This window comes from [Clostridium] polysaccharolyticum (assembly GCF_900111595.1).
Classification (GTDB): Bacteria; Bacillota; Clostridia; order Lachnospirales; family Lachnospiraceae; genus Clostridium_AI; species Clostridium_AI polysaccharolyticum.
In genome coordinates this window covers 1-57,671 of sequence record NZ_FOHN01000010.1, presented here as the reverse complement: position 1 = coordinate 57,671, position 57,671 = coordinate 1, and the positions used below count along the sequence as shown (strand labels likewise).

47 protein-coding genes and 1 other annotated feature (1 of these 48 running past the window's edge) are annotated in these 57,671 nt (G+C 37.5%); of the genes, 7 read left to right on the top strand and 40 right to left on the bottom strand.

The features are described 5' to 3' along the window. From BMY85_RS08110 to BMY85_RS08075, 8 genes are all read right to left on the bottom strand, one after another. Nucleotides 1-1,267, bottom strand: the 5' portion of a protein-coding gene (locus BMY85_RS08110; RefSeq protein WP_092477774.1) for an SGNH/GDSL hydrolase family protein. The gene continues 1,034 nt to the left of window position 1, outside the view; only the first 1,267 of its 2,301 coding nucleotides appear in the window; its start codon is at nucleotides 1,265-1,267; its stop codon lies beyond the left edge, outside the window. A gap of 109 nt (nucleotides 1,268-1,376) precedes the next feature. After that, nucleotides 1,377-3,953: a beta-xylosidase family glycoside hydrolase gene (locus BMY85_RS08105; protein WP_177180698.1), complete on the bottom strand. Its 2,577-nt coding sequence runs from the start codon at nucleotides 3,951-3,953 to the stop codon at nucleotides 1,377-1,379. Nucleotides 3,954-4,083: 130 nt separating this feature from the next. Next, on the bottom strand, nucleotides 4,084-5,100 hold the full coding sequence (locus BMY85_RS08100) for an RpnC/YadD family protein (protein WP_092477772.1): 1,017 nt from the start codon (nucleotides 5,098-5,100) through the stop codon (nucleotides 4,084-4,086). A 245-nt stretch (nucleotides 5,101-5,345) separates the two neighbouring features. Beyond that, entirely contained in the window at nucleotides 5,346-6,626 is a 1,281-nt protein-coding gene (gene serS, locus BMY85_RS08095; protein WP_092477771.1) for a serine--tRNA ligase, read from the bottom strand. A 136-nt stretch (nucleotides 6,627-6,762) separates the two neighbouring features. Continuing rightward, nucleotides 6,763-6,966 (bottom strand) — a binding site (T-box leader). Between the two features lie 47 nt (nucleotides 6,967-7,013). Beyond that, nucleotides 7,014-9,185 (bottom strand): RICIN domain-containing protein, encoded by a 2,172-nt coding sequence (locus BMY85_RS08090; protein ID WP_092477770.1) that lies wholly within the window; start codon nucleotides 9,183-9,185, stop codon nucleotides 7,014-7,016. Between the two features lie 306 nt (nucleotides 9,186-9,491). Continuing rightward, nucleotides 9,492-10,235, bottom strand: a complete 744-nt coding sequence (locus BMY85_RS08085; protein ID WP_143066347.1) for an adaptor protein MecA — start codon at nucleotides 10,233-10,235, stop codon at nucleotides 9,492-9,494. A gap of 446 nt (nucleotides 10,236-10,681) precedes the next feature. Beyond that, a complete protein-coding gene (locus tag BMY85_RS08080) occupies nucleotides 10,682-12,799 on the bottom strand; it encodes a PTS transporter subunit IIABC (protein ID WP_092477768.1) in 2,118 nt (705 codons plus the stop codon). A 208-nt stretch (nucleotides 12,800-13,007) separates the two neighbouring features. Further along, the gene (locus BMY85_RS08075) at nucleotides 13,008-14,363 is read right to left on the bottom strand and encodes an MATE family efflux transporter (protein WP_092477767.1); all 1,356 of its coding nucleotides are present in this window, start codon (nucleotides 14,361-14,363) and stop codon (nucleotides 13,008-13,010) included. 168 nt (nucleotides 14,364-14,531) lie between these two features. Here BMY85_RS08075 and BMY85_RS08070 point away from each other — a divergent pair, with 168 nt between their 5' ends. Next, nucleotides 14,532-16,007, top strand: coding sequence for a sodium-dependent transporter (locus BMY85_RS08070; protein WP_092477766.1), 1,476 nt, complete (start codon nucleotides 14,532-14,534; stop codon nucleotides 16,005-16,007). 59 nt (nucleotides 16,008-16,066) lie between these two features. On the opposite strand, the gene BMY85_RS08065 is transcribed toward BMY85_RS08070, so the two are convergent. Both BMY85_RS08065 and BMY85_RS15590 read right to left on the bottom strand, forming a co-directional pair. Beyond that, nucleotides 16,067-16,627, bottom strand: a complete 561-nt coding sequence (locus BMY85_RS08065) for a GNAT family N-acetyltransferase (RefSeq protein WP_242939702.1) — start codon at nucleotides 16,625-16,627, stop codon at nucleotides 16,067-16,069. A gap of 371 nt (nucleotides 16,628-16,998) precedes the next feature. After that, entirely contained in the window at nucleotides 16,999-17,160 is a 162-nt protein-coding gene (locus BMY85_RS15590) for a hypothetical protein (RefSeq protein ID WP_177180697.1), read from the bottom strand. 173 nt (nucleotides 17,161-17,333) lie between these two features. Between BMY85_RS15590 and BMY85_RS08060 the strand changes: the two genes are divergently transcribed. Then, on the top strand, nucleotides 17,334-18,611 hold the full coding sequence (locus tag BMY85_RS08060; protein WP_242939701.1) for a chloride channel protein: 1,278 nt from the start codon (nucleotides 17,334-17,336) through the stop codon (nucleotides 18,609-18,611). 67 nt (nucleotides 18,612-18,678) lie between these two features. On the opposite strand, the gene BMY85_RS08055 is transcribed toward BMY85_RS08060, so the two are convergent. The 10 genes from BMY85_RS08055 to BMY85_RS08010 all read right to left on the bottom strand — a co-directional run bounded on the left by BMY85_RS08055 (nucleotide 18,679) and on the right by BMY85_RS08010 (nucleotide 28,017). Continuing rightward, nucleotides 18,679-18,909 carry a hypothetical protein gene (locus tag BMY85_RS08055; protein ID WP_177180696.1) on the bottom strand — a complete coding sequence of 77 codons (231 nt, stop codon included), beginning with the start codon at nucleotides 18,907-18,909 and terminating at the stop codon, nucleotides 18,679-18,681. A gap of 71 nt (nucleotides 18,910-18,980) precedes the next feature. Next, nucleotides 18,981-20,615 carry a class I adenylate-forming enzyme family protein gene (locus tag BMY85_RS08050; RefSeq protein ID WP_092477765.1) on the bottom strand — a complete coding sequence of 545 codons (1,635 nt, stop codon included), beginning with the start codon at nucleotides 20,613-20,615 and terminating at the stop codon, nucleotides 18,981-18,983. 198 nt (nucleotides 20,616-20,813) lie between these two features. Next, the gene (locus BMY85_RS08045) at nucleotides 20,814-21,338 is read right to left on the bottom strand and encodes an ECF transporter S component (protein WP_092477764.1); all 525 of its coding nucleotides are present in this window, start codon (nucleotides 21,336-21,338) and stop codon (nucleotides 20,814-20,816) included. 32 nt (nucleotides 21,339-21,370) lie between these two features. Continuing rightward, nucleotides 21,371-22,402 carry a hypothetical protein gene (locus BMY85_RS08040; RefSeq protein WP_092477763.1) on the bottom strand — a complete coding sequence of 344 codons (1,032 nt, stop codon included), beginning with the start codon at nucleotides 22,400-22,402 and terminating at the stop codon, nucleotides 21,371-21,373. Between the two features lie 257 nt (nucleotides 22,403-22,659). Continuing rightward, nucleotides 22,660-23,805 (bottom strand): glycerate kinase family protein, encoded by a 1,146-nt coding sequence (locus tag BMY85_RS08035; protein WP_092477762.1) that lies wholly within the window; start codon nucleotides 23,803-23,805, stop codon nucleotides 22,660-22,662. Between the two features lie 102 nt (nucleotides 23,806-23,907). Continuing rightward, nucleotides 23,908-24,786: a LysR family transcriptional regulator gene (locus BMY85_RS08030; protein WP_092477761.1), complete on the bottom strand. Its 879-nt coding sequence runs from the start codon at nucleotides 24,784-24,786 to the stop codon at nucleotides 23,908-23,910. Between the two features lie 119 nt (nucleotides 24,787-24,905). Beyond that, nucleotides 24,906-25,847, bottom strand: coding sequence for a thiamine pyrophosphate-dependent enzyme (locus BMY85_RS08025; protein ID WP_092477760.1), 942 nt, complete (start codon nucleotides 25,845-25,847; stop codon nucleotides 24,906-24,908). Nucleotides 25,848-25,883: 36 nt separating this feature from the next. Next, the gene (porA, locus tag BMY85_RS08020) at nucleotides 25,884-27,065 is read right to left on the bottom strand and encodes a pyruvate ferredoxin oxidoreductase (RefSeq protein ID WP_092477759.1); all 1,182 of its coding nucleotides are present in this window, start codon (nucleotides 27,063-27,065) and stop codon (nucleotides 25,884-25,886) included. Between the two features lie 2 nt (nucleotides 27,066-27,067). Continuing rightward, nucleotides 27,068-27,370, bottom strand: a complete 303-nt coding sequence (locus BMY85_RS08015; protein WP_092477758.1) for a 4Fe-4S binding protein — start codon at nucleotides 27,368-27,370, stop codon at nucleotides 27,068-27,070. A gap of 44 nt (nucleotides 27,371-27,414) precedes the next feature. Beyond that, nucleotides 27,415-28,017 (bottom strand): 2-oxoacid:acceptor oxidoreductase family protein, encoded by a 603-nt coding sequence (locus BMY85_RS08010; RefSeq protein WP_092477757.1) that lies wholly within the window; start codon nucleotides 28,015-28,017, stop codon nucleotides 27,415-27,417. A gap of 257 nt (nucleotides 28,018-28,274) precedes the next feature. On the opposite strand from BMY85_RS08010, the gene BMY85_RS08005 reads away from it, so the two are divergent. Continuing rightward, nucleotides 28,275-29,363 carry an amidohydrolase family protein gene (locus tag BMY85_RS08005; RefSeq protein WP_177180703.1) on the top strand — a complete coding sequence of 363 codons (1,089 nt, stop codon included), beginning with the start codon at nucleotides 28,275-28,277 and terminating at the stop codon, nucleotides 29,361-29,363. Nucleotides 29,364-29,400: 37 nt separating this feature from the next. On the opposite strand, the gene BMY85_RS08000 is transcribed toward BMY85_RS08005, so the two are convergent. From BMY85_RS08000 to BMY85_RS07980, 5 genes are all read right to left on the bottom strand, one after another. Beyond that, nucleotides 29,401-31,119 carry a GGDEF domain-containing protein gene (locus BMY85_RS08000; RefSeq protein ID WP_092477755.1) on the bottom strand — a complete coding sequence of 573 codons (1,719 nt, stop codon included), beginning with the start codon at nucleotides 31,117-31,119 and terminating at the stop codon, nucleotides 29,401-29,403. Nucleotides 31,120-31,145: 26 nt separating this feature from the next. Next, nucleotides 31,146-32,753 carry an EAL domain-containing protein gene (locus BMY85_RS07995; RefSeq protein ID WP_092477754.1) on the bottom strand — a complete coding sequence of 536 codons (1,608 nt, stop codon included), beginning with the start codon at nucleotides 32,751-32,753 and terminating at the stop codon, nucleotides 31,146-31,148. A gap of 351 nt (nucleotides 32,754-33,104) precedes the next feature. Then, entirely contained in the window at nucleotides 33,105-33,731 is a 627-nt protein-coding gene (locus BMY85_RS07990; protein WP_092477753.1) for a hypothetical protein, read from the bottom strand. 172 nt (nucleotides 33,732-33,903) lie between these two features. Then, complete coding sequence (gene pckA, locus BMY85_RS07985; protein ID WP_092477752.1) at nucleotides 33,904-35,508, bottom strand: phosphoenolpyruvate carboxykinase (ATP); 1,605 nt, start codon at nucleotides 35,506-35,508, stop codon at nucleotides 33,904-33,906. Between the two features lie 188 nt (nucleotides 35,509-35,696). Continuing rightward, on the bottom strand, nucleotides 35,697-35,954 hold the full coding sequence (locus tag BMY85_RS07980; protein ID WP_092477816.1) for a hypothetical protein: 258 nt from the start codon (nucleotides 35,952-35,954) through the stop codon (nucleotides 35,697-35,699). 176 nt (nucleotides 35,955-36,130) lie between these two features. On the opposite strand from BMY85_RS07980, the gene BMY85_RS07975 reads away from it, so the two are divergent. Beyond that, entirely contained in the window at nucleotides 36,131-36,952 is an 822-nt protein-coding gene (locus BMY85_RS07975; RefSeq protein WP_092477751.1) for an alpha/beta fold hydrolase, read from the top strand. Between the two features lie 67 nt (nucleotides 36,953-37,019). Here BMY85_RS07975 and BMY85_RS07970 read toward each other — a convergent pair whose 3' ends face one another. After that, the gene (locus BMY85_RS07970) at nucleotides 37,020-37,973 is read right to left on the bottom strand and encodes a carbohydrate kinase family protein (RefSeq protein ID WP_092477750.1); all 954 of its coding nucleotides are present in this window, start codon (nucleotides 37,971-37,973) and stop codon (nucleotides 37,020-37,022) included. Nucleotides 37,974-38,214: 241 nt separating this feature from the next. Here BMY85_RS07970 and BMY85_RS07965 point away from each other — a divergent pair, with 241 nt between their 5' ends. Beyond that, nucleotides 38,215-40,203, top strand: a complete 1,989-nt coding sequence (locus BMY85_RS07965) for a cellulase family glycosylhydrolase (protein WP_092477749.1) — start codon at nucleotides 38,215-38,217, stop codon at nucleotides 40,201-40,203. Between the two features lie 87 nt (nucleotides 40,204-40,290). Here BMY85_RS07965 and BMY85_RS07960 read toward each other — a convergent pair whose 3' ends face one another. The 8 genes from BMY85_RS07960 to BMY85_RS07925 all read right to left on the bottom strand — a co-directional run bounded on the left by BMY85_RS07960 (nucleotide 40,291) and on the right by BMY85_RS07925 (nucleotide 51,174). After that, nucleotides 40,291-41,772: a hypothetical protein gene (locus tag BMY85_RS07960; protein ID WP_092477748.1), complete on the bottom strand. Its 1,482-nt coding sequence runs from the start codon at nucleotides 41,770-41,772 to the stop codon at nucleotides 40,291-40,293. Nucleotides 41,773-41,999: 227 nt separating this feature from the next. Further along, complete coding sequence (locus BMY85_RS07955; RefSeq protein WP_143066346.1) at nucleotides 42,000-42,662, bottom strand: hypothetical protein; 663 nt, start codon at nucleotides 42,660-42,662, stop codon at nucleotides 42,000-42,002. Between the two features lie 58 nt (nucleotides 42,663-42,720). Further along, nucleotides 42,721-44,163: a TrkH family potassium uptake protein gene (locus BMY85_RS07950; protein WP_092477746.1), complete on the bottom strand. Its 1,443-nt coding sequence runs from the start codon at nucleotides 44,161-44,163 to the stop codon at nucleotides 42,721-42,723. Between the two features lie 3 nt (nucleotides 44,164-44,166). Beyond that, the gene (gene trkA, locus BMY85_RS07945) at nucleotides 44,167-45,525 is read right to left on the bottom strand and encodes a Trk system potassium transporter TrkA (protein ID WP_092477745.1); all 1,359 of its coding nucleotides are present in this window, start codon (nucleotides 45,523-45,525) and stop codon (nucleotides 44,167-44,169) included. 354 nt (nucleotides 45,526-45,879) lie between these two features. Next, on the bottom strand, nucleotides 45,880-48,117 hold the full coding sequence (locus tag BMY85_RS07940) for an alpha-galactosidase (RefSeq protein ID WP_092477744.1): 2,238 nt from the start codon (nucleotides 48,115-48,117) through the stop codon (nucleotides 45,880-45,882). Further along, nucleotides 48,118-48,948 (bottom strand): carbohydrate ABC transporter permease, encoded by an 831-nt coding sequence (locus tag BMY85_RS07935; RefSeq protein ID WP_092477743.1) that lies wholly within the window; start codon nucleotides 48,946-48,948, stop codon nucleotides 48,118-48,120. Nucleotides 48,949-48,959: 11 nt separating this feature from the next. After that, nucleotides 48,960-49,877 (bottom strand): carbohydrate ABC transporter permease, encoded by a 918-nt coding sequence (locus BMY85_RS07930; protein ID WP_092477742.1) that lies wholly within the window; start codon nucleotides 49,875-49,877, stop codon nucleotides 48,960-48,962. 16 nt (nucleotides 49,878-49,893) lie between these two features. Continuing rightward, on the bottom strand, nucleotides 49,894-51,174 hold the full coding sequence (locus BMY85_RS07925) for an ABC transporter substrate-binding protein (RefSeq protein ID WP_092477741.1): 1,281 nt from the start codon (nucleotides 51,172-51,174) through the stop codon (nucleotides 49,894-49,896). A gap of 205 nt (nucleotides 51,175-51,379) precedes the next feature. Between BMY85_RS07925 and BMY85_RS07920 the strand changes: the two genes are divergently transcribed. Then, entirely contained in the window at nucleotides 51,380-52,207 is an 828-nt protein-coding gene (locus BMY85_RS07920) for an AraC family transcriptional regulator (RefSeq protein ID WP_092477740.1), read from the top strand. 90 nt (nucleotides 52,208-52,297) lie between these two features. Here BMY85_RS07920 and BMY85_RS07915 read toward each other — a convergent pair whose 3' ends face one another. From BMY85_RS07915 to BMY85_RS07905, 3 genes are all read right to left on the bottom strand, one after another. Continuing rightward, nucleotides 52,298-52,888, bottom strand: a complete 591-nt coding sequence (locus BMY85_RS07915; protein WP_092477739.1) for a hypothetical protein — start codon at nucleotides 52,886-52,888, stop codon at nucleotides 52,298-52,300. Continuing rightward, nucleotides 52,875-53,438, bottom strand: a complete 564-nt coding sequence (locus BMY85_RS07910; RefSeq protein WP_092477738.1) for a hypothetical protein — start codon at nucleotides 53,436-53,438, stop codon at nucleotides 52,875-52,877. Before BMY85_RS07910 ends, BMY85_RS07915 begins: the two co-directional genes overlap by 14 nt. 219 nt (nucleotides 53,439-53,657) lie before the next feature. After that, nucleotides 53,658-54,986, bottom strand: coding sequence for a family 43 glycosylhydrolase (locus BMY85_RS07905; RefSeq protein ID WP_092477737.1), 1,329 nt, complete (start codon nucleotides 54,984-54,986; stop codon nucleotides 53,658-53,660). 506 nt (nucleotides 54,987-55,492) lie between these two features. Here BMY85_RS07905 and BMY85_RS07900 point away from each other — a divergent pair. After that, nucleotides 55,493-56,839 carry an endonuclease I family protein gene (locus BMY85_RS07900; RefSeq protein WP_177180695.1) on the top strand — a complete coding sequence of 449 codons (1,347 nt, stop codon included), beginning with the start codon at nucleotides 55,493-55,495 and terminating at the stop codon, nucleotides 56,837-56,839. 136 nt (nucleotides 56,840-56,975) lie between these two features. Here the strand turns inward: BMY85_RS07900 and BMY85_RS16265 are convergent, their stop codons facing one another. The 3 genes from BMY85_RS16265 to BMY85_RS07890 all read right to left on the bottom strand — a co-directional run. Continuing rightward, nucleotides 56,976-57,095, bottom strand: coding sequence for a group II intron maturase-specific domain-containing protein (locus tag BMY85_RS16265; RefSeq protein WP_334292357.1), 120 nt, complete (start codon nucleotides 57,093-57,095; stop codon nucleotides 56,976-56,978). Next, on the bottom strand, nucleotides 57,082-57,357 hold the full coding sequence (locus BMY85_RS16345) for a reverse transcriptase domain-containing protein (protein ID WP_408643141.1): 276 nt from the start codon (nucleotides 57,355-57,357) through the stop codon (nucleotides 57,082-57,084). The genes BMY85_RS16265 and BMY85_RS16345 overlap by 14 nt, the downstream gene beginning before the upstream one ends. A 53-nt stretch (nucleotides 57,358-57,410) precedes the next feature. Next, nucleotides 57,411-57,671, bottom strand: a 261-nt coding sequence (locus tag BMY85_RS07890; protein WP_177180694.1) for an ATP-binding protein, incomplete at its 5' end; no start/stop codon positions are given.

Sequence of the window (57,671 nt, the reverse complement as noted above, 5' to 3'; positions counted from 1 at the left end):
CATCTGGTTTGCATGTTCTTTCTTTTAAGTCGCCAGCTACATAACTTGGTGCTTCTGTTGCTGGAGGAGTTACAGAACAGCTTGCAATAGCTGCATCTACTCCACTTGGTACATAGTCAACTGATAAAATGGTATATGGATTTCCTTGTGCAACAAAGTAAATCACGTCTAATGTTGAGAAATCCGTACCATAAGCCTTTGCAATGGTATCATAAGAATAAATAGCTGTAAAATCATCAAAACCATTTCTCTTAATGGCTGTAGCACTTACAGTAGCCCATCCTTCTCCACCTGTCCAGCTTGAAAATACTAAATTGGAGGATGTTCTGGAACCATTAAAATGAACGGTAAAGTAACCATCTTTGTTAATAATGGCTGGATCTAATGTTCCGCCATTCTTCTTAGCTGTAATTTTTCCTCCAGTAGAATATGTAGTTAAACTGCTCTTTCCAGTAAACAGATTTACAGCATCTTTCACAGGAGCTGTGGATACTGCTGGTTCTTTGCTTTCCACAGGCGCAACAGACACTGCTGGTTCTTTGCTTTCCACAGGTGCAACGGAAACTGCCGGCTCTTTGCTTTCCACAGGCGCAGCAGACACTGCCGGCTCTTTGCTTTCCACAGGTGCAGCAGACACTGCTGGCTCTTTGCTTTCCACAGGTGCAGCAGATACTGCTGGCTCTTTGGAAACTTCTGCTGCAGCAGATGGCGCAGTTGAAGGAGCACTAGAAGTTTCTGCTGGTTTTGTTGACTGTACAGGCATATCTCCTGTTACATAATCTAATGAATTCAATGTAATCGCCTTCCATGTCGTATTAAAATATATTCTATCAATTAAGTCAAATTTTGACCCATAGCTTGAAACAATATCATCATAGCAGAATCTTAACAAGTAAGATCCGTCTGCATTTGTAATAATTTCACTTGGTTCTACAATAGCCCATCCAGCTCCGCCTGTCCAGCTTTGGAAAATCATTTGCACACCTTCGCTAGACTCTGATACATTTGCTTCAAAATAACCACCTTTTTTGATAATCGAATTATCAAATGTTCCATAATTTTTTGTAGAGTCAAATGTTGCAACTTGTGCCCAAGCTGAACTTTCTTTTGGTCCTTTAAAAATCTGAACTCTTCCACTTTCCTTTGTGACATCCGATACCGCTACAGCTGCTGCAGATGCAGTATTGCTTACTGCTGGCATTGGCAGCATACTAGTAGCCATGGCACATATTAGGAATTTTGATATTATTTTCTTATATTGCTTCATTAAAAATTCCTCCTTTTACTTGATACAAGAATCATTATACCAAGAAAAGGAGGAATCGTGTTTTGCTTTGCCTATTATGTATAGATTAAAGATATAAAATGAACTCTTTTTATCCTAAAACATAATTTGTTGGAGCATTTTTATCACTGCCTAAGTCTGCAACAAAATTAATGGATACAGACTGTCCAGGAGCTAAATTTGCATCCCATGATGGGCCTTTAACTGTAACTTTTGATCCAGTCTGACCTGCAAATTCCGCACCCCAAAGGCTGCTGATTCTGCTGTTATAGTTGAATGTCAGCTGCCAGTTGCTATATGTTTTATTAGAGTTATTCTTCACTACTATTTCGCCTTGGAAACCGCTTCCCCAGTCGCTTGTAACTTTATACTGATATGAAATATCAGAATCAACGACTGGTGCTTTAGAAGGTTCTTCGCTTGGTGCTACGCTTGGAGCTGTACTTGGCACTGCCGATGGAGCTACCGATGGTGCCACACTTGGTGCTACAGATGGAGCTATACTAGGCACAACAGGGTTTACTGCTTCAAAAATCCATTGCTGGTTTGGATTTCCAGTTAATGACCACTGGCATACATTGGAACCATCTGTTTTTCCATGATTGTATACATCCAAGTTTTTAGAATCGTTACTTACTTTCGTTGCTAATGTATAAACTCCAGCAGTTCCTGTATTCTGTAATAAGAATTTCTGGGAATCTCCGGAATAACCATGATAAATCTGAATGTTTGCGCCGTCATCAGCAGAACCTCTATCTACATCAAGCATAAAGTTTCCTAATGCACTTGTTAAAGTAATATATCCATCACCTGTGTTTGTTACATACCATTTTTGTCCAGCTGCTCCTGTACCAGTACTAATTTCAACATTCTGTCCAGCTGCTCCTGTGTTGCTTTTTACCTGAAGATATTTTTGAGCATTTACATTTTTAATGTAGTATAAACCGTCTGAAACTGTTCCAGTAACCATAGGCGCTTTGCTTGGATTTGCAGATACAACAGGTGCTGTACTTGGATTTACAGAACTTTCTGTCGGATCATAGCCTGCTCCTTTTAACTGGTCGCTAACCCTAAAGAAATCAAAGTCAACATAACCACCTGTCTGTTGTGTTGCGTAATTAAATAATCCAAAACGGTATCCCATAAAGTGAGTTAAATCATATACCATATTTAACTGGTTACCAATCTTTTTCCAGGAGTTCCCGTCTAAGCTATAGAAGAAGTTTGCTTTGTCACCGCTTCCAAAGCTGCATTCAATTTTTAAATACACTTTATTTGTATTAATGTTTACTGCTTCAATCTGGTTAGGGTTGGAACTTGGAGCGTTTACCATAACGATCTGTTTTGAACCATTATTCATTTTCACGCCAACATAACCATAGCTGTAAGCAAATGCTGTTAAACCAGCAACATCGCCATTTTTCATGTTTGTGACATCCATACATACTTTTGCGGAACATGTCGGTCCATATGTTCTTTGAGTCAATGTATTTTTAGCAGTATGCAATGCACTAGCTGTCATGCCGTTTTTTAATCTTAAATACCCTGGACGTTGTGTAATAGACCAGTTATTGTTGTCTGGGTTGTGGTTCCACTGCCATACTAAGCCTAAACCATTCTTCCATGTCTTTCCGCTGCTTACGCCATCGAATTCATCCGATTTTACGATGGTTTTTCTTCCGCTTCCAGCCAAAGGTATCTGATAAGCAGCAGAAACGCTAGTGCCATTGGAACCAATCATTGGCCAGTCGCTTTGCCATGTCACAGGAGCAAGAACTGGGGAACGTCCAACAGAACCATTGTCTTTAAACATCATTGCATACCATTTTCCATCTGGAGTATCTACAATACCACCTTGTGCTACACCAGCGCCCTGGAAGTTTGTCTGTAAGACAATCTTATGTTCCCAAGGTCCATATAAAGACTTGCTTCGAGAACAGTATTCTGTACGTGGTTTTCCACTTGGCCAAGCAATATTAAATACATAATAATATCCGTTTATTTTGGTTGCCTGAGTACCTTCGAATAAACTTTGTCCTACCAAACGGGAGCCATCAAATAAGGTACCGCTTGCACCACCGTATTTAATGCCCGTTACATCAGAGTTCAATTCAACGTATTTAATCTGAGTACCGCCATAAAGCATATATACTCTGCCGTCAGTATCGAATAGCAAAGACATATCATGGTAAGTACCATTGATTTCATACTTTGTCCAGGAACCGTTTTCGATATCTTTTGTCTGGTAAATGTAAGTTTTGCCTGTTGTGTAAGACATAAAGCTGCAGTAATAGGTCCCTTTATTGTATTTTAAACTTGCAGCCCAGGAGCCTTTACCATACATGCTCTTACCATTTGCTAAATTTGCCTCATTGTTTTCTGCAATGCGGTCATACACATAGTTACAAATCTCCCAATTGACAAGGTCTGTTGACTTCATGATTGGGACACCCGGCGACATATGCATTGTGGTACTTGCCATGTAGTAAGTGGAGCCAACACGGATTACACTAACATCTGGCACATCTGCATAAATGACTGGGTTTGAATATGTTCCATTGCCTTTGTCGGATGAACTATCCGCAGATACTTTGCCAGGTGCTAAGCAAGCTGCCATTGCAAAGCTTAAAATGATGGAACAGATTTTGAAAATAATTTCCCTTTTCATTTTATTACCTCTCTTTCTAAAGGTTGCCCTTTTCTTATATTGTATCATATATGCAAATAAAACGCCATTTCCGAATGTGTCGTGTTCATATGCCTGCTGTGCCTATTGCTGAGTGTTCTATTGATTTAATCTAAATTATTGAAAGCACCATTTCTTTTGCCATGTCAAATGTCAGATTAAACATTTTCTGAATCAGTGCAATAATATCTTCTTTTACAGTTCCCTGCTTTAGCTGATATTCAATACACATTGTAATTGCCTGTTGCAAGCCTAGTTCCTTTCCTTTCTGCAAGCCTAGTTCCTTTCCTTTCTGCAAGCCTAGTTCTCTTCCTTTCTTTAAGCCTAGTTCTTTTCCTTTCTGCAAGCCTAGTTCCTTTCCTTTCTTTAAACCTTCCTCTATTCCTTCTTCAATTGCTATTTCTCTTATCTCTTCTTTTAATAAACGTAATTCTTTTTCTTCATCATATTCAAATATTGACATTTCAATCGCCTCCGCTTTGTATTTAGTAAGAAAATCACTTAATATTCCTTCGCTGATACTCTCATTAACAGCCTGTCCAACTGCTTGGCTTAGTTTCATTGTTTCTGCTTTTGTTCTTACTTTTGAAATATACTGCATATAATCTGACAGGGGTTTGCATTTACTTAGCAAATCATCATTCTTGCCCAAGTTAATATTCACTTTCCTCACTTTAAGATCTAATTCATTATCATCGCCTATGCCAGTATATAAGTCAGAAAGCTGTAAAATTTCGTTTGCACTATCTTCTTCTGTTCCGTTATAAAACACTACAAAATGTGGCTTAGGTATCTTGATTTTCCGTGTTGAATATGTACTTTTGCGTGCTGTCATTTTAGCAAATTCTTTCGTAACATATTGCAAAAAACGTTCTGGCATATTGGGAGAAATAGTTGACTGATGCTCATACATATAAAGCTCGCCATTCATCACAAATGCAATATCATTTTTCATGTTCCGGTAAATAGCATTCTCCAAAGTTACAATTTCAATTAATTCCGGATCCGTATAATCTGTTCCATATAATGCATTAAAAAGACTTAACAAATTTTCCTTTTCCTTAAAAATCATACGAAATAATGCATCTTTGTAGTCACGTCTTACTGGAAATCCTGTTCCATTTTCCATTAAACCTCCAGACCAGCAGGTTCCTCCTCTGAAAACCCTGCTTAAAATATTGAAAAAGCTAAGATTTTCAGAATTGATTCATAGAATTGAATAAAGAACTGTTTTACTTCTTAGATAAATGAAAACTTGCTTTTACCATAATATACCACACTATTTGCATATATGCAAGTATTGAGTTAAGAAAAAAAAACTCCATAACCTAGTTTTATAAAAACCGGTTATGGAGCTAATTATATTAATTTCTATTATTTTAACTTATCCTGCCCACCCATGTAAGGACGTAATGCTTCTGGAATCTTAACAGAACCATCTGCCTGTAAGTTATTTTCCAAGAAAGCGATTAACATTCTAGGTGGTGCTACAACAGTATTATTCAATGTGTGCGCAAAGTATTTATTACCATCTTTCCCTCTTACACGAATCTTTAATCTTCTTGCCTGAGCATCACCTAAAGTTGAACAGCTGCCAACTTCAAAATATTTCTTCTGTCTTGGAGACCATGCTTCAACATCACAGGATTTTACTTTTAAGTCTGCTAAATCGCCAGAACAGCATTCTAATGTACGAACTGGAATATCTAAGCTTCGGAACAGATCTACCGTATTCTTCCATAACCTATCATACCATTCCATAGATTCTTCTGGTTTGCATACAACGATCATTTCCTGTTTTTCGAACTGGTGAATACGGTATACCCCACGCTCTTCAATACCATGAGCCCCTTTTTCTTTACGGAAACATGGCGAATAGCTTGTTAATGTATATGGAAGCTGTTCTTCGTCGTTAATTGTATCAATGAATTTGCCAATCATGGAATGTTCGGATGTACCAATCAGATACAAATCCTCCCCTTCAATTTTGTACATCATGGAATCCATTTCGTCAAAACTCATAACACCAGAAACTACATGGCTGCGAATCATATAAGGCGGGATACAGTAAGTGAATCCACGATTGATCATAAAATCACGGGCATATGTGATAACAGCAGAATGAAGTCTGGCAATATCACCCATTAAATAATAAAAACCATTTCCAGCTACTTTTAAAGCACTGTCAATATCAATGCCGTTAAATCTGCTCATGATCTCAGTGTGATAAGGAACTTCAAAATCAGGAACCACTGGTTCACCATATTTCTGGATTTCTACGTTACAGCTGTCATCTTTACCAACTGGTACAGATGGATCGATGATATTCGGAATTACCATCATGATTTTTGTAACTTTTTCACTTAATTCTTTTTCAAGGTTCTCTAATTCAGCAAGACGCTGTGCACTTGCATTTACCTGTGCTTTTACTTCTTCTGCCTCTTCTTTTTTCCCCTGGCCCATTAAAGCACCAATCTGTTTAGATAATTTTTTCCGGTTTGCTCTTAAATCATCGGCTTCCTGCTGTGTTTTTCTTGCCTGTGCATCTAATTCAATTACTTCGTCCACCATTGGAAGTTTGTGATCCTGGAATTTCTTCTTAATATTTTCTTTTACTACATCTGGATTTTCTCTTAAAAATTTAATATCGAGCATTTGAACTGCCTCCTGTATTTTTTATAAGAACAGCTTTTGTCTGGTTGTATAGGGCTTTCTATTTTACCAGTCCCATATAGGACCATAAAATAAAAAGCCTCTCATCCCAGACGTAATGAATCCAATAGGAATCCATTAATGGGACGAAAGGCTGTATCATCTTCCGCGTTGCCACCCAAATTGCCGTTACCGGCCACTCGACGTATGATAAGGGACACGACCCCTGCAGCTTTTGCTGCATTGCTCAGAAAGTGGAAAGATTCTGACTCTTACTGGTTCACACCAAACACCAGCTCTCTGGAAAGAATGATAGAATCGTAGTTTTCGTCGTCGCTCATATAAGGATATTATACACAGAAAATGTAGATTTTACAAGTTAAATTTTCCTTATCCAAATGTATAACCACTTGGTGCACTGGAAGCATTGCCATCGGCAACAAAATTAATAGTTACACTCTTGCCAGAAGCTAAAGCTGCATCCCAGGATGGGCTTTTAACAACAACTTTAGAACCTGTCTGTCCACCAAAATCTGCTCCCCAAAGGCTTCCTACTTTATTGCTTGTATTAAATGTTAATGTCCATCCATTGTAAGACTGGCTGGATTTGTTCGTTAATACAATCTGCCCCTGGAAACCATTGCCCCAGTTGCTTACTACAGAATATTCGCAACTGATTCCACTTGGCAATCCAGAAGCGGAAGAAGCACTGCTTGGTGCTACACTTGGTGCGGCACTTGGTGCTTTACTTGGCTGTGCACTTGGAGCAGATGCTACAGGTTCAAAAATAAACTGCTGATTTGGATTTCCTAATAAACTCCACTGGCATACATTTGTTCCATCTGTCTTACCATGATTATAAACATCTACTACTTTTGTTCCATTACTTGCTTTTGTTCCAATTGTGTAAACATTTGCAGCTGAAGTGGACTGTAAGATAAACTGCTGTGCTGTACCACTGTATGCATTATAAATCTGAAGATTTGCACCATCTTCATCAGCACCATTGGCAACATCAATCATAAAGTCACCTAAACCACTTTGTAATGTAAAATATCCGTCATTTGTATTCTTTAAGTACCATTTCTGGCTAGCAGAACCTGTACCTGTGCTGATTTCTACGTTTGCTGTAGCAGAAGCATTGTTGCCTGCTACTTGTAAATATTTCTGTGCATTTACGTTTTTGATGTAATACCATCCATCCTGTAATTTACCAGCTGGAACAGCAGATGGCGCTACGCTTGGTTTTGCAGATGGTGCCGCAGAAGTTGTTACAGAGCCTGTTCCTAAATCACATACGAAAGTAGAAACACTACGTGCAGGAAGGGAGGCATAGAAACCATTTCCTGTTAATGCAAGATTCTCTGTTTTTGCAAGACTTTCGTTTCCAGATGTTCTGTAACGATCTACTTTTTTGATTGAACCGTTTGTTACATTAAACAATTTTGTGTACTGCTGATCGGTATCATTTGTTGCAACAATAACTGCTTTGCCGTCTCCTTTATATGCAGAAACATATACGTTAGATTCTGGATTTAAAGTAGCATCAACACGTTTGTAGCCACGGCGGATAAATTTAGAATACTGAGCCATACAGTAACCACGTTTGCTAATAGAACCATCTTCTAACATTGGACCATAACTTCTTCTAATGTACCACCATACATAAGCCTGCATATCACCTCTTGCAAAAGCATCGTTCATATTAACGGCAACTTTTAAAGCATTTGGCCAAGCATTTGCAGAACTTGAACTGTCTGGAACATATACTTCAGTCATCCAGAGTTCCTTTCCTTGTCCTTTTTGTTTAAATAAAGGATAAGACATCTGGCTTGGCTGTGTACCATAAAAATGAGTACCTAAAATATCCATATTCGCAAGTGCAGCTGCATCATTCAAAATCGGATCAGACATATTTTTTAAGTACTGGAATGATTCTGGTGCCATAACTTTACAGTTAATTTTGCCAGCATAATTCTTCATGAAATTAAGCATTTCCTGTGGAGTCCACCAGGTCCAGGTATCCGCATAATCTGGCTCATTCTGAACGGAAATGGCATATAGATTTACACCATTGTTTTTCATATAGGTAACGAATTCATTTAAATAATCAGCATAAGCTCCATAGCTTGAGTATTTTAATCTTTGCTGATTGGGTTTTCCGTTACGAGTAAATTTCTCGCACATGCTTGCTGGAGGGTTCCAAGGTGAAGCAAAAACTAAAGCTCCTTTTGCAACGGCTGCTTTTGCAGTTGCTAATTCTTTGGACCAGTTGTTTTTGTTCTCATCAACGTGGATCCTTAAAATAGAGAATCCTAATTGATTAGCACCGTTACCAAATGCAGTTTCTCTTTGAGCAGAACTTAAATCGCTTGTCCATACTGGATGGTTGATACCACCAATACCTTGCATGGTCTGTTTCTCAGACGCTAAATTTACGGTTACATCACTTGCGGCTTGGACAATTGTACTATTTTTAATGGAAAATGGTACAATTGATGCTACGGCAAGAGTAATAGATGTAGCCAGTACACATATCTTTTTAACTGTTTTGTTGAACATACATTCATCCCCTTTAAAATATTCTTAAAATTTAACTATTTTCTACCTATTTTTTGTATAATTCTTTTAATAAATAGGTTGAAAAAACCTCCTTTCCATTTTATTTTAATAATTTTTGTATAATTAATCAATATACTATTGTGCAAAATTGTGCATCCTATATATTTGTGTTAAATGAAAACATGAAAAGAGGCTGAAGAACCAGAATCTTCAGCCTTCTTTGAAGAGCGAGCCTTGTGCCAATGCTAACTTAATAACATTGGGATTTTTCCCATAGCTCTTTTGGACTTATAAATTAGGGACTGTTTATAAAAGCTTCAATACTTCCATCGGATTTTCTTTAATAAGAACATCTCCGTGTTCTGCTAAAAATCCAGATTGAAGCGATTCTTTTTTCAATCCTTGTGCAAATTCACCTGCTAACATAAAAAATGTCTTCTTAACAGAATCTTCTGCATCTGTTAATTGTGCAACCAGAAAATAACGCTCTTTTTGTTTATATAAAGTTCCAGGAACGGATGGGCATGCTTTACAGAACTGCTCCACTGTGTCCAGATCAGGAAATTCTACAATGTACGCCAGAGGGATTACAGGATGTTCCGCTTTTTCCTCTTCCTCGCTGGCTGCTTCAATAGTTTCAGCTCCAGAAACTTCATTAGAAGCCGCCGCTTCCTCTATACACTCTTTCAGTAAATCTTCCTCTGCACTACCTGATTCTGAACTATTTTTATCCTGATTCATTCCATTAAGCACACCTAATCCAAATGCTTTTAAAAGGCTTTGTATGGTTCTGTCAACCATTTCCTCTACATGATGTTCGGTAAAACTTAGAACGATCTGGTGATCTGGTAAAAAAGCTGCTTGAACAGCAGTAATATTTTCAGACATTTCAAATCCTTCTTCGTTTCCTTTTTCTAAAACCAGTTTCATAAATTCAGTTGCACGCTCCTGGTTTCTGCAAATATCTTCTAGATCAAATCCCATTTCGATGATTTCTTCTTCTTTTATCATGCATCGTAACATGTGTTCATTTACTCTTCTAAAGATCATAATAATTACCTCGATTCTCCACACATTTTTCTTTTCCTGTACCCGTGTAAGAAATACAGGCTCTATCGTAACCCTAAGGGAAGTATTTTCTACTTAATATTATATAGCAATATAGCATGATTTGTTAGCAGTGTCAATAGTTGAGTGCTAGCAAGTAAATTTTTCACATTTTGAGTATTTCCAGTTAGTTTTCAAATATTAACTTGCAAAAAAGAAAGTTACACGAATGTTTGTACCTATTTGTGTGATTTTTGAAAAAAGAACTATAGAACTGGAGCTAGAATATAAGATACTTTCTGCAAAGATGATGCAATAGAAATATTAGAATGCGCAGCAAACAAGATAAAATATATAACTGCAAAAAACGGTGTCTATTTTGCCCCTTGGAAGTCAGACCATAACTCCAAGGGACAATAGCAACAAGCTTTTTTAATAAGTAAACACTATTATTTAACTTCTATAATATCAGTATCTACGTCTACCTCTCCTATTTTCAAAATAGAGAGCGATTGATTATCTGCTAAATTAGTAATTATAAATGGTGTTGCAGTATCTGCAGCATGCTCACGAATATATTCTAAATCAAATTCCATAAGCTTATCACCACGTTTTACTTTATCCCCATCTTTCACAAATACATGAAAGCCTTGGCCTTCTAGCTTCACTGTGTCAAGGCCTACGTGAATTAATGCTTCTAGACCTGTTTCTGTAACTAAGCCAATCGCATGCTTAGATGGAAATACAAAAGAAATTTCACAATCCATTGGTGCATATACCACGGAATCCGTTGGAAAAATAACAATTCCATCCCCCATCATTTTTTCTGAAAATGCGGCATCTGGTGCTTCCGTTACACTTTTAACATTTCCTTTGATTGGACAGCCTAAAACAATTGTTTCTGAACTATTAGCTGTATCTGAGGTTTCGTTATTGTTAGCAGCATCGGATTCTATATCTACTTGTACTGGATTGTCTAAGTAATCCTCTAAATTGGACTTAATAACGGATACCTTAGGTCCGTATATAACTTGTACTCCTTTTCCCTTGCATATAACACCAGCTGCACCAGACTGTTTTAATAGTTCCTGATCAACTTTCTTATCGTCAATTACAGTACAGCGAAGTCTTGTAGCACAACAGTCTACATCTGAAATATTTTCAGCACCCCCAAGACCTTTTACAATCATGGCAGAAGTTATCACATCCTGATTTATATTGGTGCCCTTTTTCTTTTCTTCTTTGCTGCTATTTACATCTGCTCTTGTATACAGTTTGACCTCTTGATTATCATCCTCACGTCCTGGAGTTTTATAATTAAGTTTGGTAATTAAGAAATAGAACAAGCCATAATATACAAAGAAATAAACAATACCTACAATAACAACCCAAATCCAGTTTGTCTTTGCATTTCCTTGCAGAATGCCGAATAAAGTTAAATCGATTAATCCACCTGAAAAGGTCATGCCCACTCCTACATTAAAAATGTGCATGAACATATATGCCAGACCAGCAAATACACAATGAATAATATACAACAATGGAGCTACAAATAGGAATGTAAATTCAATTGGCTCAGTAATACCTGTAAGTGCAGAAGTTAATGCAGCGGAAAGTACTAAACCTCCCACAATTTTACGTTTTTCTGGTTTAGCTGCCTGAAACATAGCAAGTGCAGCTCCTGGTAATCCAAAGATCATAAGCGGAAATTTTCCAGACATAAATCTTGTAGCAGAAACGCTAAATCTCTGTATTGTTCCATCTGCTAATTCTGCAAAGAAAATGTTTTGTGCACCTTCTATAAGCTGGCCACCAACTACTGCTGTTCCACCTACTGCTGTCTGCCAGAATGGCAAATAAAATACATGATGCAGACCAAAAGGAATTAAAGCTCGTTCCATAAATCCATAAACCCATGTACCTGCATATCCTGAACGTAATACCAGATCACCAACTGCATAAATGCCGTTTTGGATGGCTGGCCAGATAAAGGACATAAGAATTCCTACAAATAAATAAACAATTGAGGAGATTATAGGTATAAATCGTGAACCTCCGAAGAAAGAAACCACTTGTGGAAGGGCAATTTTGTAGAATCGGTTGTGTAACGCAGCAACACCTAATCCTACAATAATACCGCCAAATACACCCATTTGCAAAGATGATATGCCAACGGTATCTGCAATAGAACCGCTTGGAAGAGTATCAGCAAGATTTCGGATATCAATCATGACAGAAATAGCGGCATGCATGATAAAATAAGCAATTGCGGCTGATAATGCGGCAACTTCTTTTTCTTTCTTTGCCATTCCAATTGCCACACCCATCGCAAATAGGATAGGAAGGTTAGCAAAGACAATATTGCCACATGCATTCAGGATTAAAAGGAAATTATACAATAAAGTTCCTTCTCCCAGTATTTTTGTTAAACCATATGCTTCTATCATTGTCTGATTTGTAAAAGAACCACCGATTCCTAAAAACAGACCTGCGACAGGTAAAATAGCAATTGGCAACATGAAGGATCTTCCTACACGCTGTAAAACACCAAAAATTTTGTCTCTCATTTCAAATAATCCTTTCGTATTACAATTTTTAGCCTGTTACTAGATCATTATATAAATTATAGAACGACATAGCAATGGTGTTTCCTACCAACTAATTTTTTCCCTGTAATTAGTTAAGAAATACTTCTTTACCATATTATTGGTTTTTTCATAAGAAAAAACACGACTTTAAATCCGTTCTGAAATTTAAGACGTGTTTCTTGCTTTTCTATTTCGTTTCAAGAAATGTATTAAACTGTTTTCCAAGTACCAAAGCCACAAGAAGCAAAAATACCATACAGACCAGCCAGGTAGACGGTTCCGTATAACTTGCACCAACATAACCAAAACGTGGCACTATAAAGAATTTCGAAAAAATCTTCATGCCAAGTTCAATACTGCTTGCTATAAGCGGCACTATTTTCCTTCCAAAACCTTGCAGGGAAGAACGAAGAACAACTAATATGCCAAGAAAAATGAAAAAGTTAATATTAATATGAATATTCATAATTGCATTATCTATCACTTCTTTATTCTTGGTATGTGTTAGCAGGAATACGATATCTTCTCCAAATACATAAAGTATAACAAAGGAAAATACTGCCCAGCAAAAAGAAACCTTGCATGTAGTTTTGATGCCATCTACAATACGCTTGCCCTCTCCTGCTCCAAAGTTCTGACTTACAAATGTAGCTGCAGCTGTAGCCAGAGCAGCAAATGGCTGCATAAATATTTCTATAATTCTTCTTGCAGCTGTATGGGCAGTTACATAAACCAGCCCCAATTTATTAATTCCACTTTGCAAAATTACAGAACCAATCGAAAAAATGGATGACATAAGTCCCATAGATAGTCCTGTTGTAAATAATTCTCCTAAGAGGTTCTTATTCAGCACAAAATTCTTTTTGGATAATTTCAATTCTGGATAATTCTTTGTTATATAAAAGAAACAGCCCAATACAGAAATGCCTTGGGCAATTACAGTTCCTAGTGCTAATCCAGCTACATCCATATGAAAACAGATTACAAGAACCAGATTAAAGAATATATTTAATATAGATGTTACAATTACAAAATATAAGGGAACTCGGCTATTTCCTACTGCCCTCAAAATTCCACCTTCCATGTTATATAAAAGCGTTACGCCAATTCCCAAAAGAATTACCATTATGTATTCGTAAGAGCGCTCAAATATGCTTTGTGGTACACACATAAAACGTAAAAACACTTTTAATCCTAATACAGAAAGAGAAGTCATCCCAAAGATCAAGAAACCATTTAAAATCAATGCTGCTCCAATGGCATCTCGAAGCCCGTCTTCATCCTTAGCTCCAAATCTTCTAGCCCATATAATACCAAAACCGTTGTTCATGCCATTGGAAAATCCAATTACCAGACTATAAAGAGTGCTTGTTGCTCCAATGGCAGCTAATGCTTTATCCTCTAAAAGATATCCTGCTATTACCATATCCATAATATTATAGAGCTGTTGAAATATAACACCAATAAACAAAGGAATTGTGAAAATCAAGATATGCTGCAGGATATTTCCTCTGGTCATGTCCATAGTACGATTCGTTCGCATTTTTTCCTCCTTAATTCCAAATTACTGCCCAGCACTTATTCTATCAGAAAAAGCACTTTCAGAAAAGTAGAACAAGTCGAATTTACTCGCTTTTTCTTTGTTTTCTTGTGGAAAATTACCATGCTATGTTTTATACTATTAGATATAAAAATTATGAGAGGTAGTAAAATGGAAAGAGAAAAATTCAGTTCACGTCTAGGTTTTATCCTAGTATCAGCAGGCTGCGCTATAGGTCTTGGAAATGTATGGAAGTTCCCGTACATATGTGGCGAAAACGGAGGGGCCGCCTTTATATTGATTTATCTCGCATGCTTAGTCTTATTAGGCCTTCCTGTATTAATATGTGAATTTGCGGTAGGCCGAGGAAGCAAACGAAGTCTTGCAACAGCGTATAACACCCTAGAACCAGAAGGAACCAAGTGGCATCATTTCAAATGGCTCTCTGTTCCTGGTAATTACTTGTTAATGATGTTTTATACGATGGTAGGTGGATGGATGCTATATTACGCCTACGTTATGGCAACAGGAAAATTAAAAGATTTGTCACCCGATGAGGTAGGAGCCCACTTTGGAAGTTTTACAAACTCCCCTGCTATTATGACTCTATTTACAATCATCGCAATCATTCTTTCCTTTTCCGTCTGTGCATTAGGGGTACAAAACGGAGTAGAAAAAATTACAAAAATTATGATGGTTTTATTAATTGGCCTAATGGTTGTATTAGCTGCAAACTCTTTGCATTTATCTGGTGCTTCCAAAGGAATCCGTTTTTATCTGGTTCCAGATTTTACAAAATTGAAAGCCAAAGGGATTGGAAATGTAGTATTCGCAGCAATGACTCATGCCTTCTTTACTATTAGCGTTGGCATTGGCTCTATGGAGATTTTCGGAAGCTATTTATCCAGAGACCGTAAACTTGCCAATGAATCCCTAAGCATCGTGATTCTGGATACCTTCGTTGCTTTAACTGCTGGACTTATTATTATCCCAGCATGTTTTGCCTTCGGTGTTCAGCCAGATTCCGGCCCATCTTTATTATTCATTACATTACCAAATGTATTTAACAAAATGGAACAAGGACGCATATGGGGAACACTATTCTTTGTATTTATGTCTTTTGCTGCACTGTCCACTATTATTGCCGTATTTGAAAATATTGTATCCATGACTATGGAACTTGGAAACATGAGCAGAAAGCGTTCTGTATGGTTAAACTGCATTGCCATCAGCATCCTTTCCATGCCTGCCATTTTAGGATTTAATGTATTAAGCGGATTTCATCCAATTGGCACCAATTCTGCTATTATGGACTTAGAAGACTTCCTGGTTTCCTACAATATTCTTCCATTAGGAAGCCTGATTATTGTATTATTCTGTGTCAAGAAAAACGGATGGGGTTTTGAAAACTTTTTAAAAGAAGCCAATAACGGAAAAGGAATTACCTTGTCTAAAGCATTTCAAGGATATTTAGCATTTTTCGTACCTGCGTTAATTGTAGCGGTCTATCTAAGAGGCTACTATGATTTCTTTAAGAAATTTTCCAAGGCTGCATTTATTTTCTGGATGTGTTTTGCAGTTACCTGCTTGCTTGTTGTATTTAGAATTGCCTTATTTACCGGAATAAGAAAAAAAGCAGACATTTAAAAGAATTATTATAAAATTCCTATAAAAAACGTGAGAAGATCCACTTCCCACGTTTTTCTTTATAATACCTCTTTTATATTCCGTACCACTTCTGGTACATCACTTTCAAATTCTAACTTTTTTTCAAACCAGCCAATATCATGCCAGTCGTTTAATTTGTAACCAGATCTATGAAATCTTCCAATAAGCTCAAATCCAAACTTTTCATGAAGCTTTTGACTTTTTTCATTTGGCAATGTGACACAGGCATATAAATTGCGTATTTTCTGCTTTTCCAAAAGTTTAAACAATTCTGTATACAGTGCAGTTCCTGCTCCAATCCGGTGATACTCTTTATCAATGTAAATTGAGGTTTCCACACTCCATTGATAAGCTGCACGGCTTTTATATGGGGTTGCATATGCATATCCAACGATTTTTCCATCAAGCTCAGCTACTAAATACGGATATTTCTCACTTATATTCTGTATTCTTCCTTGAAATTCTTCTTTCGATGGCACAGTATACTCAAATGTAATGACCGTGTCTGTAACATAAGGACCGTAGATTTCCAATAACCGTTCTGCATCCTCTGTTTCAGCCATCCGAATGCTCAGCTTGTCTTTTCTATAAAGTTCCAACCCTAATTCCTTCTTTCTTACGTATTTACTCCAATCAGACTTTAAATCCTGTTTCTTTACCATATGTATTATACTATACTAGTCAACCGAAATCTATTAGGCTGCCGGAAATCCAGACATTAAAAATCCCTACTAGAACTCTAGTAGGGAAAAAGGATATTAAAATATTAGTAAGAAAAAAGGGCTTTTACATAAAATTCAATTTGGGGGAATGAATCCTTATGTAAAATTGCTCCATAAGCACTTGTCTTAGTGCTTGATACTATATTACAACAATTTCTCATTAAATTCAAGTGCTTTATCGCTTTCATGTCTTAAATGCTGTTTTTTTTGTATCAAGCTGTAAATTTTCACATTTACAGCTTGATACATTACTGTTTTGTTTCCTGACAGGCAATTTTTAAACGGTTATTTTCATATTTTTTCTTGTTCCCGCATGATAACTTATACAGGAAACAAAGTTTTTTAACTGCATACTCTATTACAATAAAGACACTGAGAACCAGGAAGCCAATTGAAATTTCTACATACATAAAATAAACTCCTTTGCTCTACAATAATACTATATTCCTCTTCATATAATAGTGTTTACAGTTTTCTTATGAAAATGATATAATTTTTCTTAACCTTTAGTTGACATAACTGGTATAATAGTCATAGCATAAAAATACAAACATAAACCAATAAATATATGGAGTGATTACAAGTGAAAAAAGAAATGCAAGAGAAACTGGAGTATTACTATCATCGTATTACTTCCAATCTGGCTCTATTTGCAAAATGGATGTTTATCTCAAGTATTGTTGGCATCGTAGTCGGTGTTATCAGTTCTGCTTTTGCTTTTAGCATGAAAGCTGTTACGGATTACCGCCTAGAACATCCGAATATTATTTATTTATTACCTTTAGCAGGATGCTTCATTGTCCTTCTATATGCATTATTTCGTTATAAAAATGACAAAGGAACAAATCTGGTTCTTTCCACAATTCATGCGGAATCAGAAATTCCTTTTAAAATGGCTCCTCTGATATTCATCTCTACCGTTACAACACACTTATTTGGCGGTTCTGCTGGCCGAGAGGGTGCTGCTCTTCAGCTTGGAGGAAGCATTGGCAATCAATTAGGCCGGTGGCTTAAATTAGACGAACCTGATACCCGTGTTATCGTTATGTGTGGTATGAGTGCAGCATTTTCTGCTGTATTTGGCACTCCTATGGCAGCAGCCATCTTCTCTTTGGAAGTTGTAAGTGTTGGCGTTATGTATTACGCTGCTCTAATGCCCTGTATATTTTCATCTATTATCGCTTCCATGTTCTCTGCCCGGATGGGTATTGATACGGAAAGTTTTGAGATACTGCATATACCTGCCCTGCACATCATACCATGTTTTAAAGTTATCCTTCTTGCCATGATTTGTGCTTTGCTTAGTGTGGTATTTTGCATGATGTTACATGGAACCGGAGACTTATTTCGAAAATACATAAAAAATCCTTATTTTCGAATTCTCTTTTCCAGCTGCTTGATTTTAATCCTTACAAAGCTCTTAGGTACAGCAGATTACTTAGGTGCTGGTATTCCTGTAATCGAAAAAAGCATTCACCAGATGCAAGTAGAACCTCTGGCATTCTTCTGGAAAATGGTTTTCACCACTCTAACATTAGAGGCTGGTTTTAAAGGTGGCGAAATTGTACCATCCTTCTTTATCGGTGCATCTTTTGGCTGTATATTTGGTACTATAATGGGAATCTCTCCTTCGCTTTGTGCTTCTACTGGCATGATCGCTGTATTCTGTGGTGTAACTAACTGTCCAATAACTTCTATGTTTATCAGCTTTGAGTTATTTGGCTTTGAGGGAGTTCCATTCTTCCTAATTGCCATCAGCGTAAGTTATCTTATGTCCGGTTATTACGGATTGTATGCAGACCAGACAATTGTATATTCAAAATACAAAACTAAATATGTCAATCGAAAAACACATGATTAAGAAAATAGCATAAAGGAATTTCCATAAAGCAAAAACAGATCAGAAAATACAATCCGATCTGTTTTTGTTATTCATCAAATTCAGCTTCTACATAAAACCCTTTTTCGGTTTCTTTGATATCAATTATCTTACCAGTACGAGATTTTAAACGTTCACCAAAAGCAAAATTGCCAGACATAGCCACAGCAGGCTCGATGACGTAATAATACAGCGTTGGCAGCTTACCTTCTCGAATCTTAACTTCCTGTCCTATCTCAATAAGCCCTTGGCGTTCCATCTTAAATTCCATTCTTCGCATGGACATGCCTCCTTTTTTCCGCTTACATCATTATAATACAAGGATCTGGCCTTTGCAATATCCAAAAGGAATCAGCCTTTATTCTGAGCTTCTACTAAACTTCCGCCACAGTACCTCTTTCTAAGCTTTGGTTTTTCAATCTTTCCAGTAGGATTACGAGGAATATCTGCAAAAATAACCTTATGTGGTCTCTTATAACGAGGCATTTTCATACAGAATTCATTAATATCTTCTTCTGTAACTGTACAGCCAGGTTTTAGTTCAATAATAGCAGCACAGATTTCACCAAGGCGCTTATCTGGCAGACCAATTACTGCAACATCATGAATGCTCTCGTTGGTACGAAGGAAATCTTCTATCTGAACCGGGTACAGGTTTTCACCTCCACTAATAATAACGTCCTTTTTGCGATCCACTAAGAAAATAAATCCATCTTCATCTTCCTGTGCCATATCCCCTGTAAAGAGCCAGCCATCTGCTAACACTTCATCAGTAGCCTTTGGATCATTATAATAACAGGTCATAACACCAGGACCTTTTACAGCAAGCTCTCCGATTTCTCCTTTTGCAACTGCATTACGGTTTTCATCTACAATCTTTACTTCCCAGCCAAAACCAGGCTTTCCAATTGCTCCAACCTTATGTATATTTTCCACTCCAAGATGTACGCATCCTGGTCCAATAGATTCACTTAGCCCATAATTGGTATCATACTGATGATCTGGGAAATATTTTTTCCAATGAACAATTAAGCTTGGTGGTACAGGCTGTGCACCAATATGCATCAGTCTCCATTGATCCAGATCATAGTCCTCTAATTTCAATCTGCCACTGTCAATCGCTTCTAAAATATCCTGTGCCCAAGGAACTAAAAGCCATACAATGGTACATTTCTCTTTCGAAACTGTATCTAAAATAAATTCCGGTTTCGTACCTTTTAGCAAAACGGCTTTACTGCCTGATAATAAGCTTCCGAACCAGTGCATCTTCGCCCCTGTATGGTAAAGAGGAGGAATACACAGAAAGACATCATCTTTTGTCTGTCCATGATGGTTCTGTTCAACTCGGCAGGAATGCAGCAAACTTTCATGATTATGTAAAATAGCTTTTGGAAATCCTGTTGTACCTGATGAAAAATAGATAGCAGCATTATCTTTATCGGTAACCGTTATATTAGGACGCTGGCTGGAACTGTTAGCAGTCAGGCTTGTATAGTCCTCAGCAAAACTTGGACATCCATCACCTACATAAAATAACAGACGGTTTCTGCTTATGCTGTCTGCGATTTCTTCTACACGGCCAATAAATTCAGGCCCAAACACTAAAACATCTACCTCAGCAAGATTTACACAATACTCAATCTCCTCTGGTGTATAACGGAAATTCAAAGGCACTGCCAAAGCACCAGTTTTCAAAATGCCAAAGTAGATTGGGAGCCATTCCAAGCAGTTCATTAGCAAAATTCCTACTTTATCCCCTTTTTCGACACCACGGCTCAATAATAGATTGGCAAATCGATTGGCTTTTTCATTAAATACATTCCAGGTAATTTCACGTCGGTAATGAGTCGTTGGGTTCGGCTCCATTAACTCATATTCCTTCCAGGTAACTCTCCTGACTTCTTTTACCTCTGGATTAATTTCAACCAGACAAATATCGTCACCATACAATTTACAATTCATTTCAAGTAATTCTGTAATTGGCATTATTTTCGTACCCCTTTATCTGTTATATTTACTATGTAAATTTAAAACTTCAATACTTTTATCCACTAAAGTAAATATACCCTCTTTATATGCAAAAGTCAAGCTTTGGAAATGGCAGATATACATTTGAAGCCAGACAAACCAGCAGTTTCCACGACTTATATACACCTATCTACCATATTGTGCCACAGTAATTTTCTATTGTTTTGTAACATTTTTTATAACTGGAACAATAATTACTGCAAAGAGACCTCCAGCAAGTGCTGTTATAAGCTGAGGTAAGAAAAAAACAGCCGACAAAGCCATTGCTTTGCTTTTGGGAAGTCTTAAAAGCAAAGGGATTGCCACTTTTACAATTCCAAGATACATAACCAAAAATTTTGCTGCTGCTCCACCGACGCAAGCCTGTATGTAACCGAATCCTCCCTTCCACTTCCTGCACACAAAATGCCAGACAAGAATTATCACCAGATTACCTGACATGATAAATGGAATCAGTATCCACATGGGACCGATTCCAAATATTTTTGCCAAAACAGGCGATATGAAAGCAACGGTTAAGCCAGTAGACAAGCCATAAACCATCACCGATACGATTAATACCAGATTAACAATAGTTCCTGTGAGCAGTGTGCTTCCAAATGACACGGAAGCTATCTGTGCTATAATCAATAAAGCAGCACATAGTGAAGTGCGAGTTATCCATACGATGTTTTGATTCATTTTATCACCTTTTGCATTTTATTTTGTCTATGTTAATTATCTTCCAAATATCCGATTAATTCTTCTAAGATAGGTTTTTCCATTTTTCCTATTTCTTCGTATTCCTTTATTACATGCATAAAATTCTGCTCTCTGCTTGCAAAGTCTCTTTGAAGTACCCGATAAACGACTCGGTATAACCGGTCCGCTATTTCCCCATACCGTTCCATCAAAGGCGAAGCATGCTCTTCATCCAGAATGCCTTTTTCCACACAATACAATATAGTCCCCATCATATGATTCTTGTGTTCATACATAACATTAAAAAGCATCCAGTCAGGGATTTCCCTTCGCTTCATGCAGCCATTCATATGGCCACTAAGCATTTCATAATTTTCTATTCCGAAATAATGGACACGAGCAATTCTATGATCAAATACTTGTTCACTGTGAAAAACACTACTGTCAAAATACAGAGACAGCTTGTCTCTGCTATCTCTTGCATATGTATAATCTTTCAGCATTTCTATTAGCGTTTCTAGACTGAATTGATAAGAATATTCATTATTTAATTTGATTTTGTAAAGGCAGTTTGCATCATTACTTGTTAAACCTTCCAGAAATGCCTCTGTACCCACTTTATGCTTACTATAGAAACCATTGTCAAACTGAACGTATTCAAAATTGGAACCGTTATCTTTATGTAATAAAATGTCATGCACGTAATGGCTTTTCTGATATGCAAGTTCTTCTTGGGTATAAAACTGGTCTAAAAACAGATACCATACAGAATCTTTTTCAAAATTATCCTGAATCATAGGGAGAATGGCTTCTTTAGGAGAAGATACTAATCTAAGAGAATAGTTTTCATAATGCAGCAAAGGAATATAACCAAATATATTTCCTGTTAAATAATCTAATATACATTTATCTGCGGGATCCCGGCTAATATCTTCACACCATCCAATTAACTGGATGTAACTATTATAATGCCAGTCCCTGTAATCTTTATGGCTGGCAATAATGCATTCAGCAAAAGCATTCAGCTGATATACTTTAATATTGGGATTCCTATTTATTATCATTGGTTCAGCTCCTTATTCATTATTTTTAGCATTGGTGTAAATGCCATAGCACAAGCAACTAGTACCAGACATTGTATGCAAAATAAATAACATTTACAAAGCTATTACTACTTGACTTAACTTTAACATTATCTAATTGTAATTTCAACTATTTTCATAGAAAATCCAAAAGTAGTCATAATCCACATAGCTTCCTTTTGAATTTTCTGCTATTTTTCTGATTTACATTTTGACACTAACCTTTCATACCTCTCATTTTACTGCTTTCTATAACACTTTATCAAACGGAATACTTGTTCAACCGTATCCATCAGATTGTTACAGGTATTGTGGTGATCCATGGCTTCTTCTAAAGTAACAGCCCTTCGGACAATTGGAAAAAACGCATCAATTCCTTCGTGATTGCACTCCACAGCTTCTTTCGTTACACCCCCCGCAAATGCAAGAACCGTTTTGTCATATTTCTTAGCCAGTTTCGCAACACCAACTGGAGCTTTCCCCATAGCTGTCTGTCCATCCATACGTCCTTCACCAGTAATTACGATATCAGCCTTCTTAACATAATCCTCTAGTTCTGTTTCTCTCAAAACAATCTTAATTCCAGATTCCAGGATGGCATCTGTAAATGTCAGAAATGCAAATCCCAAACCGCCAGCTGCTCCTGTACCTGGTGCATTGGCATCAGCCTTTGAAAATGTCTCTTTTACCAGATTTGCAAACCTGTCAAGCCACTGATCCATATCCTTAATCATTTTCTTGTCAGCACCCTTCTGTGGTCCATAGACTGCACTACATCCTTGTGGTCCACATAAAGGATTGGTCACATCGCATGCTACTTCAAAATGGCATTCTTTTAATTCTGGAAGAACATGAGCACATCCAATGGAAACGATATCACGGATTCCTTTTGCACCATAGGCGACTTGTTTTCCATCAATATCTAAAAATTCATAACCTAAAGCTTGTAACATTCCAATTCCGCAATCATTGGTCGCACTTCCTCCTATTCCTACAATAAATTTTCGGCATTCTTTTTGAATGGCATCTTTTATAATTTCTCCCACACCAAATGTAGTAGTATGAAGAGGATTTCTTTCCTCGGATGTAATCAGGGTAATCCCTGCGGCACTGGACATTTCCACTATTGCTGTCTTCTGGGCTTCCAAAATACCATATTGTGCTTCCACCTTTGCACCAAGTGGTCCTGTAACCATTACTTTTTCCAATTTGCCTTTCATTCCTTCCACTAAGGCTTCCACCGTTCCTTCTCCTCCATCGGCAAGAGGACGTACGCAAACATGAACATCTGGTTCTATGCGGGCAATTCCTTTTGCAATTACATTCCCAGCTTCTACCGATGATAAACTCCCTTTAAATGAGTCCATTGCTACAACGATTTCCATTTTATTTCCTCCATGTAAATGTTATGAATTGCAAAAAACTCCTCTCAGTTTTAAACTGCAACTAATAAGGAGTTTTCTTAAGATTATGTCTTAATATAAATTTTATTTTACATTTTTATAATTTTCTAAAATATAGTTATACATGCTTCGAACTGCTGGAGCCATGAAATCAGGATTCATGGCGGCTATTCCGATAATTCGGCAGGCAGCTGGCTGAATCGGATATGTGTCAACCTCATAAGGAATATCCTGCATAACCAGTTCTGGCATAAGACAGATTCCAAACCCTTTTTCTACTAAACGTATTGTAGATAAATCATCTACCACATGATAATTGGACTGAATTCTAAGTTTATTCTCCTTTAGGAAATTCTGAATATCTGCATCAGTACATTCCCTTTGTGTTACGAACTGATGGGCACGCATTTCTTCAATATCCACAAAATCTGGATTCCCAGAATTTTTCATGCCTTTTGGCAGAACGCAGATAAGAGGATCACAGTATAAAGGCTGAATGGGAATATCTTTTGCACTGGATACCGATAAAAAGCCAAGATCCACAACACCATTTTTTATCCAGTAAGCTACATCATCATAGGTTCCCTGAAAAACTTCTATATGAATGCCTTCGTATAATTCACGAAATGACTTGAGAATGTCTGGAAGCCAGCTGGTGCATACACTGGAAAATACACCAATTTTCACCTTTCCTGTCTTCAAACCATTCATTTCATCTATTACTTGCTTTAAACTTTCATCACTATTTAATACTGCATTGACATATGGCAAAAGATGCTCCCCATAATTGGTCAGGGTAATGCCTGCCTTGCTTCTTGTCACAACAGAGAATCCCAATTCACTTTCCATGGAGGATATCGCATGGCTAATTGCAGATGGTGTCAAACCAAGGATATCTGCTGCTTTGTGAAAGCTTCCAATCTCAGCAACCGTTTTAAAAACCTGATAGGTAAGTAACGTCATGCAATCGAATCCTTTCCTTATTTATATTATATTTCGTCCCACATCGAAATTATATCCTTTTGTTCCGTTAAAATCAATAAAAGCTGTATACTAACCTAATAGTACACAGCTTAATTTTGCTATCTTGCACATTTATACTGCAGATCTTCCCAACGGTGGTCAACTTCTGCCTGGAACTGAACAAGCAGATCCTCATTTCCCTTCTTAAACAGATGTTTGAAACGTCCCTGTTCTTTCAAGAAATCTTCAATAGGAAGTTTCTTCTTTGGCTCATAGGTCAGATGCCATTTTCCATGATCTACTTCAAACATTGGCCAGTAGCAAGTTTCTACTGCCAATTTACAAATCTTCATAATTTCAGAAGTTTCATATCTCCATCCTCTAGGACATGGAGTCATAATATTCAAAAAGCAGGCACCTTCTGTATAAATGGCTTTTTCTGCTTTTTCATGCAAGTCTTTAAAGTTGCTTGTAAATGTTGTCTGTGCCACATAAGGCACATCATGGTCTGCAATGATACTTGCAAGATCTTTACGGTTCTGCATTTTGCCATTGGACTGCTTCCCAACTGGTGTTGTAGTGGTATCGGCATACATTGGTGTTGCAGAAGACCGCTGAATGCCTGTATTCATGTAAGCACCATTGTCATAGCAGACATAAACCATGTCATGGCCACGCTCCATTGCACCGGATAAAGACTGAAAACCAATATCATAAGTGCCACCGTCACCACCGAATGTAATAAATTTATACGTAACATCCTTAGGAATTCTGCCACGTTTTTTCAAAGCCCGATAAGCAGTTTCCACACCACTTAAAGTAGCTCCTGCATTTTCAAATGCGTTGTGAATATAACTGTCTTCCCAGGCAGTATAAGGATACATAAAGGAAGAAACTTCAAGACAGCCTGTTGCATTACCAATCACAGCCTGATCTCCTTCATGAAGTGCACGAAGTACGGCACGCACACCAATTGTTGCACCACATCCAGCACACATACGATGTCCAGGTGACAATCGTTCTGGTTTATTCATAACCTCTTTTAAACTATAGTTGCTCATATGTAATCTCCAATCCTGCGATAATATCGTTGCAATTTACTTTCTAAGTCCAACATACTGATACTGCTCTACCACTTTTCCATTTAATTCAGCATCCTCTAGTTCTTCCAGAATGCTATATACATCTTCTACGGTAAAATCTCTTCCTGCTAATCCGTAAATATAATTTACTGCAGTTATCATCACCCGATTGCGGTATAATCCTGCAGTTACTTCACTTCCAAGTGGTCCACCGTTTCCATTATAGCTTTCGGTACGATCCATAATTGCAACTGCCTTACAGTTTCTCAGTGCATGGGCCAGTTCGTCAGCTGGGAAAGGACGAAATACCCTAAGTTTAATGACACCTGCCCTCATGCCCCTTGCACGCAGATCATCTACCGCCTGCTTAGCAGTTCCTGCTGCCGATCCCATAATCAGCATAATGTAATCCGCATCTTCTGTTCTATATTCTTCAAATAATCCATAACTTCTTCCAGAAAGGGCTTCAAATTTTCTGGCCACTTCTAAAATGACTTCTTTAGAATTCTTTAATGCAATTTCCTGATTCTTTTTGGCTTCCATTGCATAATTCGATACGGAATAAGGACCAACAGCAACTGGTTTTCCTGGATTTAACAAAAATTCTTCTGGCTGGTATTCGCCAACAAAATCTTTAACGTCTTTATCTTCCAACAATTCAATATTCATTACAGCATGACTGGTAATAAAACCATCCTGGCAGATCATAATAGGCAAATGAACCCTAGGATCTTCTGCAATCGGATATGCCTGAATAAAATTATCGTATACTTCCTGATTGCTTTCTGCATAAATCTGAATCCATCCAGTATCTCTTGCTCCCATACCGTCAGAATGGTCACAGTTGATATTGATAGGTCCAGATAAGGTACGGTTTACCAATGCCAATGCACATGGCATACGATTGCTTGCAGCAAGAAGAAGTTCTTCCCACATAAGGGCAAGCCCAGCCGAACTTGTAGCTGTCAGGCTTCTTGCTCCGGCAGCTTGCGCTCCAATCGTTGCACTCATAGAAGAATGTTCACTTTCTACTGGAATAAATTCGGTGTCCATCTCACCATTAGCAATATACGTGGATACTATCTGTGGAATCTCAGTTGATGGAGTAATAGGAAATGCTGGCATAACATCGGGATTTACCTGTTTAATTGCATAGGAAACAGCTTCATTTCCTGACATACGTTCTTTTTTTGCCATGATTATCTGCCCTCCTTCATTTCAATCGCCTGAAAAGGGCAGACCTTGGCACATATGCCACAGCCTTTACAGTGATCATAGTCAAAATCCAGCCGTCTGGAATCTTTTACTGGAATGCTTCCGTCCGGACAGACAGGAGCACAAAGCAAGCACTGCTTACATAAATCTTCGTGAAATACTGGTGTATTGGTTCTCCACTCGCCTGTGCAGAACTCTTTTGCAGTTCCTCCTGCAAACATCATAAGACCTTCTGTTAAATCCTGATGTGAAGTGTGTTCATTAATTTTATGTACGTCTGTTCTCATAGTCTCTCTCTCTTACCATTTATTTTTTAATTCTATCAAACATATTAAGCTGATTTTTCAACCTCCATAGCTGGCTCTAAAGCTTCAAATGTCATAGCCAGTGCTTTCATGTTTCCATCAATTACTTCTGGTTTCTTAGCAAATTTATGCTGGTAACTAGCACGCATTTCTGTAATGAAATCGTCCTTCTCCATTACTTCGCTTACTGCAACTGCTGCAGCCAGCATTGGAGAGTTCGGGAAGTATTTTCCAAGAGCACTTATTGAAATTTTTCTTGCATCTACGGTAAATACACGCCCCTTATATCCATTTAACAACGGAAGAATCTCGTCTGCACTCTTTGGAGTATTTACAATAACTGCACCTTCCTTTTTTAATCCCGCTGTTACGTCTACTGTATGCAATAAAGTTTCATCCACTACAACAACTAAGTCTGGTGTATAAATATTGGAGTGTACGCGAATTTCGTCTCTGCTAATCCGATTGTAAGCTGTAATTGGTGCTCCCATACGTTCTGGACCATATTCAGGAAATCCCTGTACATATGCACCCGTTTTGAATGCTACATCTGCTAATAAAAGAGCTGCTGTTTTTGCTCCCTGGCCGCCTCTTCCATGCCACCTGATTTCTAAGCTTTTACTACTCACGATTTATCTCTCCTTTATGAATTAGATTCATTTTTAACATTACTATTTTTCATCTAAATATTATTATAATCTCTTTAAAGAAAATGTAAAGTGAAAATGTGAAATGTTTTCATCATAAAAGTGAACAGAATTGAACACCGTATGCCGATCGGAAGAAAAAATTGTTATTTATTATAGTTTTTTTCCTCAATTTGCTATATTCCTCTTATAATTTGCCTTTTACAACAAAGGAAGTGATAAAATTAATTATTCCTGGCATGACAGATCTTCATGTTCATGGACCACAATATGCTTTTCGCGGACTTGGCATGGATTTAGAATTATTGGACTGGCTGAATGCCAATACATTTCCAGAAGAAAGCAGATTTGAGGATCTTGCTTACGCAAAAAAAGCCTATGAGATTTTTGTTTCCGATCTGAGAAATAGCACCACTACAAGAGCCTGCATATTTGCAACACTCCATACAGAAGCAACGCTGCTTTTAATGGACCTTCTGGAAAAAAGCGGTTTACATACTTATGTAGGAAAGGTGAATATGGATCGCAATGGAACACCTGCCCTACAGGAAAAAGATTCCGATACTTCTTATGCTGATACAGAAAAATGGATTTTACACTCCTTGCAAGCTTATTCCAACACAAAACCAATTCTGACACCACGCTTTATTCCATCCTGTTCCGACGAACTGATGAGGAAAATCAAGAAACTGGAAAAACGGTATCATCTGCCAGTACAGTCTCATTTGTCCGAAAATATAAATGAAATTGCATTTGTAAAAGAGCTGGTTCCCTCTTCAAGCTGCTACGGGGATGCCTACCGCCAGTTCGGTTTATTTGGAAACGAAGTTCCTACTATCATGGCACATTGTGTTTATAGTAATAAGGAGGAAATAGAACTGATGAAACGAAGTGGTGTATATATAGCCCACTGTCCTGAATCCAATATTAATCTTGCCTCTGGAATTGCACCAGTTAGAAAATATTTAGAAGAGGACATGCACGTAGGACTTGGTTCGGACATAGCGGCTGGTTCTTCCTTAAATCTGCTAAAATCCATGGCAATGGCAATACAGGCTTCTAAAATTTATTACCGCCTTGTTGATCAGTCAAAAAAGCCACTTGCTTTTTCTGAAGTATTTTATCTTGCCACACTGGGAGGAGGAAGTTTCTTCGGAAAAGCTGGCACATTTTTAAAAGGATATGCTTTTGATGCAGTTATCCTTGATGATAGCCACATCCGCTCACCCCGTAAAATGAATTTAGAAGAACGAATGGAACGTGCTATGTATTTAACTGATGAAATTAAGATAATCCATAAATATATAAATGGAAAATTTATATTCTAACCCAAAAAATCCAGCCAGAATTCCGGCTGGATTTTTTTCAGCGATGAATTATATTATCCTCTGGCATAGACGCTTTCATCCGTTTTTTACATTCATACATTCTGCGGTCCGCCGTTTCATACATCTGTTTCATGGTACATGGTTCTTCTAAAGATGTAGCATAGCCATAAGCAATGCGGATTTGATATTTTAACTGCTCTTTGGCATTATACTGTTTGACATTATCCTTAAAGCGTTTTAAACCAGAAGTTAATGTCTCATATAAATCTTCCTTTGCAAGAATAACAACAAACTCATCTCCTCCGATACGATAACACTCTCCTCCAATTTCCTCAAAAGCGTTTAAGATAATCCTGGAACTTTTCACAAGCATTTCATCACCGTACTGGTGACCCAGCGTATCATTTACTACTTTCAAATTATTAACATCAAACATAAGAATTGCCGCATTTTCCTGATCTAACTGAATAGAATCCATCCGTTCTTTAAATGCAGTCCGGTTTGAGAGATTGGTCAAGCCATCTTGATATGCAAGCTGGCTTATAAATTCCGCTTTTGCTCCTATTCTTACTGCATGAATGATCTTTTCCAGACTCGCCACTCCAAAACATATAATAAACAGAAGCAGTCCAAGCCTCACATAAATGGTATCATCCGCAACATTACTTAGATAATACCGAAAAATATCTATTACCGTTCCTGCCAGTAGCGAAATAAGTCCCAGACAACGAAATACATGATAAAAATCCGAACCTTTTCTTTCCTGATAGGTGTTATTTTTACGAAAGACTAATGAAATTAATATAAGTACACCTAGTGCCAGCATTATATGGGTACATATTAATGTTTTCTGCACATCTGCGACATCTGTTATCTCAAGAATCCAGACACTTAAAAATTCTGTAAAAGAAAGCAGGGTATAGACTTTCAATTCTTTGTAATGTATAAATCCCATGGAATAACGGATGTAAAAGAATAATGGCAAGACAATCAAGCTTAAAAATAAGCTCTCTGCTATTTGCGTTGTCCTTCCATCTCCTGAAAAAAGCTCCACAACATGTGTTGACATAAGTCCCCACAGTCCCACAGCCAAAGAAAGCAGGCCAAGTGCAAGCAATTCATGATTTTTTTTATTCATGATATTAATGGGGATATCTACTATGATAAGCAGCACACTGACAAAAAGAAACAGCATGCATGTTAAAACAGATAGCGTCTTTTCTTTTGCAAAATGAAGCCAATAGCCTTGTGGCAGGCCAAGAGACATATCTAAAAAAGTAGCACTTTTACCAGCATAAACAAGTTCAAACCTCATTTCTAAGGTCTTTCCTCCCATGTACTTTTCTATGGGAATTATACTGTATTTCCTTCCAAAAGAATTCTCCACTTCCTGAGTTTTGGGACTATATACATCCTCTAGCAATACATCATCTACATAAAAATGATATAAAATATTTTTAGCAGTTATATTTAATGTATATCCCTCTTTTATCTGATTAGGAATACGATGATATACGGAATATTCTTTCTTTTCTTTTCTTCTTCCCTTTTGATACAGATTTTCCAAATTTGCCCGATTTCCTCTTTCATCTACCCAGCCATCCATAAAAGAAAAGGTTTCCTTGTATTGCTGTTCCACTGGACTTTCCATTTTATATTTTCTATTTGCAATAATCAGAAGTATCAAAGTTAGTACAAGCATAATTCCATAAATGCACCATACCGTCCTCCAGACTTCATTTAATTTTTCTTTCATTTAACTATTCATCCCTTTTTGTACGGTTACACAACCATAGTTGCTGAACCGTATGCTTTAATCGGATTTCCTGTTTCATCAAATTCCGTAGTATAACGCACAAAAAATGGCACACGATCTGCTGTTAAGGGGATTATCGCCTCTAGAGATTTCACCCCATTGGCAATCTGTTTATGCCAGTCACGGTACATGTCTGCATAATCACTTGGAAATACTCCCCATTCAAACACTGGTTCTGGATAATTCGCTACCAGTGGGGGAAAACCTAGATCTCGTATGCACCGGAAGCATGGGCGCATTTCCTTGGTTGCTATGGTATATTCCCAATAATAGATATTGGCGTGTTCACTGACAACTTTAAACTGCCTTTCCGTTTTAAGCAAAGAACTCATGCGAGTTGCTTCCGCTGTAATATTCCGAACCATTGCATAAAATAAATAATTCTTTTTACATTTACCAATCATGCGGATGCTGCTTCGGATAAACAAACGGTCATCTCCACAGCAAGCTGATTTTATGTTACGCCAGGTCTCGCATTCTTCCTCATCTTGTGATTTGATAGCACATTCCAGAGTTGAAATGTATTTTTTACGATCCTCTTCATCCATCTGATCTAAAATATCGCCTTCTATAACCTCTTTTTCAGATAAATTCATGCTCAGTTCTTTTAAATATTTTTTGTTGACTCTAGTTATCTTTACCTTGCCTTCATTATATTCAAATACCACTGCCGCACCTACATAATTGCTGAAAATCAAGGTATCTAAAGATTCTGGCGTCCAGAATGTACAGGCATCCAGATGGTCAATCAGTTCTTTTTCAGAATAGAACTTGCCGAGTTTTCCATCTTGTATCATTCCATATAGGATTTCTTCTGGAAGCGGTTTTTCATATAAATATCCTTGTATGTAATCACATCCAATACTTCCTAAGAAATTGGCCTGTTCTTTCGTCTCCACTCCTTCTGCGATAATAGGCATGCCAAGCCATTGTGCCATACGCACCACGGAATTCAAAATAATGCCTGCACGGTTATTCTGGGTAATGCTAGACATAAATTTCATGTCAATTTTGATAATATTAAAGGAAATGTCTTTTAATACATTTAAAGAAGAAAAGCCACTTCCAAAGTCGTCCATCTCAACCAGGTAACCAAGTTCATTTAGCTTTGTAATAATCCCATTTACTTCTATCTCCCGTTCCATTGCAACGGATTCGGTCAACTCTACACGTAAATATTTTGACGGAACTCCATATCTGTTTCTAATCTGCTCCAGCTTCTCGACAAATCTGTCTTGAAAAATATCGTATCTTGAGAAGTTAGAAGAGATCGGTATGATATGCAGGTTATCCCGCATACATTTTTGAATAAATGCACATGTGTATTCAAATATATAAAAATCAAGCTCAACGATCTGTTTGGATTCTTCTATTGCTGGAATAAAAATTCCTGGCGATATCAGCCCCCTCTCTGGATGAATCCACCTAGCCAAAGCCTCTGCCCCAATCATCATGCCCGTAGAATGGTTGTACTGTGGCTGAAAATAGGCAACAAACTGCTTCTCTTTTATCGCATGTTCAAATTCTTCGCATACTTGCTGTGAAGTCATTGGTTCATACTTTTGATTATCCATTCGAATTCCTCCAATTCAGATTTCCTCGGGTAATACATTTTATCTGTTTTTTATTTCGTTATATCATTGCATAATGAGGTATTTGCATGCCTTGAGATTATTTGTAAGGATTTAATATTGTGTGATTAAGAAATGAACGATTATGATATGTCCTGTGCAAATAGTTTGACTCGAGATATTTTTGTACTCTCTTTATTATAACATTTACTAATATTTGATACAATGCTATTTTGCAAATTCATTAGACCATCTGTCTGCACGATCTCCTGTAAATTCTTTTTGTTAATCAATATTTTAAATGTTACCAAACAAAAAACTGCTAAAGAACCACTTCTCTCACAGTAAGATTTTCTATGATTTTTTTAAAATAACTTTTTCTCCTTCTACAGTAACGGTCATTTCTTTTTGGTTCTTGCTGATTTTAATTCCGTATTCTCCAGAAACACTAGATGTACTGATTATAATTCTGCCATCTGTAATAGAATAAGCTGCCACAGTTTCCAAATCCATAGTACCATCTGCCAAAAACTTATAATTTACTCCCATGGATTCATTTTTAAAAGTCCCTTCAAATGGATCTGTGCTGCTTAATCCATCGTCTCCGCTTTCTAACTCAAACTGGCTTGCAGATGGCTGAATCTCCATGCCGTTCTGAACCTGAGTAAATACATATTTTCCATCAAGATTTTTTATGGTACAGGAAAAAGACGGCATTCCTTTTTTTTCTTCTGGCTTTGCCAGTGAAACTAGCATGCTGTCTTCTCTTTGTTCTTTTGTGTAGCCGTATTCATTGATCATGGTCAGCTGGCCGTCTTTTGTAAAGCTCCATTTTTCAATTCCTGCTTCATTTGCCTCAGCAGCTATGTACGTGGACGATAAAAATGTTTCCTTACCTGCTGTCTGCATGTCTTTGCCAGAACAGGCTGTGGCAAGCAGCATTGTGGCTGTCAGGCAGAAGGCGAATAATTTCTTCTTCATGATTTTCCTCCTAAAGAATGGCTTTGTTCTATGGGTATTAGAAAAACAGACAACTAATCCCACCATTTTGGCGAGGTTAGTTGTCTACAGTCTGAGGCAGAAGCTAATGCTTCTGCCATTTTTAAAATTTAAACAATCTTCTAAATTAATTTTACACGCTCTTTTGTTCTGATTATAACTGAGGGCCAGCAGAAACTAATGCTTTGCCAGCTTCGTTTCCTTCGTATTTAGCGAAATTCTTAGTAAAACGCTGTGCAAGATCCTTAGCTTTTGTTTCCCATTCAGAAGCATCCGCGTATGTATCACGAGGATCAAGAATGTTCGTATCTACACCTGGAAGTTCAGTTGGAACTTCGAAGTTGAAGAATGGGATTTGTTTTGTAGGAGCTTTTGCAATAGAACCATCAAGGATTGCATCAATGATACCACGAGTATCTTTAATAGAGATACGTTTTCCTGTTCCATTCCAGCCTGTATTTACTAAGTAAGCTTTAGCACCGCTTTGTTCCATTCTCTTAACTAATTCTTCTGCATATTTTGTAGGATGCAACTCTAAGAAGGCCTGTCCAAAACATGCGGAGAAGGTAGGGGTAGGTTCTGTAATTCCACGTTCCGTACCAGCAAGTTTCGCTGTGAATCCAGATAAGAAGTAATATTTTGTCTGTTCTGGAGTCAAGATGGATACTGGAGGAAGCACACCAAATGCATCTGCGGATAAGAAGATTACGTTCTTAGCTGCAGGAGCAGAGGAAATTGGGCGAACAATATTTTCAATGTGATCGATTGGATAAGATACACGGGTATTTTCTGTTACACTCTTATCTGTGAAATCAATCTTGCCATCTTCAGCGATTGTAACATTTTCTAATAAAGCGTTACGTCTGATGGCATTGTAGATGTCTGGTTCAGAATCTTTGTCAAGATCGATAACTTTTGCGTAGCATCCGCCTTCAAAGTTGAATACGCCGTTGTCATCCCATCCATGTTCGTCATCACCGATAAGAAGACGTTTTGGATCTGTTGATAAAGTTGTTTTTCCTGTTCCGGAAAGACCGAAGAAGATTGCTGTATTTTCGCCGTTCATATCTGTGTTTGCGGAACAGTGCATAGAAGCAATTCCTTTTAATGGCAAGTAGTAGTTCATCATGGAGAACATGCCTTTTTTCATTTCTCCACCATACCATGTATTAACAATAACCTGTTCACGGCTGGAAATATTAAATAATACAGCTGTTTCGGAGTTTAGTCCTAATTCTTTGAAGTTTTCAACTTTTGCTTTAGAAGCATTGTATACGATAAAGTCCGGCTCGAAGTTTTCTAATTCCTCAGCAGTTGGTTTAATAAACATGTTTTCAACAAAATGTGCCTGCCAGGCAACTTCTACAATGAAACGTACTGCCATTCTTGTATCCTTGTTTGCTCCACAGAATGCATCTACTACAAAAAGCTTCTTGTTAGAAAGTTCTTCAATAGCAATTTTTTTAACAGCCTCCCAGGCTTCCTGTGTTGCTGGATGGTTGTCATTTTTGTATTCATCTGTAGTCCACCATACTGTGTCTTTTGAGTTCTCATCAACAACGATAAATTTATCTTTAGGAGAACGTCCTGTGTAAACACCTGTCATTACGTTCACAGCTCCAAGTTCGCTTTCCTGTCCCTTTTCAAATCCTTCTAAATCCGTTTTCATTTCTTCTTCATATAAGGCTTCATAAGAAGGATTGTAAACAACTTCTGTAGTCCCAGTAATACCATACTTACTTAAATCAACTTTTGACATTTTACTTAACCTCGCTTTTCTTAGTGTATTTTCTCATCAAAATTCTAAATCGACTAACCTTCCCATAAAAGTATTAGAACAATCATTGATATTATGTCACGAACTCATGCAAAAATCAATGGTTTTTCGTCAAATTCTTATCAAACTTTTTCCCTTCCTCTATAAATGTTGCTTCTGAAGTGTCCATTCTATTTATCAAAGTCAATCTGGAATTCCCCTTCTGGGCATTTTATCGTTAAAATTCCAAGGTTAAACTGAGCATCCATAATTGTAATATTATATTCAAATACTACATCTTCTTCAAATTTGGACAGCAAAAGGTACGTACCATTTTCTTTTCCTTCGATCTGATCGCAGATATCATCGTATACATCAGAACCGTTAATGGCTCTTGGATATCCAGATTCTTTTATTTTGTCTTCAATTGCTTTATATAATTCATTCATATTTGATACTCGCTTTCTTTTCTGTTTATTTGTAACAAGCATATCATAGATTGTCTTTAAAACACAGCCTGTATTTCTTATTCTTCTTTAACTCCATAAGTATTCTTTTGTCAGGAACATTTTCATCTGTTAAGGCATAAAATAAAATAACACTCCCCTTTAAGGATTGAACCCTTATGAAATATTGGATTGAAGTAGAACCCAATGTCAAAGTATTTGCTGAAGACATAAATCCTGACGGCCAAGAGACGATTCTTTTCCTTCACGGCTGGCCGTTGTCCCATGACGTGTTTGAGTATCAGTATGATGCTCTGCCATACAAGAACATACGCTGTATCGGCCTTGACACACGAGGGTTTGGCCAATCCGACCGCCCAGCTTTAGGATATGACTATGATCGCCTGGCCGAAGACTTGCATCAGTCAATCGAGAGTTTAGGACTTGAAAATGTGACTCTTGCTGCTCATTCTATGAGTGGAGCTGCTGCTATCCGCTACATGGCAAATTATAACCAGGATCACGTGAAAAACTTAGTTCTGATTGGTGCGGCTGCTCCAAGCCTTGTAAGACGGAAGAATTTTAATTTTGGAGTATCCAGAGATTTTATTGATACTCTGATTCAGGAAACAAGAAACAACCGTCCCCAGATGCTACATAACTTTGCCCAAACCTGTTTTTATAAGTTTTCTTCGGAAACCTTTACAGACTGGCTGGTTTACTTAGGTTATCAGGCCGCTGGCCATTCCACGATACAATGTGCTATTACTTTCCGCAACGAAACCTTATTCAAAGACCTGCAAAGAATTACTGTTCCAACCTTGATTATACACGGTGTCCATGACCAGGTTGTGCCCTATCCTTTGGCGTTATTCTTAAGGCAATGTATTGCCAATTCCTACATTGTTCCATTTGAAGAAAGCGGACATTTGCCATTTTATGAAGAACAGATTAAATTTAACACAGTTTTAACAGGTTTTATAAACCAGCCTGTTCAATAAAAATAGCAAAACCCAAAAAAACTATTGCAAAACCGGTTTTCTGTTTTGTAATAGTTTTTCTGGCTTTTTAGAATCTTTCAACATCACAAGTATTTTTTTCCAAGTACTCTTCTACCAGATCATGTCCCATATCCGGATGAATGGTATCTTCATGAGAAATGGTAATGGCAGACATGGCAATGGCATATTCTACTGTTTTTTCGATGGAAAACCCTTGCATATACCCATAACAGATTCCAGCAACACAGGAATCCCCTGCTCCCGTTACGTTCACAACAGGTACTTCCTGATTCTTTACAATACCTTCTTCTGAACCATTGAAATAATACATGCCTTCGCTGTCTAAGCTTATAAACACATTTTCTACCCCAAGGCTTTTAAAGTAAGCGCCTGCTTTGCGAATATCCTCATGGCTTCGGATAGAAAATCCACATAGTACTTCTGCTTCGTTACGGTTTGGCTTAATAGTATGGAATTTCCCTGTTAAATGCTTCACCTTTGCCGCTTTTGCCGCAGACACAGGATCTAATACAAAACGTGTCTTTCCTTCATATTTTTCCAGAATATATTCTACAATAGCTGGATTGTCGATATCCAGTACCATATATTCCGCATTTTCAATAAGCTCTGCCTTGGAATCAATGAATTCCTCTGTTACCAGATCTGTAATTTTCATATCAGCAATAGCGGACCGCATTTCTCCAAGTTCATCTAGAATTGCCATATAAGTAGGCGTGGATTCTCCTTTTACAATAAGGGAATCTTCCATATCCAAATGAATCTTTTTCGCATAGTCTAAAATGCTTTTTCCTTTTTCGTCGTCACCTATGACAGATATAAATTTTGTATCTATACCCATTCTAGCCAGGTTTTCTGCAATATTTCTACATACTCCTCCAAAAGAAACTCTTACCTTCCCCGGATTGGAGTCATTCGTCCTATAATTCTGGTACGCAAAGCCAAAAATATCATAAACGGATACTCCATAAACTAACACATACGGTCTTATATTACTGCTCATGCCCTTCAATCTCCTAAATTTTTATATAAGAACCATAATATATCGCATTTTTTGCCTAATTGCAACTGCTAATCATGGCAAAGTGCCAAAAAATCGTCATTTCTTATAATATGCCTATATTTATTTGGTAATTATCTGTATTTTCAGTGGATTTTATTAATGGTATAATGGGATTGTAGAAAAACTGGAATACAACCACCTTTTTTCTACCAGTTTCATTGAAAATTCAGAGGAGGTTATTATGAAAGCAATGTCAAAGAAACGTAATTTCAATGCGCTAGTATCTTTTGTAATGATTCTAGCACTTTCGCTGTCTTTCCTGCTGCCTAATGCTGCCTTTGCTGCAGCTGCAAAAACAGATGCAGTAGAATTGAAAACGGAAGGAAGTTCATGGAATGGTGGTTTTTCTGTGAATGTCTATGTAAACAACACAGGAACGCAAACCATCACAGACTGGAAAGTAGTAATTGAGAAAAATGGTTTTACACTTTCCAGCATCTGGTGTGCTGATTCAAAAGCATCCAGTGATACCTATGTGGTAACTCCTAATGACTGGGCAAAGTCAATTAGTGCAGGTTCTTCTGTAAACTTCGGTTTCTGTGGTACCGGCAAAATGCCAGAAGATACACAGTATACTGTTGTTTACAAAATCAATGGAAAAGAATATTCTACTGGTGATGTAGTACCAGACACAGAGCCTAGTACTGCTCCTAGTGTTGTTCCTAGCACAGAACCTAGTGTTAAGCCTAGTGCAAAACCTAGCGTAGAGCCTAGCATAAAACCTAGCGTAGAGCCTAGCATAAAACCTAGTGCAAAACCTAGCACAGAGCCTAGTGCAAAACCTAGCGTAGAGCCTAGCATAAAACCTAGTGTTAAGCCTAGTATAAAACCTAGCACAGCTCCTGCTGGTGATGCAAAATCCGGTGATGACTGGTTACACGTAGAAGGTACAAATATCTGCGACAAATATGGCAATAAAGTATGGCTGACTGGTGCAAACTGGTTTGGATTTAACTGCCGTGAAAGAATGTTATTAGATTCCTACCATAGTAACATTATTGCAGATATCGAACAAGTTGCGGATAAAGGCATCAATGTTGTCCGTATTCCAATTGCAACTGATTTATTATATTCCTGGAGCAAAGGCATTTACCCAGCTTCTACTGATACAAGCTATAATAACAAAGCACTCGCTGGTTTAAACAGTTTTGAGTTATTTAACTTTATGCTTGAAAATTTCAAACGTGTAGGCATTAAAGTAATTCTTGATGTACATGGTGCTGAAACTGACAATCAGGGACACAATTACCCAGTATGGTATAAAGGTTCCATTACAGAAGAAGTATTTAAAGCTGCCTGGGTCTGGGCTGCAGACCAGTACAAAAATGATGATACTATCATTGGATTTGACTTAAAGAACGAGCCACACACCAATACCGGGGATATAAAAATCAAAGCACAAAGTGCTATCTGGGATGACTCCAGTTTAGCAAACAACTGGAAACGTGTTGCTCAGGAAACAGCATTAGCTATCTTGGACGTACATCCACATGCACTTATTTTCGTTGAAGGTGTTGAAATTTATCCAAAAGACAGCATCTGGGATGATGAATCCATCAATACAAGTGCCTGGGGCGGAACAAATGACTACTACTGCACATGGTGGGGTGGTAACTTAAGAGGTGTTAAGGATTATCCTATCAATTTAGGAAAATACCAGAGCCAGCTTGTATACTCTCCACATGATTACGGTCCAATCGTTTTCAATCAGTCCTGGTTCCAAGGTGATTTTGAAAGTGCATCTGACAAGGAAGCCTTCGATATTATGTACAGCCAGTGCTGGCATGACAATTGGGGATACATTATGGAAGATGGCATCGCACCTCTTTTAGTTGGTGAATGGGGTGGTATCACAGAAGGAAATCATCCACTACTGGATCAGAACCAGAAATATTTAAGATGCATGAGAGATTACATCATTCAAAATAAATATTCCTTACATCATACTTTCTGGTGCATCAACATTGACTCTGCTGATACAAACGGATTGCTTACTCGTGATGAAGGTACTCCATTTGAAGGCGGACGTGACTTAAAATGGAATGATTACAAATATGATAATTACTTAAAGCCTGCTTTATGGCAGACAGCAGACGGAACATTCATCGGACTTGACCATGAAATTCCTCTAGGACATAATGGTATTGCTTTAGGAACAACACAATACTAATAAACGAAAAGAGACAGGAAGTATCTGATGCAGTTCTGAAGGAAATCTTTTTCCTTCAGAACGTTCATACTATCCTGTCTCTTTTGACTAACTTCCAAATACTATTACTCCCTTTTCCATTTCTATATTTTGTTCAAAATATTTATTCACATCCATTAATAATCCAGACATTTTTTTATCTTCCGGCTTTTTGTTTCTATTTTCACTATAAAAGCGGTATATGTTTGCAAAAGAAAATTCTTTTGCCATTGCTTTTGGGACAACATATTTTCCATTTTGATTTTTAGACAATCCCTGAAGCAATTCCTGAACTTTTTCAAAACAGAATCGAAGTATTCTTTCGTCTCCTCTTGTTACATGATTATTGACTGTCGTATATCCTGTCTCTATTGTTCTCTTATCGATGCCTGTAACGGGATTATCAGGTGTATTGACAGAGGAACGTATACTAAATACAGCACGGTACGTCTGGCCCTTTCCTGCACAAGTCTCAACTGTAACCCCACCACCAGTTTCAGCAGCGTTCTCAGTCAACCATAAAAAATAATGATAGCTATATCCACTTACACTGGAATATATTCCAATATTTTTTTCTATATACTCGTCTGTAGATACTTCCTTTCCACTCTCAGCTGTCTTAGGATAAAGCTCTGCCATCAACCATGCAAACCCGCTACAATCATCGCCTCTCAACGCAATTTCAGGGTCATCAGGTGTTTCCTTGGCAAGTTCTAGCAGAATAAATTGCCTTTCTTCCAGCATCTCTTCTTTTCGTCTTTGTATTTCTTTAAGACAGTTATGTATTTGTTCCCTTTCCTCTAATTTCATTTCATGGAAAAGAATATTACCCGCATGTTTTATAACATAGACAGCTGATAATAAAAAGTCTTTACCAGCATGTTTTTTCACAACTTCATAATACATCGCCAGTTCTGCTTCCAAGTTTGCCAGGTCATCCCCATAAATTACACCTTGCTTCAACACGGAATCCATCACTTCTTCCAGTCTAAAAGTGAATATCAGCACCGATTCATATTCTGTTAAGTGCTTTCTCCAGCCATTTTTCCTCTTTTTAATCATTTTCGGATTCTGTCTACTGCTTTTTTTTTCTTTTTTTAAGGTATGCATATTAGCAAAATACTGTAAGATATCATGACTCGTTATTTTCCCCTTATTATCATCTGCTATTTTTTTTATAGCTGAATCTTTTATCTTAGTTTTTCCATAATCAGTAAATTGAACAGACGTTGCGGTATCTCCATCTACTGATGCAATTTCTTCACCATTATTACTGTAAAGACTCCGGCTAATTCCAGGCTGTATTCTAACATTTACTGATGGTGGTTTCTTTTTTTCAGGTGGTTTGCCTGATAACTGCACAGTTTTCCCACTAGAATCTGATTTTGTTTCCTTTCCTTTTAATTGAAGAACATGAAAATCCCTTGCCTGAAACGGAACAGTATGTAATGGGGAATTCTCCAATATATCCTGTTGCGTATTATCCTTTTTTCTTTGCAAACCACCCAAACCATGATAATTTTTTTTCTTTTCTTCCTTTGTTTTGTACATAAACATTCCCCATTTTCTCTGTTTTATGCTAACCCAAAAGCAAAAATGCTCTAACTGTCATGGGTCAAAGCACTTTTGCCAATACCTCATATTTAAAAATCAATCTCTTTAAAAAGCCACAGAACCCCTTTTGCACACAAGTACGTATTGCATGATATTAAACTGCCTATGTCCTCCTTTGTTCCTATAGCATGCTATATCCATGCATAATACAAATGACCTGTCTTTTAGTTTTTCAATACTTGAATGGTTGTTGCTGTTGTCTGCGGTGGAGTACTAGATGAAACAAAGTTTCCATGTTCCACTCTGATAAACATGCCTGGAAGAATATGATCCATAGGAATCATTCTGCTTTGGGAACTAAAAATCACCGTTTCCTCTGACACTACGATACAAAGCACCTGAAGAGGATCGTTTATTGGTGCAATCAAGATATGTCCTATCCGTATATTTACCTGCAGAACCTTTCCTTCAATCGCATCCGTACCAAATGGTGCTGATACCACTAAGATTTGAAATGCTTCTGTCATGGCATTATCTGATTCAATAAAATCTGAAGCAATTAACGCATCAATTACCATCCCTTCTTTTAGTACATCTGGGAAAATGGCCTTCTGTTCCTGATCGTATAGTTTTGTATAATATTCAGAAACCAGCAGTTCCAAAGATTTTATCCGCTCAGTGGTATTTTGATATGGCTCATGGTAAGTAATTCTGACATGAAAGGTCATTTCTTCCTTAAAAATTTCTTCGATTACTGCATCCTTTATCCATTTTACATCAATCTCCTCCAAATACGGTTCTTGTTCACTTGTCATATATGCGGGTGGAAATCCACTCCTTGCATCTATCTTTTGATCCATTGGCATCTCTTGATTTAATCCATCCATAGAAAGCTCCATATACTATTTTCTTAATTTAGTATATGTCTGGAACCTGCTCATCATTCTAATGATTCTTTCTCCATATCCAAGGTGAGAATAAAATTACCATAGGAATCAGTTCCAGTCTTCCCGCTAACATATCAAACATGAAAACACATTTTGAAAACGAATTAAATTTTGCAAAGTTCTCCATAGGGCCAACTCCGTCCAGACCTGGCCCGATATTATTTAATGTTGCCGCTACAGAGGTAAAACTTGTTTCAAAGCTAAAGTTCTCTAAGGAAATTAAAAGAACCGAAGCTACAAATACAGCGAAATACAGCACAATGTAAGTGTTTACGGAACGTACTACTTCATTGCTTACTTTTTTTCCTTCCATGCTAATGATCCGAACACTCTTAGGGTGAACAAAAGATTCAATTCCATTCTTAATATTTTTATATGCAATTACAATTCGAGATACTTTTATGCCTCCACCTGTACTTCCAGCACAAGCACCCACAAACATAATCATTACGAGAATGCATTTTGAAAATGTTGGCCACAAGTTGAAATCTATTGTGGAAAATCCTGTTGTAGTAATGATAGATGCAACTTGGAAAAATGCCTGCTGCAATGCTGACCAGACTGAAGCAAAAGAATCTCTGATATTGAACCCAATTAAAACTGTGGATGCTGCCACGATTCCAATATAAGTACGAAGTTCTTCACTTTTTAATATCTGCTTTGGCTTTCTAATCAATATTAAAAAATAAACGGAAAAATTTACACCAAATACCACCATGAATACAGCAATCACATTTTGCAAGAATACATTATATTCTGCAATACTGGAATTACGAATGCCAAATCCTCCAGTTCCCGCCGTAGCAAAGGATGTCGTAACTGCATCAAAAAAGCTCATGCCACCAATTAAAAGAAGTACACATTCCACTGCAGTAAGTGCAGCGTAAATTCCGTATAAAATGACAGCTGTGGAACGTACACGAGGTACTAATTTACCAACACTTGGCCCTGGACTTTCTGCACGCATTAAATACATGTTATTGCCACCGGCTAAAGGCAGAATGCATAGTACAAATACCAGAATGCCCATGCCTCCAATCCAGTGGGTAAAACTTCTCCAGAACAAAAGGCTTTTTGACATTGCCTCTACATCTGTTAAAATAGTAGCTCCTGTAGTTGTATATCCTGAAATAGTTTCAAACAATGCATCAAATACAGATGGAATCTCTCCACTAAACAGAAACGGAAGTGCACCAGACATACTAAGAACTACCCAGCCTAATGCAACACTTACAAATCCGTCTTTTGCATAAAACAAACAGTTTCTTGGTTTTCTTACGGTTGCTAAAGCTCCAAATGCTAAACTGATTCCTGCTGCAATAAGGAAAGAAAATCCACTTTCTTCTCTGTAACACAATGCAACTAAAGAAGGAACCAGAAGAAAAATTCCCTGAATATTTAAAATCCATCCTAATATATAAACAATAAAACGATAATTCATCTTTTAACCCCTTACTATATCACTTAAATCGTGTAGTCCTACATTTGTGGTTACCACAATTACGTGATCCCCTTTTTGTAAGCTGTCCTGGCCTTTTGGTGTTATAACCATGCCATTACGGTTGATACAGCAGATGAGTACATTTTTCTTAAGTGAGAGTTCTTCTAAGTTTTTACCAATTAATTTGGAACTTTCATTTACAATAAACTCAAGGGCTTCTGCTTTATTTTTCTTAATTTTATATAAGGTCTCTACATTGCTTCCAATGGAGTTATTCATAGCACGCACATACTGAAGAATATAAGCTGCTGTTGTGTACTTCGGATAAATTACACTACCCAGATCTAAGCTGTTTATTACTTCATCATATGCAATCCGGTTGATCTTTGTAATGGTTTTTCCTTTCATACGGCTTTTGGCATACAAGGACAACAGGACATTTTCCTCATCCATGCCTGTCAAGGAAGCAAATGATTCCATTTCCTCAATTCCTTCCTCTAGCAGCAGATTGGTATCGGTGCCATCGCCGTGAATTACCATTGCTCTTGGCAATAATTCTGTCAGTTCCTCACAGCGGGATAATTTCTCTTCAATAATCTTTACGTTAATGCCGCTCTTTATCAGTTTCTTTGCAAGATAATAAGAAAGCTTTCCACCACCTATAAGCATGGCACTTTTTACCGGATTCTTCACAAGTCCGATTTTCACAAAAAAGTCCAATGCCTCTTTATGTGGTGCAACGATAGAAACCAGGTCATTTTTCTTAATTAACACGTCTCCGTTTGGAATGATTACTTCTTCGCCTCGTTCCACAATGGAAACTAAAATATCACATTTAAATTTTCTATGGATTTCATTTATTCTAGTATCTTTTAAAGGAGAATCCTGTCCAACGCGGAAACTTAACAGTTCCACACGGCCTTTATTAAACAGATTAATATCAATTGCAGATGGGAAACGCAAAAGCCTTGCAATTTCAGATGCTGCCTCGTACTCAGGATTAATAATCAGTGATAAGCCCAGTTCTTCTTTGATAAATTGAATTTCCTTGCTGTAGATAGGATTACGAACTCTTGCTATTGTTTTACAATTACCTGCTTTTCTAGCAATCAGGCAGCACAAAAGATTCAGTTCATCCGAACCAGTCACTGCTATCATTAAGTGAGCCTTCTCAATTCCTGCCTCAAGCTGAACACTATAACTTCCTCCATTTCCAACATAGCCCATTGCATCACAATTATTCGATATCTCCTCCACTCTCTGCTCGTTCACATCAATAATTGAAATGTTATGTCCTTCCCTGCTTAATTGTTCTGCTAAGGTACTTCCGACCTTGCCGCAGCCTACAATAATAATCTCCATAATTCCTCCGATTTATATTTCACAATTTGCCCACATGTAACTGTGTGCTCTATTTAATAATACTGCCTTATTATTCTACATGATTTTCCATAAGAATGCTACCAGTTTATAAAAATTTGTTATGTGAATATAACTTAAGGATAAAATGAATTATTTTACACATAGATTATATGATACCAAAAATCTTTTCCTATACAAGGATATTTATACAAAAACTAGGGACAGAGCCAAGCAAATGGATCTGTCCAAAAAATACTTTGCATATAATAGATTACGTTAGAATTATTTATCTGTCCGTTCTAAATCAATTACCATTTTTTACAGTACAGGCAATAATAACACATACCAAAAATTCTACAATTTTATATTATTTCTATCAATCATCAAGTCTGAATACAGATACACAACCCCCGAACTATAATCTCCACCATGATTGCTAAGACTGTCCTTCTCAATTACCATCCCGGCATGCATCAGCTCATCACCGCCATACCACGCTGCATCTCCATCTTTCTGATACTTCCTATTCTCATCCAGCCCAGCCAGGCGAAGGCGGGTCCAAGGAGCATTTGGCACACCTGACATACGGTAAAATCCAACTAATGCTTCCTTTTTATCCTCTGAGACAATCATCCACGCACTGTCATTTCCTTCAAATGGACTCTGTAACCGGTAAAATGTGCCTGTCATAATCAGCTTCCGATGCGCCTTTGCAAATGCGACCTGCTCCTTTACAAGCTCCCGCTCGGATTCTGTCAGTTTTCCTAAATCCAGTTCAAAGCCAAACATGCCAAACAAAGCCACATTTCCCCTAGTCTCCATTGTTGTGACGCGGCCGACCTGCTGATTAGGCACTTCTGACACATGGGCCCCCATACTGCTTAATGGATACACAAAAGATGTCCCGTACTGGATTTTCACACGTTCCATAGCATCTGTATCATCACTGGTCCAAGCCTGTGGCGCATAATAAAGCATCCCAGGGTCAAATCTGGCACCACCGCTAGAACAGGATTCAAACAAAATCTCTGGGAATCTTCTGATTAACCGTTCATACAGGCCGTATACACCCAGTATATACTCATGCATGATTTTTCCCTGCTCCTCTGGCCGTCTGGTAACAGAATAACTATCCGTCATATAACGGTTCATATCCCATTTTACATAAGATATCGGTGCAGAAGACAGCACATTTTCCATTAATTCATAGATATAGTCTGTCACTTCTTTCCGAGAAAAATCTAAAATATACTGATTTCTGCTTGGATAAGGGATGTGGTCCGGCTCACATAAGATCCAGTCTGGATGTTCCCGGTACAAATCAGAATCTTTGTTGACCATTTCCGGCTCAAACCAGAGACCAAACTTCATGCCAAGACTGGTAATCTTATTGGCAATTCCTTCAATTCCCTCAGGAAGCTTTTCATAGTTTGTCACATACCAGTCTCCAAGCCCCGATTCATCATTATCACGTTTTCCAAACCATCCATCATCTAATACAAACAGTTCCATTCCAAGTTCTTTTCCTGCCTTGGCTATCTCAAGAATCTGCTTGTCGGTAAATGCCGCCCCAGTAGCCTCCCAATTGTTAATAAGAATCGGGCGTTCTTTATCCCGCCACACTCCACGCACCAGACGTTGGCGGTATATTTTATGATAAGCCTGACTCATTCCATTTAATCCTTTATCAGAATATACCAGAACTGCCTCTGGACTTTGAAACGCTTCCTCTGGCAGTAACGGCCAGCAGAATCCGTCTGGATGGATTCCTAGCTGAATTCTTGACATATTGCAGGTATCTACTTCTATCTGTTCCAGATGGTTGCCACTGTAAACAAGACTGAATCCATACACTTCTCCCTGCATTTCATCTGCATTCTTTCGTTTTACTGCTATAAATGGATTCTGTTCAGCACTGCTAATTCCTCTCCTGCTGGTAATTCCCTGAATTCCCATAGCAAGCGGCCTTGTAACTACTTTTCGTTCTCTCGCCCAGGCTCCAGAAAGCTGTACCATTTCATACTGGTCATCTGGCAAGTCCACACTAGCACTAAGAACCCTTTCTAACCACACTTTTTCTTTTCCTTGATTTACAAACTCCACACTTCTTGTAAGAACAGGGTAGTCTTTATAAATGCTGTATTTCAAAATACAGGTAAATTTTGACATCGTATCCTGTAACGTAATCTCTAAAGATTCTGCTTCCTGCTCCGCTTCTACATATAAAGCAGGCAGCCCATTAAGTTTTTCCTTTCCTTGATAGATTCTATGTGACTGGTATTCCAGAGACAGCATCGTGCTTCCATTTTCTTTCGTTACAAGAAATGCTGGTTCTCGAAAGTCTCCAGTCCCAATAGAAGGGTATTCCATTCTTGTATACTGTGGACTAAAAAAGTAGTCCTTTTCCTTCGTATAAACAGCAAGGGGGCGATGCCCCCCTTCTAACAGATAAGAATAATCTTCCTTGTGCCTGATGTGTTTTCCATAGTACAGATTCCCAATCTGCCCATTGGGAAGAACTTTTAACAGGTAACTGATCTGCTGGTTATACAAATGAAACTCTTTGGTCGATTCCGTATATATAATAGCCATTTATAACTTTCCTCCTGACGTAGCAATTCCTTGAATAAACTGTTTTTGAAAAATCATATAAACCAAAAGCATAGGCCAGATTGCAAGAACCGCAGCTGACATAAGCTGTGGATAATTAACGGAATAGGCACTGGAAATCTTAGCAAGGGTAGATGACAGCGTAGCCGCATCTGCATTGGTGTTGACGATCATTGGCCACATCAGATCCTTGAAAGAAAACAATGCAGTAAAAATTCCTAATGCAATCAGGCCTGACTTGGTAAGGGGCAGCATGACTTTCCAGAATGTCTGGCCAATGTTACAGCCATCCAATCTTGCCGACTCTTCTAATTCCTTTGGAAGCCCCATAAAGAACTGCCTTAACAGGAAGGTTCCAAACGCACTGACAAGCCCTGGAAATAACAGTGCAAAAATCGTATTACGCATGCCTAATTTATCTACCATCAGATATTGTGGGACTATGAAAATCTGTACAGGCACCATCATTTGAAATAATACCAGTCCAAATAAAAAGTCTCTTCCTGGAAACTCAAGCCTAGCCAGGGCATAAGCCGCCATCGCACTAAATAGAACCGCACATGCCACTCTAAGTACCATCATGGCAAATGTATTAAAATATAATCTTAGAAAACTATTCTGCTCCATAACCACTTTGTAATTATTCCATCTAAGTTTATGAGGAAAAAATACAAATGGATTCATAGAAGTAGACTCACTTACCGTCTTCCAAGAGGTAAGAAGCATCCATAAAAAAGGCAAAATCATAATAGAGGCTCCTGCAATTAAAAGAATATGCAAAATTAATTTTTTCGTTGTCCGTTTTCCTTTCACTTTGATTCCTCCTACATATAATTAACCCACTTTTTCTGAAGCTTTGTCTGAATCACTGTAATCACCATAATGATCGCTAATAACAGCATAACAATAGCTGAACCATATCCTTTATTAGAGTATTTAAAGGAATTATTATAAAACAGATACACTAAGGATACTGTACTGTTATAAGATGGACTGGTTACATCCACCATCATATAAATCACATCAAATACCTGCATTGCTGTAATAATACTGGTTACCAGCACAAAAAACAACGTAGGAGATACTAACGGCACTGTAATGTGAAGGAACTGTTTTATTCCACTTGCGCCGTCAATATCAGAAGCTTCGTAAAAATCCTTTGGAATCTCCTGAAGTCCTGCCAATAATAAAACCATACTGTATCCAACAGTGCTCCAGATACCAATAATTGCAATGGAATATAGCGAAATTTTCGGATTGTGAATCCAGTTCACTCTTTCTATTCCTAATCGCCCAAGTACGTGGTTAATCAGTCCATACTGATCATTATAAAGCCATTTCCAAACCATAGTGATGGCTGCTGGCGCTGCTACCATGGGAATAAAATAAATGGTCCTGTAAATTCCTTTTCCTCTTATTTTCCCGTTCAATGCCACCGCAAGGAACAAGGCGATAACAACAGTCACTGGCACTACCAGTACCGTATAAAACAAGGTATTGCGTACAGCACACCAGACCTGAGTGTCTGTAAAAAGCTTTTTATAGTTTTCCAAGCCAACAAAAATGTTTCCTCTGCCAAATGCCCCGCTTTTAAAGAAGCTTAGATAAAAAGTCTGGCCTATGGGAATAATATTTAAAATAAGGATTCCTAAAATGGTTGGGCAAACTAATGCCCAGCCCCATATCCATTCATTTCGTTTTCTTTTTGATAGTTTCCTTTTCGGCAAATTTCTGCCTTTCATATTTTCACCTCAAACTTTATTCTGCTTTAATTGCTTCATCCATCATATCTGCTACTTTTTTACAAGCATCTTTGGTATCTTCTTTTCCTGCATACGCATTTTTTAATAATTCGTATGCCTTATCTTCCCATACACTAGTCTGATTGGAATAAGGGCGAATCTGTGCATAATCTACCATGTCAATGTAACATTTTGTATTGAACATAGAATACGCATTGGTAAATTTATCTGCAGTTCCATTGTATGCAGATATTGCAATACCTAAATCCGCCTGACGTTCCTGGCCTTCTTTACTGCTTAAGAATTCAACCCATTTCCATGCTTCGTCTGGATGTTTGGTTGTTTTGGCGATGGCATTTCCTAATCCGTTAAAAATAGAAGCCTTCCCTCCATCGTCGGACATTGGAAGAACAGTACAGTCAAAGTTTTCTTTCATATAGTCAGAATCTGCAAAACCCGATAAATTCCATGAACCGAATAGTCCCATAGCACATAATCCATTGGAAATGGCTTCTCCACGAGCTGCATCGTCATAGATTTCCGGAGACAGTCCTTCTTTTACAAAACTGAAATATTCTTCAATTCCTGCAATAGTCTTATCCTCAGCATACCCTGATGTTTTTTCTGGGGTAATGATCTCCCCACCGTTCTGGTATACGAAGTTATAGTAACCCTCCTGATTATGTAAACCTGCACAGAATCCGTACTGTGAACCATCATCCTTAGTCAGTTTCTTAGCTGCCTCTTTTAAATCCTCCCATGTCCATGTGTCGTCTGGATAGGACAGTTTTGCTTCATCAAACATTTTCTTGTTGTACCATAATGCAATGGTATCGTAATCCTTTGGAATGGCATATTGTTTTCCATCAATGTTATAAATCTTAGACAAACCCTCTGGATAATTGGCTAAATCTACTTTATCACTAGAATCAATGTACTTACTTAAGTCTAAAAGCTGGTCATTGGAACCATAATAATAAATATTGTTGGAATGCATCCAGAAAGTATCCGGCAAGGAACCGCCTGTAGCTGCCGCCTCTAAACCAGTCCAGTAATCTGCCCATCCATTTACTTGAATGTCAATTTTTATGTCTGGATTTTCCTTCTCAAATTCATCTGCCATAGTTTGAATTAAATTTGCCTGGTTGCTGTCCCAGCAGGCATAAGATATCGTTACAGGTTCCTTAGAGCCCTTGCCTTTATCAGAAGATGCCTGTTTTCCTGTATTTCCACATCCTGTGAACATTGCCACGCACATTGCCCCACATAACACTGTACTTATTAATTTTTTCCTCATTTTTTCTCCTCCTATAATCTGTGAAATATTAGATACCACTATTTAATCACAATCGTTTCTTTCTATAAATGTCACGTTTTTGTTTTTCCATGTCAATTTGTGATTTTTTGTTAAAGTTCATTTGCTTTTGTGTTTACTATTCCTGTATTTTCCTTTACACTTTATTTAAAGAATCAAAACATTGCACAAGACAAGGAGATTATCTATGCCAAAAAACAGAACTTACGATGAATGCTACTTTTTGAATTATGCTGCCTGTGCAGATCTCCAGCTTTACGAAATTGGAAAACAAGCTTGTCCGCCTTCTTATTCCTATGGCCCTACGGTACGGAACCACTATATTTTCCACTATCTGTTTGAAGGAAAGGGAATTCTTAAGCTTAACGGAAAGCAGTACACCATTACTGCCCATCAAGGCTTTTTGATTTCTCCCAACATTCTGGCTTATTATGAAGCAGATCCGACAGAACCTTGGAACTATGCATGGGTACACCTTGACGGCCCTAAGATAAGAGACTATTTCCAAAAATGTGGTCTTTCCAGTGAACAGCCTGTATTCAAGCCTTCTCTGGATTCCAATGAAATAGATTTGATTATGTTACAGCTTTTAGAACATAATACTCGTGAACTTTACTGTATAGGAAAAATATATGAATTATTTGATGCTATGATTGCACAGTCTGTAACAAAGGAACCTGCTAATATTGATATCAGGCTTACTTATATTAAGAAAATTATTGATTATATTACAATTAAGTTTAGTGAACCAATACACATGAATGACATTGCCCATGCCTGCGGGCTAGAACGAAGTTATATGACAAGGCTTTTTAAGGATGCTACTGGCCAGACTCCTTATGCGTATCTAAACATTTACCGCATAAAAAAAGCCTGTCAGCTTCTTTTGCATGACAGTGCTTCTATTCAGAATATTGCGTATGCAGTTGGATATAGTGATGCTTTTACCTTTTCTAAAGCATTTAAACGGCAGGTAGGAGTGTCTCCTAGTGAATACCGTGGAAAAAGCATTTGATTACATATTGAAAAAAGAAGTGCCGTTTCGCGATTTTTCAAATCACGAAAGCGACACTTCCTTTATTTTTGTTTATATTTGCATAAATTTCTACTCACACACTGCATTTATAAAATACATTTCAATATCATCTTCTATTTTCTCTTTTAATGCATTGTCCTCTATTCCAAACTGAGAATAAAACATTTTCCCTTCCTCATAAATCTTAGCCAATTTACTCTTCTGTAAACCACTGGCAAAACTCTCAAATGATAAAATGTAATTTTCCATATAATATTTTATTAGCGAATTATACTCTGTTACTCCTTGATTTTCTAAATAATTTCTAAAATCTAGATAAAAAAAGCATTCTAGATTCTGAAATCTTTCTACAAGGTAAGTGTAATCATATACAAATTCAAAATTATTTTGAAGCATATCCATCAAAACCTGCTCTACTGCTGAATCTTTATCTAGTCCGTAATATTCATACAAAAATAAGCCAAAATTATATACCTTATTAAAGTCAAACTGGCTATTTTTAAACAGATTAATCAATGTCAAATAATCTTTATAAAGAAAGGCTTCATCATCATTCACTTGAATTCCATATCCCTTTAGTACAGAACTGATATAAAGTTCCCAGTTCATTACTGCATTTTTATCAAATTTACTTTGTGCTGCTGCTTCAAAAGAACTCATACCAAATTAACAGTGTGGAAAGTCCGTATGTAGAAAAGTTATCAGACAAATAACGATTGGGATATGTCCGGAAATGTGGTCTCACATATGTTCCGTCTTTTCTGTAATATCCATTTACATATACAAGCTCATCAACAGGAACGGTACCCACTAGCGTTTGGTTTCTATACAGATTCACTGTATTATTGCGATTCACAACTGGTGTTCCTTTGAAGCTTTTATATGTACTTCCGCTTGGCTTTTTTACCAGACTATTATTTTTAGAAGATGTATTATCATAACTGCTACTATTATTATATAATGAATCACTTCTATCTACTGAACCACTACTACTTGAAGAACTGCTACTTGAATAACCACTACTCGAATAACCACTGCTTGAGGAGCTGCCTCCAGAATTACGATAATATCCATGTACATAGGTTCCATCTTTCCTATAATATGAATGCACATAGGTTTTTTTTGCATTAATTATGGAAGCATTTGTTCCATCCCATGCGATGATAATAATGCATAAAAAGGCTAAAGCTTTCAAAATATACTTTCTCATAATTACATTAAACATCTCCTTACACATAATCTCTAATTTAATAAGTTGATACTAATGTCAACCTTATATTATATACTTTATTTTCTTTTATATGTAAACTGCATTTTAAGATATTTCATGTAAAATACAATAAAAAATGGTATCTGAAATGAAACTATAATGAAGTAATCAACCTCTATATAAGATTCATCCAGATACCAACAATAAGTATATGTTTCCTTATTTACAGAACACAAATTCCTTCAGTTCAAACAGCTGCCTTCCATGAAACATCTCTGCAAATCCGCCACTGAATCCAGCTTTTACAACAAAATAAACAGCATGTCTTCCCGTTACGCAATTCATTTTGCCTGTTACAATACTATCATCCATGCCGAATTCAACGCAGCCAATTTCTTCTCCATCTTCTTTATCTATGCGGACATATACTTTGCCTTTACATCCACAGCCATTGATATGAAGTGCCAGATCCATTGTTTTGCTGGAATAATCCTCACCGAAATCAAAATACTTATATCCAATCACGCAGCCATCTGTTATGTTAGTAATAACACGGCTAAACAGATTTTTTTCTGTAATGAGGCAGCCGCCTTTTAAGACACAGGCAATATCCGGATCCGTAATTTTATATGGATTAAGGGCTTCTTCAAATCCTAATGAAGTCATTTCCACTTGTGGAATGGAACCGTCAGGCAGAATCTCAATTTTTTCTACACATCCTCTTCTTGACATAATGGTTCCATTGGTCATCCTGTGATAGAAAATATACCACTGATCTCCTATTTTACAGATAGAGCCATGGTCATTCCCTGCTGGATAATCGACACCATTGTCAATAATAACGCCTCGGTATTCAAATGGTCCTGTTGGCATCTTGCTAGTAGCATACACTAACTGGCTAGGAGTTCCACAAGAGTAAATTAAATAGTAAGTATCCCCTATTTTACGTGGGGAACAAGCTTCAAAAAAACGGAATGGTTCTTCCACTGGAATAATATCTTTCTGATAGGTCCCATCTATAATCTCGTACATATTTTCCGGATTAATCTCCGCCATATAAGAACTTAAGTAACCACAGTAAATATAAACTCTTCCATCGTCATCAACCAATACTCCTGGATCAATAAAAATTCCGCCGTTATATATATTTTCACAGCCTTCTGGAACATTGTACTTATACTGAGAAAGCAGCTTAAAAGGTCCTTCTGGCTTATCGGCTACTGCTACGCAGCCTTTACAGTTTTCAATATATGCATATAAATAATATTTCCCATCTTTTTCAACCACATCTGGTGCAAAAAGCTGATGCCCCTTAGCCCAGTCACAATCATTTGCATGATCTTCATCATCATTTGTGTGAAATATATCGCCATGACATTTCCAGTTATTCAGATCATGAATAGAAGCAGACCATACTTTTAGTCTGGTATCACAAAATCTGTCAGATGCTGCTTTATCATGAGAACCATAAATATAAACACGGTCTCCAAAAGCTCTTGGCTCTCCATCTGGTATGTACTCCCAATTAGGTAAATATGGATTAGACATAAAATTCCTCCTTGTGCATAATGCATAAGCCACATTTCTATTGTGGCAGTTTTTATTATTATACCTTATGAAGAAATTTCTTTCTTATAAAATATGAACATTACACACAAAAAAATTGCCTTCTTAAAAAACATCAATTTATATAGAATATGCTCTATCTCCTTTGACAGTATAATATTTTCCACTTTATAATAACAAGGTAACCTATTACATCTTGTTTCTGGAATTTTACAGTTTCAAGGAACAAAACATATACACTTGAGAGGAGGTCTACAATTCCATATAACCAGTTTGGGTGGGGATATTTTACGTTATTTTGACAGATGAAAGGAGGACGTAACTGGCTGTATTGATTAACTTACCTCATAATTTTAGATATATCCAGTTACAAAATAAATATGGCAAAAAATTTTAAAGAAAAATTTTACTGTTTTTTCTTGACACTTGTAATGGTTTTCGTTCTGCTGCCGTCAGGCCTGTACAATAACAAGGCAGATGCATTATCAATGGCATACAACACAGGAATCCGTGACCAGATTGCGACTTCCCTAAGCACAGCTGCTAGCAGCTATTATACTGGCAGCTATTCTTATTCCTCATTGTCTGCTTTAAGTGGAAGCAGCCTAAAAAGCAGACTTTATACACTTATGAACAGCACTATGACAAAATCCGTTACATACAAATCTTTAACAACTTACTGGCCTTATACCGATGCAGAAAAAGGAAAATCTGGTACTGTTCTATTCTATAGCGATGAATACAGCACTTCCTTTAACCGTGAACATGTATGGCCAAAAAGCCGTGGAAGCTTTTATCAGATTAAGGGAGGATGTGACCTGCATCATTTAAGACCAGCTAATGCCGCTGTAAACAGCACTCGTGGCAATCATACCATGGGGAATCTAAATCATAAAGGCACTGCTGTAACTTACAGTGGCAAAACCGTTGGATGGCTGGATACTGGTGCCGATATGTTCGAGCCTCTTGACAATGTAAAAGGCGATGTGGCTCGTATTTATCTTTATATGTATGTACGCTGGCAGCAGCCAAACCTATATCAGGATGTCGCAAAATCAGAACTTCCTGCTATGGATTCAGACGACAGTGCTAACGACGGCCAAGCAGTTATTGAAAGCTTAGATACACTTCTTAGCTGGATGGCATCCGATCCTGTTGATACTTGGGAAATGAGCCGTAATGATCTGACACAGGATATTCAAGGCAACCGTAATGTGTTCATTGACTATCCAGAATTAGCTTGGAAATTATTCGGAAAAACTGTCCCATCCAATTTGACTACACCTTCTAAGAATAGTGGTGCCAGCACTACGGTACCAAGTACAAAACCTAGCGTTCGTCCTTCTGCCGCTCCTACCACTACACCTGCAGAAAAAGGTGTTTACAAACGTATTTCTTCTGTTAGTGAAATTGGAACTGGGGGACAATTCGTTCTTGTAGGAGTAAACGGAAACTACACCCGTGCCATGAGTAATACTTTAAATAGCGGAAGAATGGCTGGCAAGGCAGTAACGATTTCCAATAACACCATTAGCAATCCAGATTCCTCTATTGTCTGGACCTTAAAACAGCAGTCTGCTGCTGGGCGCTATTCCTTGTACAATAGTGCTGCTGGAAAATATCTTGTGATTAATGCCAATAGCACAACAGGATTTGCCTTTACCAGTACACCAGCCTATTACTTTGATGCAGCTAATGCAGCTGATAAAGCTTCCAATGCCATTTACCTTTCCACAACAGCAACTGGCAAGCGAAACATAAGTATTTATCAGACTGATTTCCGAGCCTATGCAAAGGCTAATTATTATCCATTGTATTTGTATAAGCTTTCCTAGAAAGTAATACTGTTTTATCATGCTATCAATCGAGTAGGAGGAAATTCATTAATTGAATTTCCGTCCTCTCACACCACCACGCAAACCGTTCGGCACGTGGCGGTTCAATAAGAATTACCTTACTTGCAAATATCTTTCACTTAATGTTATATGCACCCAGCTTCACTAAGTTGTCATGTTTCGTTTTAATCTTTTCCCACTGTTTCCAGTAACAGAGACGTAAACGTCTTCTTAACCACTCATCAAGCTCTCGCAAGGTACTTTTCAATAAACTTTGTGATACTTTTCATAACCCTCTCTGCTGATTTCTTTGATTTCACATATACATTGCAATCGTCTGCGTAACGACAGAACCTGAGTCCTCTTCGTTCCAATTCCATATCCAGTTCATTCAGCATGATATTGCTTATTAATGGAGATAAGTTTCCACCTTGTGGTACTCCCTCTAACGTCGGGCTAAACCCTTTTCCATCACTCCTGCATTTAGATACTTTCTTATCAGTCCGATCACTATAAATGTCAATACAAAAATGTACAAAAAATCTAAAATAAGAATGTACATTTACACTATCTAATCTGTTGCTTTCATATGGTCTTTTAACCGATATGATTTACCTGAAATGCTTACCACATTTGCATGGTGAAGTACACGGTCTAATATTGCATTTGCCACTACTGCATCATAAAACACACTGTCCCATTCGCTAAAATTTATATTTGTGGTCAGTATTGTGCTCTTTTTCTCATAGCGCATATCGATTAACTGGAAGAATAGATTGGAATCTTCCTTGTCTATTGGAAGATAGCCCAGTTCATCAATTATTAACAGTCT

Excerpts from the sequence above, each read along its gene's own strand:
- BMY85_RS08100 (WP_092477772.1), bottom strand. The coding sequence starts at position 5,100 with ATGGAAAATGGAACAGGATTTCCAGTAAGACGTGACTACAAAGATGCA.
- BMY85_RS07990 (WP_092477753.1), bottom strand. The coding sequence starts at position 33,731 with ATGAAGAAGAAATTATTCGCCTTCTGCCTGACAGCCACAATGCTGCTT.
- trkA (WP_092477745.1), bottom strand. The coding sequence starts at position 45,525 with ATGGAGATTATTATTGTAGGCTGCGGCAAGGTCGGAAGTACCTTAGCA.
- BMY85_RS08025 (WP_092477760.1), bottom strand. The coding sequence starts at position 25,847 with ATGAGCAACTATAGTTTAAAAGAGGTTATGAATAAACCAGAACGATTG.
- BMY85_RS08035 (WP_092477762.1), bottom strand. The coding sequence starts at position 23,805 with ATGGAAATCGTTGTAGCAATGGACTCATTTAAAGGGAGTTTATCATCG.
- BMY85_RS08055 (WP_177180696.1), bottom strand. The coding sequence starts at position 18,909 with ATGCGAAGAATGGAATTTAAGATGGAACGCCAAGGGCTTATTGAGATA.
- BMY85_RS07900 (WP_177180695.1), top strand. The coding sequence starts at position 55,493 with ATGGCATACAACACAGGAATCCGTGACCAGATTGCGACTTCCCTAAGC.
- BMY85_RS07975 (WP_092477751.1), top strand. The coding sequence starts at position 36,131 with ATGAAATATTGGATTGAAGTAGAACCCAATGTCAAAGTATTTGCTGAA.
- BMY85_RS07940 (WP_092477744.1), bottom strand. The coding sequence starts at position 48,117 with ATGGCTATTATATATACGGAATCGACCAAAGAGTTTCATTTGTATAAC.
- BMY85_RS08015 (WP_092477758.1), bottom strand. The coding sequence starts at position 27,370 with ATGAGAACAGACGTACATAAAATTAATGAACACACTTCACATCAGGAT.
- BMY85_RS08105 (WP_177180698.1), bottom strand. The coding sequence starts at position 3,953 with ATGAAAAGGGAAATTATTTTCAAAATCTGTTCCATCATTTTAAGCTTT.
- BMY85_RS08080 (WP_092477768.1), bottom strand. The coding sequence starts at position 12,799 with ATGAGAGACAAAATTTTTGGTGTTTTACAGCGTGTAGGAAGATCCTTC.
- BMY85_RS07925 (WP_092477741.1), bottom strand. The coding sequence starts at position 51,174 with ATGAGGAAAAAATTAATAAGTACAGTGTTATGTGGGGCAATGTGCGTG.
- BMY85_RS07910 (WP_092477738.1), bottom strand. The coding sequence starts at position 53,438 with ATGAGAAAGTATATTTTGAAAGCTTTAGCCTTTTTATGCATTATTATC.
- BMY85_RS08045 (WP_092477764.1), bottom strand. The coding sequence starts at position 21,338 with ATGAATCAAAACATCGTATGGATAACTCGCACTTCACTATGTGCTGCT.
- BMY85_RS07970 (WP_092477750.1), bottom strand. The coding sequence starts at position 37,973 with ATGAGCAGTAATATAAGACCGTATGTGTTAGTTTATGGAGTATCCGTT.
- BMY85_RS08050 (WP_092477765.1), bottom strand. The coding sequence starts at position 20,615 with ATGCCAATTACAGAATTACTTGAAATGAATTGTAAATTGTATGGTGAC.
- pckA (WP_092477752.1), bottom strand. The coding sequence starts at position 35,508 with ATGTCAAAAGTTGATTTAAGTAAGTATGGTATTACTGGGACTACAGAA.
- BMY85_RS07905 (WP_092477737.1), bottom strand. The coding sequence starts at position 54,986 with ATGTCTAATCCATATTTACCTAATTGGGAGTACATACCAGATGGAGAG.
- BMY85_RS07950 (WP_092477746.1), bottom strand. The coding sequence starts at position 44,163 with ATGAATTATCGTTTTATTGTTTATATATTAGGATGGATTTTAAATATT.
- BMY85_RS07930 (WP_092477742.1), bottom strand. The coding sequence starts at position 49,877 with ATGAAAGGCAGAAATTTGCCGAAAAGGAAACTATCAAAAAGAAAACGA.
- BMY85_RS15590 (WP_177180697.1), bottom strand. The coding sequence starts at position 17,160 with ATGTATGTAGAAATTTCAATTGGCTTCCTGGTTCTCAGTGTCTTTATT.
- BMY85_RS07960 (WP_092477748.1), bottom strand. The coding sequence starts at position 41,772 with ATGTACAAAACAAAGGAAGAAAAGAAAAAAAATTATCATGGTTTGGGT.
- BMY85_RS08090 (WP_092477770.1), bottom strand. The coding sequence starts at position 9,185 with ATGTTCAACAAAACAGTTAAAAAGATATGTGTACTGGCTACATCTATT.
- BMY85_RS07980 (WP_092477816.1), bottom strand. The coding sequence starts at position 35,954 with ATGAATGAATTATATAAAGCAATTGAAGACAAAATAAAAGAATCTGGA.
- BMY85_RS08040 (WP_092477763.1), bottom strand. The coding sequence starts at position 22,402 with ATGATAATAAATAGGAATCCCAATATTAAAGTATATCAGCTGAATGCT.
- BMY85_RS08005 (WP_177180703.1), top strand. The coding sequence starts at position 28,275 with ATGACAGATCTTCATGTTCATGGACCACAATATGCTTTTCGCGGACTT.
- BMY85_RS07965 (WP_092477749.1), top strand. The coding sequence starts at position 38,215 with ATGAAAGCAATGTCAAAGAAACGTAATTTCAATGCGCTAGTATCTTTT.
- BMY85_RS08070 (WP_092477766.1), top strand. The coding sequence starts at position 14,532 with ATGGAAAGAGAAAAATTCAGTTCACGTCTAGGTTTTATCCTAGTATCA.
- BMY85_RS08085 (WP_143066347.1), bottom strand. The coding sequence starts at position 10,235 with ATGATCTTTAGAAGAGTAAATGAACACATGTTACGATGCATGATAAAA.
- BMY85_RS07995 (WP_092477754.1), bottom strand. The coding sequence starts at position 32,753 with ATGGATAATCAAAAGTATGAACCAATGACTTCACAGCAAGTATGCGAA.
- BMY85_RS08000 (WP_092477755.1), bottom strand. The coding sequence starts at position 31,119 with ATGAAAGAAAAATTAAATGAAGTCTGGAGGACGGTATGGTGCATTTAT.
- BMY85_RS07920 (WP_092477740.1), top strand. The coding sequence starts at position 51,380 with ATGCCAAAAAACAGAACTTACGATGAATGCTACTTTTTGAATTATGCT.
- BMY85_RS07955 (WP_143066346.1), bottom strand. The coding sequence starts at position 42,662 with ATGGATGGATTAAATCAAGAGATGCCAATGGATCAAAAGATAGATGCA.
- BMY85_RS08030 (WP_092477761.1), bottom strand. The coding sequence starts at position 24,786 with ATGACGTTACTTACCTATCAGGTTTTTAAAACGGTTGCTGAGATTGGA.
- porA (WP_092477759.1), bottom strand. The coding sequence starts at position 27,065 with ATGGCAAAAAAAGAACGTATGTCAGGAAATGAAGCTGTTTCCTATGCA.
- serS (WP_092477771.1), bottom strand. The coding sequence starts at position 6,626 with ATGCTCGATATTAAATTTTTAAGAGAAAATCCAGATGTAGTAAAAGAA.
- BMY85_RS08075 (WP_092477767.1), bottom strand. The coding sequence starts at position 14,363 with ATGCGAACGAATCGTACTATGGACATGACCAGAGGAAATATCCTGCAG.
- BMY85_RS07915 (WP_092477739.1), bottom strand. The coding sequence starts at position 52,888 with ATGAGTTCTTTTGAAGCAGCAGCACAAAGTAAATTTGATAAAAATGCA.